Annotated in this window: 37 protein-coding genes (1 of these 37 only partly in view); 26 read left to right on the forward strand and 11 right to left on the reverse strand. The window is 62.3% G+C overall.

What is annotated here, in order from left to right:
* Positions 1-996, reverse strand: partial view of an LLM class flavin-dependent oxidoreductase gene (locus tag VE009_RS16470; RefSeq protein ID WP_325009464.1) — the 5' portion only. It extends 18 nt beyond the left edge of the window; the window shows 996 of its 1,014 coding nt (coding positions 1-996); its start codon is at positions 994-996; the stop codon falls past the left edge of the window.
* Positions 997-1,030: 34 nt separating this feature from the next.
* Entirely contained in the window at positions 1,031-2,401 is a 1,371-nt protein-coding gene (locus tag VE009_RS16475) for an RsmF rRNA methyltransferase first C-terminal domain-containing protein (RefSeq protein ID WP_325009559.1), read from the reverse strand.
* A gap of 148 nt (positions 2,402-2,549) precedes the next feature.
* Between VE009_RS16475 and VE009_RS16480 the strand changes: the two genes are divergently transcribed.
* From VE009_RS16480 to VE009_RS16490, 3 genes are all read left to right on the forward strand, one after another.
* Positions 2,550-3,557, forward strand: a complete 1,008-nt coding sequence (locus VE009_RS16480) for an NAD-dependent epimerase (RefSeq protein ID WP_325009466.1) — start codon at positions 2,550-2,552, stop codon at positions 3,555-3,557.
* Between the two features lie 136 nt (positions 3,558-3,693).
* Positions 3,694-9,336 (forward strand): hypothetical protein, encoded by a 5,643-nt coding sequence (locus tag VE009_RS16485; protein ID WP_325009468.1) that lies wholly within the window; start codon positions 3,694-3,696, stop codon positions 9,334-9,336.
* A 185-nt stretch (positions 9,337-9,521) separates the two neighbouring features.
* Positions 9,522-13,094, forward strand: coding sequence for a hypothetical protein (locus VE009_RS16490; protein WP_325009470.1), 3,573 nt, complete (start codon positions 9,522-9,524; stop codon positions 13,092-13,094).
* A 49-nt stretch (positions 13,095-13,143) separates the two neighbouring features.
* On the opposite strand, the gene VE009_RS16495 is transcribed toward VE009_RS16490, so the two are convergent.
* Positions 13,144-13,368: a DUF1128 domain-containing protein gene (locus VE009_RS16495; RefSeq protein ID WP_325009472.1), complete on the reverse strand. Its 225-nt coding sequence runs from the start codon at positions 13,366-13,368 to the stop codon at positions 13,144-13,146.
* An 89-nt stretch (positions 13,369-13,457) separates the two neighbouring features.
* Between VE009_RS16495 and yyaC the strand changes: the two genes are divergently transcribed.
* Entirely contained in the window at positions 13,458-13,970 is a 513-nt protein-coding gene (gene yyaC / locus VE009_RS16500) for a spore protease YyaC (protein WP_325009474.1), read from the forward strand.
* Here yyaC and VE009_RS16505 read toward each other — a convergent pair.
* Both VE009_RS16505 and VE009_RS16510 read right to left on the reverse strand, forming a co-directional pair.
* The gene (locus VE009_RS16505; RefSeq protein WP_325009476.1) at positions 13,948-14,664 is read right to left on the reverse strand and encodes an SOS response-associated peptidase; all 717 of its coding nucleotides are present in this window, start codon (positions 14,662-14,664) and stop codon (positions 13,948-13,950) included. The two genes, yyaC and VE009_RS16505, sit on opposite strands and share 23 nt — an antisense overlap.
* A gap of 53 nt (positions 14,665-14,717) precedes the next feature.
* The gene (locus VE009_RS16510; RefSeq protein ID WP_325009478.1) at positions 14,718-16,691 is read right to left on the reverse strand and encodes an alpha-amylase family protein; all 1,974 of its coding nucleotides are present in this window, start codon (positions 16,689-16,691) and stop codon (positions 14,718-14,720) included.
* Positions 16,692-16,825: 134 nt separating this feature from the next.
* Here VE009_RS16510 and VE009_RS16515 point away from each other — a divergent pair, with 134 nt between their 5' ends.
* On the forward strand, positions 16,826-17,713 hold the full coding sequence (locus tag VE009_RS16515; protein WP_325009480.1) for an AraC family transcriptional regulator: 888 nt from the start codon (positions 16,826-16,828) through the stop codon (positions 17,711-17,713).
* A gap of 37 nt (positions 17,714-17,750) precedes the next feature.
* Positions 17,751-19,061 (forward strand): MFS transporter, encoded by a 1,311-nt coding sequence (locus VE009_RS16520; protein ID WP_325009482.1) that lies wholly within the window; start codon positions 17,751-17,753, stop codon positions 19,059-19,061.
* Here the strand turns inward: VE009_RS16520 and VE009_RS16525 are convergent.
* Positions 19,047-19,814 carry a sulfite exporter TauE/SafE family protein gene (locus VE009_RS16525; protein WP_325009484.1) on the reverse strand — a complete coding sequence of 256 codons (768 nt, stop codon included), beginning with the start codon at positions 19,812-19,814 and terminating at the stop codon, positions 19,047-19,049. The genes VE009_RS16520 and VE009_RS16525 overlap by 15 nt on opposite strands.
* An 86-nt stretch (positions 19,815-19,900) precedes the next feature.
* On the opposite strand from VE009_RS16525, the gene VE009_RS16530 reads away from it, so the two are divergent.
* Complete coding sequence (locus VE009_RS16530) at positions 19,901-20,278, forward strand: VOC family protein (protein WP_325009486.1); 378 nt, start codon at positions 19,901-19,903, stop codon at positions 20,276-20,278.
* Between the two features lie 102 nt (positions 20,279-20,380).
* The gene (locus VE009_RS16535) at positions 20,381-21,352 is read left to right on the forward strand and encodes an NAD(P)-dependent alcohol dehydrogenase (protein WP_325009488.1); all 972 of its coding nucleotides are present in this window, start codon (positions 20,381-20,383) and stop codon (positions 21,350-21,352) included.
* A 64-nt stretch (positions 21,353-21,416) separates the two neighbouring features.
* On the opposite strand, the gene VE009_RS16540 is transcribed toward VE009_RS16535, so the two are convergent.
* Complete coding sequence (locus tag VE009_RS16540) at positions 21,417-21,728, reverse strand: dehydrogenase (RefSeq protein WP_325009490.1); 312 nt, start codon at positions 21,726-21,728, stop codon at positions 21,417-21,419.
* Positions 21,729-21,867: 139 nt separating this feature from the next.
* Positions 21,868-22,197, reverse strand: coding sequence for a cupredoxin domain-containing protein (locus tag VE009_RS16545; protein ID WP_325009561.1), 330 nt, complete (start codon positions 22,195-22,197; stop codon positions 21,868-21,870).
* Between the two features lie 261 nt (positions 22,198-22,458).
* Between VE009_RS16545 and VE009_RS16550 the strand changes: the two genes are divergently transcribed.
* The 9 genes from VE009_RS16550 to VE009_RS16590 all read left to right on the forward strand — a co-directional run bounded on the left by VE009_RS16550 (position 22,459) and on the right by VE009_RS16590 (position 29,584).
* On the forward strand, positions 22,459-23,061 hold the full coding sequence (locus VE009_RS16550) for a DedA family protein (protein WP_325009492.1): 603 nt from the start codon (positions 22,459-22,461) through the stop codon (positions 23,059-23,061).
* 67 nt (positions 23,062-23,128) lie between these two features.
* On the forward strand, positions 23,129-23,698 hold the full coding sequence (locus VE009_RS16555) for a thioredoxin family protein (RefSeq protein WP_325009494.1): 570 nt from the start codon (positions 23,129-23,131) through the stop codon (positions 23,696-23,698).
* Between the two features lie 13 nt (positions 23,699-23,711).
* Positions 23,712-24,338, forward strand: a complete 627-nt coding sequence (locus tag VE009_RS16560) for an MBL fold metallo-hydrolase (RefSeq protein ID WP_325009496.1) — start codon at positions 23,712-23,714, stop codon at positions 24,336-24,338.
* A gap of 14 nt (positions 24,339-24,352) precedes the next feature.
* Positions 24,353-24,577, forward strand: a complete 225-nt coding sequence (locus VE009_RS16565; RefSeq protein ID WP_325009498.1) for a DUF2905 domain-containing protein — start codon at positions 24,353-24,355, stop codon at positions 24,575-24,577.
* A 106-nt stretch (positions 24,578-24,683) separates the two neighbouring features.
* Complete coding sequence (locus VE009_RS16570) at positions 24,684-25,838, forward strand: YhgE/Pip domain-containing protein (protein WP_325009500.1); 1,155 nt, start codon at positions 24,684-24,686, stop codon at positions 25,836-25,838.
* Positions 25,835-26,452 (forward strand): TetR family transcriptional regulator, encoded by a 618-nt coding sequence (locus VE009_RS16575; protein WP_325009502.1) that lies wholly within the window; start codon positions 25,835-25,837, stop codon positions 26,450-26,452. Before VE009_RS16570 ends, VE009_RS16575 begins: the two co-directional genes overlap by 4 nt.
* Positions 26,449-27,432 (forward strand): NAD(P)H-quinone oxidoreductase, encoded by a 984-nt coding sequence (locus VE009_RS16580; protein WP_325009504.1) that lies wholly within the window; start codon positions 26,449-26,451, stop codon positions 27,430-27,432. The genes VE009_RS16575 and VE009_RS16580 overlap by 4 nt, the downstream gene beginning before the upstream one ends.
* 318 nt (positions 27,433-27,750) lie before the next feature.
* Complete coding sequence (locus VE009_RS16585) at positions 27,751-29,184, forward strand: alkaline phosphatase PhoX (RefSeq protein ID WP_325009506.1); 1,434 nt, start codon at positions 27,751-27,753, stop codon at positions 29,182-29,184.
* 115 nt (positions 29,185-29,299) lie between these two features.
* On the forward strand, positions 29,300-29,584 hold the full coding sequence (locus tag VE009_RS16590) for a hypothetical protein (protein ID WP_325009508.1): 285 nt from the start codon (positions 29,300-29,302) through the stop codon (positions 29,582-29,584).
* A gap of 13 nt (positions 29,585-29,597) precedes the next feature.
* Here VE009_RS16590 and VE009_RS16595 read toward each other — a convergent pair whose 3' ends face one another.
* Complete coding sequence (locus VE009_RS16595) at positions 29,598-30,512, reverse strand: AraC family transcriptional regulator (RefSeq protein WP_325009510.1); 915 nt, start codon at positions 30,510-30,512, stop codon at positions 29,598-29,600.
* Between the two features lie 105 nt (positions 30,513-30,617).
* On the opposite strand from VE009_RS16595, the gene yicI reads away from it, so the two are divergent.
* Positions 30,618-32,882 (forward strand): alpha-xylosidase, encoded by a 2,265-nt coding sequence (yicI, locus tag VE009_RS16600; protein ID WP_325009512.1) that lies wholly within the window; start codon positions 30,618-30,620, stop codon positions 32,880-32,882.
* Positions 32,883-32,954: 72 nt separating this feature from the next.
* Here yicI and ytvI read toward each other — a convergent pair whose 3' ends face one another.
* Positions 32,955-34,064, reverse strand: coding sequence for a sporulation integral membrane protein YtvI (gene ytvI / locus VE009_RS16605; RefSeq protein WP_325009513.1), 1,110 nt, complete (start codon positions 34,062-34,064; stop codon positions 32,955-32,957).
* Between the two features lie 168 nt (positions 34,065-34,232).
* Between ytvI and VE009_RS16610 the strand changes: the two genes are divergently transcribed.
* From VE009_RS16610 to VE009_RS16640, 7 genes are all read left to right on the forward strand, one after another.
* Positions 34,233-34,610, forward strand: coding sequence for an ATPase (locus VE009_RS16610; RefSeq protein WP_325009515.1), 378 nt, complete (start codon positions 34,233-34,235; stop codon positions 34,608-34,610).
* 126 nt (positions 34,611-34,736) lie between these two features.
* Positions 34,737-35,024: an Asp-tRNA(Asn)/Glu-tRNA(Gln) amidotransferase subunit GatC gene (gene gatC, locus VE009_RS16615; protein ID WP_325009517.1), complete on the forward strand. Its 288-nt coding sequence runs from the start codon at positions 34,737-34,739 to the stop codon at positions 35,022-35,024.
* Between the two features lie 65 nt (positions 35,025-35,089).
* The gene (gatA, locus tag VE009_RS16620) at positions 35,090-36,550 is read left to right on the forward strand and encodes an Asp-tRNA(Asn)/Glu-tRNA(Gln) amidotransferase subunit GatA (protein WP_325009518.1); all 1,461 of its coding nucleotides are present in this window, start codon (positions 35,090-35,092) and stop codon (positions 36,548-36,550) included.
* A 29-nt stretch (positions 36,551-36,579) separates the two neighbouring features.
* Complete coding sequence (gatB, locus tag VE009_RS16625) at positions 36,580-38,028, forward strand: Asp-tRNA(Asn)/Glu-tRNA(Gln) amidotransferase subunit GatB (RefSeq protein ID WP_325009520.1); 1,449 nt, start codon at positions 36,580-36,582, stop codon at positions 38,026-38,028.
* 84 nt (positions 38,029-38,112) lie between these two features.
* Positions 38,113-38,610 (forward strand): DUF6677 family protein, encoded by a 498-nt coding sequence (locus tag VE009_RS16630; protein ID WP_325009522.1) that lies wholly within the window; start codon positions 38,113-38,115, stop codon positions 38,608-38,610.
* A gap of 105 nt (positions 38,611-38,715) precedes the next feature.
* Positions 38,716-39,150, forward strand: a complete 435-nt coding sequence (gene perR, locus VE009_RS16635; protein ID WP_325009524.1) for a peroxide-responsive transcriptional repressor PerR — start codon at positions 38,716-38,718, stop codon at positions 39,148-39,150.
* A gap of 126 nt (positions 39,151-39,276) precedes the next feature.
* The gene (locus tag VE009_RS16640; protein ID WP_325009526.1) at positions 39,277-41,025 is read left to right on the forward strand and encodes a glycosyl hydrolase family 18 protein; all 1,749 of its coding nucleotides are present in this window, start codon (positions 39,277-39,279) and stop codon (positions 41,023-41,025) included.
* Between the two features lie 39 nt (positions 41,026-41,064).
* Here the strand turns inward: VE009_RS16640 and VE009_RS16645 are convergent, their stop codons facing one another.
* A complete protein-coding gene (locus VE009_RS16645; RefSeq protein ID WP_325009528.1) occupies positions 41,065-41,400 on the reverse strand; it encodes a DUF2614 family zinc ribbon-containing protein in 336 nt (111 codons plus the stop codon).
* 122 nt (positions 41,401-41,522) lie between these two features.
* On the opposite strand from VE009_RS16645, the gene VE009_RS16650 reads away from it, so the two are divergent.
* Positions 41,523-42,383: a nucleotidyltransferase-like protein gene (locus VE009_RS16650; RefSeq protein ID WP_325009530.1), complete on the forward strand. Its 861-nt coding sequence runs from the start codon at positions 41,523-41,525 to the stop codon at positions 42,381-42,383.
* Positions 42,384-42,746: the final 363 nt, after the last annotated feature.

Here is a 42,746-nt window from a genome sequence, read left to right on the forward strand (position 1 = left end):
GCCGAACGCGCCGGCCAGCAGCTCGTAGGAGCGAATGCGCGCCTCTGGATCGTGGATCGGGGAGACGACCATGAATTCGTCCGTCCGGTACCGCTCGCCCGCCTCGAGCAGCGAGGCCTTCACCTTCTCCGGCGTGCCGACGAACCGGCGCTCGCGGCCAAGGCGAATGCGGTACAGATCGTACTCGGTGTACGGATAATCCATCGCCGTGTCGACGGACGGCAGATGGTTCAGCTCGAGGCCCAGCTCGAGCCGGAGGAAGAACAAATCGGTGCTCAGGGCGAGCCGGTTCGCTTCTTCCTCCGTCTCGCCGCAGACGACGAGCACGGCGGCGAGGGAGCGCGGCGCGGCGTTCCAAGCGGACGGACGGAACTCTTCGCGATAGATGCGCATCGCCCGTTCGCCTTCGGTGACGCCGAAGAACTGCGCGAAGCCGTACGCGAGCCCCATCCGGGCGGCGATGCGCGCGCTCTCGTCGCTCGAGCCGAGCAGCCACACGTCGGGCGCCGTATCGATGACGGGCGCCGCCTTGAGCCGCGCGAACGGGTGCCCCTCCGGCAAATCGTCATGCAGGTAGCCGATCAGATCGGCTACCTGGTCCGGATAACGGTCGATTTCGACCAATTTGCCCTCCTGCAGCGCCCGCGAGGCGATCGGCATGCCGCCCGGCGCTCTCCCGAGGCCGACGTCGATGCGGCCGGGATGCAGCGCTTCGAGCAGCCGGAAATTTTCCGCGACCTTGTACGGGCTGTAATGGGGCAGCATGACGCCGCCCGAGCCGAGCCGGATGCGCGACGTATGCGCGCCGAGATGGGCCAGCAGCACCTCCGGACTGGAATGCCCGAGCGACGGCATGCCGTGGTGCTCCGACACCCAATACCGGGTGTAGCCGAGGCGGTCGGCGGCTTGAGCGAGCGCCGTCGTTTCCCGGAGCGCGTCGCCCGGCGTCCTTCCTTCCGGCACGTGAGTTTGATCCAACACGCTTAAACGTACCATGGACTGCACTCCTTGATCCGACCCGCCGGACACATCAGCCGCCCATGCGGCGAAGTCCTTTGGGATACATGTTTTTGATCGTGCCTTTCGCTTCTTTGCCCCAGCCGACGGGGAAGCCATGATACGTGACGGCGAGCCAGCCGCGGTCGGCCGAGCCGGGCAGCGTCTCGCCGCGAAAATACGCGTCCGCCGCGCGGTCGCCCGCCTCCGTCAGCTCGAAAGCGTGGCGGAACCGCTCCGCCGGCAAGGCGAGGGCGAGCGCGTGATTCGGCTCGAAGCGATCCTTCTTCACTTCCCCGAGATGCAGCCCCGGCCGGACGACGCGAAGGCCGGCGAGATCCGGACAGCCGTCCGGGAGCAGGTACAGCTGCGACCCGAGCAGCGCGAAGGCGCCGTCCAGCCGGCCGCGAAGCGCGCGCTCCTCGAAATCCCGGTACAGCGCCATCGGCTGCCGGGGGACCGACCCCGCGGCGAGCTTCCCTCTCCATTCCGCCGCGGGCGCCGTCTTGCGGAGCTTCGCCGCGTAATGGCCTTCGCCGCGCACGCGATGCGGCCACAGCCGCGCCGTCGCCGCCAGCCGTTCGTCGCCGGACGCCGACCAAGCGGGCACGCCGCCGGCGACGCCGCCGTCCTGGGGTAGCGGCTGCAGCTCCAAATCCGGATAGCGCTCGAGCAGCGACTCTATGGTCCGCTCGTTCTCCTCCGGGGAGAACGTGCACGTCGAGTAGACGAGGACGCCGCCTTCCCTTAGCATCGCATACGCCGCGTCGAGCACGGCGGATTGCAGCCTCGCGCATGCCGCGACATGCGCCTCGCTCCAATAGGTTGCCGCTTCCGGATCTTTCCGAAACATGCCTTCCCCGGAGCACGGCGCGTCGACCAGGATGCGGTCGAAGAAGCCGGGGAACCGGTCCGCGAGCCGCTCCGGCGTTTCGTTCAGCACAAGGCAGTTCGTCAGGCCGAGCCGCTCGACGTTCTCGGACAGCGCCTTCGCGCGCTTCGCTTCGTATTCGTTCGCGACGAGCAGCCCGCGGCCGCCCATGGCGCCGCCGATGTGCGTCGTTTTGCCGCCGGGCGCGGCGCACAAGTCGAGCACGCGCTCGCCGGACGCGGCGTCCAGCTGCGCCGCCGGATACATCGCGCTCGGCTCTTGGATATAGTACAGCCCTGCTGCATGGTAGGGGTGTTTTCCCGGCGCCGCGTCTTCGCGGCATGTGTACCCCGTCGCGCACCAAGGCACGGGGGAGGCGTCGAACGGGAGCTTCGCCGCGAACGCGGCGGGTTCGACCTTCAGCGGGTTGAGCCGCACGCCCACCGCCTTCGACGCCTCGTAGCTTGCGAACAGTTCGTCCGCTTCGCCGCCCAGCAATCGTCTCATTTTTTCCTTGAACGCTTCCGGAAGCATGTCCGTCGTTGCCGTCACCGTCGATCTCGCCCTTCGTTTTTACGTACGTTGTTTCCATGATATGATGATTTTACGTAAAAAGAAAGGCGACCCCGAAGGAGCAGCGGCGCGAAGCGCGGGCAGCGACGGGGCGCGGACGGAGGCAAGGATGGAAACGGCGATCGTCACCGGCGCGGCCGGTTTTATCGGATTTCATACGGCGAAACGGCTGCTGCGGGACGGCTGCCGCGTCGTCGGCATCGACGACTTGAACGACTACTACGACGTCGGGCTGAAGCGCTCGCGGCTCGAGCTGCTGCGGGGGGAGGAACGCTTCGCTTTCGTCGAAGGCTCCGTCGCGGACCGAGCGGCGCTGGACGCAGCGTTCCGGGAGCGGCCCGATTACGTCGTTCATCTCGGGGCGCAGGCCGGCGTTCGCTACAGCTTGAAGCATCCGGAGAAATACGCGTCGGCGAACCTTGTCGGCTTCGTCAATATATTAGAAGCTTGCCGTCAGGCAAACGTCGGTCACCTCGTGTACGCGTCGTCGAGCTCGGTGTACGGCGCCAACGTCAATCAGCCGTTCCGCACGAGCGATCCGGTCGATCACCCGGTCAGCCTGTACGCCGCTACGAAAAAATCGAACGAGCTGATGGCGCACGCGTACAGCCATTTATTCGCGCTGCCGACGACGGGACTGCGCTTTTTCACCGTGTACGGGCCTTGGGGGCGGCCGGACATGGCCTATTTCTCGTTCACGCGCGACATGCTCGCCGGCCGGACGATCCGGCTGTTCAACGGCGGGGACATGCGCCGCGATTTCACGTACATCGACGACGTCGTGGAGGGCGTCGTTCGCGTCATGCGCCGCCCGCCGTCGCCGGATCCCGCATGGGACCGCGAGCGGCCGGATCCGAGCGGAAGCTATGCGCCTTACAAAATCTACAACATCGGCAATCATGAGCCGGTATCGCTGGGCGAATTTGTCCGCACGCTCGAGGAACTGCTCGGCGTGAAGGCGAACATCGAGCTTGCGCCTATGCAGCCGGGGGACGTGCATGCGACGTTCGCGGACATAACCGATTTGCAGCGAGACGTCGGGTTCCGGCCGAACACGCCGCTTCGCGAAGGGCTGCGCCGGTTCGTGGAGTGGTATCGGTCGTATTACGGAGAGTAATTCCTTACGTGGTAAAGAATTACAAATAAATTCTGATTTATTTTATCGAAAAATTCGCTCCGGCTACTATTTTCATGAGACGAATCTTGGTACTATTAAACAATCATCTCATGCTAATAGAATTGGAGAGAAGCGAGTGGCGAACAAGTCAGCTTGGAAAACGTGGACCGCGAAGCTTGCGGCGCTTGCGACGGCGGCGTACGCGATCATACCAGTCGCCCCCGCGGCGGCTGCGGAAACGCTCGGTTACAAAGAGATCGGGGGCGCGCTCGAAGCGGGCATCGGACTCGATACGAACGGGAAGGTCTGGGGCTGGGGCGATTATCCGAAAATCGGTTCCGACTGGAATTACACCTTACATAAGCCGATGCCGATTCGCACGGCCGACGGTCAACAACTCGACAACATCGCTGATATCGCCAACGGCATCGATTTCGCATTGGCGCTCGAGGATAACGGAGCGCTGGATACCGTGTGGGCGTGGGGGGTCAACGATTACGGGCAGCTCGGCAACGGATCGTACAGCGACTCGATCATACCGGTTCAAGTGCAGCTTCCGGCTGGAGACGTTAGAAAGATCGCGGCAGGGGAGCAATTCGGCCTGGCTCTCGTCGGCGGCATCGTATACGCATGGGGCCTTAACACGGACGGTCAAGCGGGCTCGTCATCCGACAGCGCCGTAATCACGCCGGCGCCGATTCGGACGCTCGACGGCCTTCTGCTCGAAGGCGTCGTCGATATCGCGGCGGGCAACAATTTCGCGTATGCCGTCGTTGAGCAACTTAATGAAGATACGAACGCGACCGAGCGAATCGCGTATGCGTGGGGCGACCCCGAATGGTCGGGAGGTTCGTACGGATATCCGTACCAAGCGGCTCCTCTGAGCGCATTAGGCACGGACGTCGACCGAGTGTTCGCGGGCTGGGCCGGCGAGCACAGCTTCGCGACGGTTGGCGGCGCCGTATACGGGTGGGGCAATAATTCCCGCGAGCAGATTCGACCGGGCGCCGCGCCGAACATTACGACGCCCGCGCTCATCGAAGGTTTGGACGGCTATAGCACGTCAACGATCGTTCCCGGCTGGACGCATACGTTGCTGATCAGCAACGGCAGCGTCTACGGCATGGGAGCGAACGGGAACAATCAGCTTGGGTTCGCGGATCCGTCAGAGGATATTTCGCAGCCGACCCCGCTTGTCGACGGGCATGGGACGCCGCTCGCCGGCGCGGTGTCCGTCTTTGCCGGGGAGTATAACGGAGGCGCGGTGTTCGGTCCGGGGTCGTCGTTCGGCGCCGGCGGGGCGCTCGCTTGGGGGAGAAACACGAACGGGCAGCTCGGCGTCGGGTCCGAATACGTGTTCACGACCGTGTCGACGCCGAAGCAGGTTCTAGCCCCTGCGTATTCCGGGCGATCGATCTCGTTCTCGCTCATCGACCCTGAGCGGGCAACCGTGAACAAATGCGGCGAGACGTACCTGGCGTCGCCCATCGGGGGGATGGACCCCATGAAGCTCCCGGACGGGACCTGTCTGTTCCCGGACGTCGAGCTGGGCGACACGCCGACGATCGAGTACTATTCCTACGACGCAAGATACCATGGGCAAAACATCCGACTCGGGCCGATTACCGAAGATGTGAACCTCGGGGCGATTGCTTTGACTCCGTCGTATATAGCGAGCTTCGTTTCGTTCGAAGACGATCATCCGACGGCGGGGCGGATTCAAGGGTATCTTTCTTGGCAGATGAACAATTGGCCGGGCACGCACGAGATGAAGAGCCGAGTCTATTTCGTCAAAACGGACGGCTCCGAGGCGGGAACGATCGCGGAGAATCTGGAATCCAACGCATTCGCTCTCGGCGATACGGAAATCCCGGAGGGCGCGGTCGGCATTCAAATCGAAACGACGAACACGCTTGCCCCGGATCAGTCGTATGAAATGCCGAAGCCGTACTATTTCCTCGACGCGCCGACGCATTTGCCGAAAGTCGCGGTCCGCGACATCGACCCGAGAGCGTACGGGTACGATAACGAATACATCGGTTTGAAGCCGGAAATCGCCATCGAGGCGCCTGCGGATTTGCGATACGACGCGTACGATGTGCGATTTTATATGGCGGGCGAAGGATATTACTTTAAACCCGTAGGAGTTTTCGAAGCCGTCGCGAACGAGACGCTCGTGATTAACGAAGAGCTTCAAGAGCTTTCCTTTACGTCCCGGAACAACTTTTTCTACATTGATTTGCTCGACGAGGACGGCAACGCCGTATACGAGAGCTTCTCGATGGCGGGCATCGAGTTCGACTACATCGCTGCGGAACAAGTAGCGTTCACGGCGAGCGACCTGACGACGCCGAACGTGTCGTTCGCGGACGAAGACGAAACGGAGGGAGAAGTCGGCGGCGTCGTGTCCTGGTCGTGGACGGACGAGGCGGCGCCTGGAAGCTTCACTGGCTACGTCTTGTATTTCGTCGACGAGAGCGGCTTTAAGGTGGAACCGATCGCCAAAAGCCGTTCCTACGGCCCGACCAGCTACGAGCTGCCGATGAACACGGTCGTCCCGGAAGGCGCCGCCGGCATCGGGGTGTTCCCGTATTACATCGACGGCGGCGTTTCGCACGAACCGGCCAGCACGGCGTATTATGCGCCGGCCGAAGGCGCGTCCGAAGGCCCGGGAGAACCGGCGTTCTCGGTATGGAAGCTTACGTTCATCGACCAAAACGCGCAGCCGAACCAAATCGCCGGTCTGCTTCGCTGGGAACAGGGCGCCGACGAATCGTGGTTCGACGAATACGCCGTGCTGAACGAGAGCAGAACGGAAATCGGCACCGTGGCGAAAGGAATGACGGGTCCGTATTACGAATTCGAGCTTCCGCCCGCGGGAAGAGACGGCGGTTCGACGTATTGGATCGCTCCGAAAAAGAACGGGACCGTCGTGTTAACCTCGAGTCTTCCCGAAATCGCGGTGTACGACGAAACGTCGGGCGCGTCCGTCGGTACGCCGGGGACGAACGGGGACTTGCTGCCGACGGTATACGCTTCGTACTCGGGTCAGATTACAGGGAGAACGCTGACCGGCGGAAGCGTCGCCTGGAGCAGCGTCCTGAATGAGGCGGCGGCAGGGTATCAGCTGTACTTCATGGGCGCGAACGGCAAGCGGGTCTCCTCGATCGCGTACGTCCCGAAACGGGGCCCGACGCTGACGAGCGCTTACCCGCTGCACATACCGAAATACGTTCCGGACGAGGCGTATTATATCGGCATTTTCACGGTCGGTCACGACGGCCGGGAAAGCGCGGCGCATTACCAGCTCAATCTAGGACTGACGCCGATCCCGGGCGGCGGTTATGGCCATCCGCCGCTGCGACCGACCTTCTTCGATCACGACGACGACGCGCTGCAAATCGGCGGACAGCTGTACGTGCCGAACTACGGCGGAGCGGGGACGGTATCGGGCTATCAAGTGCTGATCGCGCAGCCGGACGGCACGCCGATCGTGGGCCCGGTCGCGACGGCGCCGGCGGAAGCGGCTACGATCGACGTTCCGTACGACACTGTAATTCCGGACGGGAGAGCGCGTATCATCCTCCGCGTATTGTTGACCGAAGGCGGGCATACGGACCTATCCGCGCAAATCTGGGATTCGCCTTTGTTCCGCCCGGAAGATATGGATTTCCTCGACGATCACAAGGCGCGAGGAACGGTAGCGGGACGGCTCGAGTGGGCGAAGCCGGAGAAAGAATCGCTGTTCGATGCGTACTTGATCGATACGGACAAACCGGCGGAGGTCACCTATCCGAGCATCCCGAACGTGCCGGTCGATCCGTCGAAGCAGCGGTATTCGGTTGCGGTGCCGTCGTTCTCGTCGGATCAAATCGAGTATTTCCGACTGTCGGAAGCGACCGACGGCGGGGAGCAATCGAATACGTGGCACATCGTCTCGATCGCGGACAATACGACGGAAGAACCGTACTTGAACACGGCGCAATCTTCGGCGATACCGGGACCGGCGAACGTGAAAGGGTATTTCTATCCTTCGGAAGATAGCGTCATCGACGGCTGGATGGAATGGGAGCATCCGGCGGATCGGTCCGCATTGCACGGTTACCAATTGTATTTCTTGGACGCGGCCGGACAGCGCGTCGGCTCGTACGTGTTCATCAAATACTGGGCGCCGGAGCCGGGCGAGTACGAACGCAGCATGGAATATTTCGAGCTGCCGCCTCATATTCCGTTCCCGGCGAGCGCGGCGTCGATCGCCGTCCACGCCGTCGACAACGAATATACCGAGAGCGCGGACAAGGGCGTCGTGCCGCTGTCGAGATTGAACGTTTCGTTCTACGACGCGGATCATGGCGCGAACGTCATCGGCGGCGCGGTGAACTGGCATGTATCTTGGGAGCCGGCCTCGGTGACCGGGTACGAGATTTTCTACGGCGATGCGGCCGGACAACCGATCGGGCAGCCGATCGGCACCGTCTCGGCGACTGCCCCGCGTCCGTACGCCATGACGATCCCCGCGAACACGACGCCGCCGCAAGGGGCCGAGACGTTCGTCGTCCGCATGGCGTCGGCGTCCGGGACGGTGGCGCAAGCGCACGCGGTCATATGGGACCGGCCGACGGAGTTTCCGCGATGGGAGCACGCGGTCGACGCCGATGCGTCCGCAGGCGTCGTTCGCCCGGTCATCCGATGGGTCGGGGCGACGGACGAAACGGACATCGATGCGTATTTGATCGAGGCGCGCGCAGGAATCAATCAGTATCCGATCGAAATCGCCAAAGTCGATGTTCAAACCAACAGTTCGTACTACCAATACGAAGTTCCAGCGGAATTGGCGGCGAACGTGTCGCAGTTTCGGGTCGTTCCGCTTACGGCCGGCGGCGAAAGCCCGGGGGCGAATTTTATCCCTCTATATGACGACATTTCGGCGAGCGCCATGCCGGCTGTAACGGTCGACGCTGGACTGCCGAAGCCGGAGCTCGCTTGGCTGGAGAAAGCGGAAGCGGCGGATTACGCCCAAGGCAGAGTCAGCTGGCGTACCGTCGCCGGCACAGCGACCGTGACGGGGTATCGCGCGTACTTCCTCGATCAGAACGGCGCGAAGCTTCGGCCGCTGGCGTACGTGAAGCACGACGCCGTCACAACGACATACATGCTGCCGCTGGCGAAGGAACTCGCGATTCCGGCGGAAGCCGCCGCGATCGGCATCTTCGCGGCCGGCGGCGGCGCGGAAAGCGCGCAGTTCGCCTCGGTCAGCCTCGCGCTGCTGCGCGATCCGCCGAAAGTGCGCCAGCTGCACTGGGTCGATATCGATACCGATCTGAACCGCGTCCGCGGCGCCGTGACTTGGCTGCCTCCGGCGGACGCAACGGGCGTGCAGAAGTATGAACTGTACTATGGCGACGCCCAAGGCGTGCCTTACGGGGCGCCGATCGCCTCCGTCGCGCCGGGCGGGCCGCTCGCGGTTCATATTCCGGCAGGAACGGTCCTGCAGCCGCAGCAAAAGACGATCGTCGTCGCGACGATCGCATCCGGCGGCATCGCCTACGCGGTCGTGCCGTTGACCGACGTGGCGTCGAGGGACGAGCTCGGCCGGAAGCTGCAAACGGTGCTCCGACCGACGGAGGCCGACAAGGTCCAAATGAACAACATCCGTAAATATATCCAGTCCGGCCGTCTGACGAATCTCGTCGGCGAGGAAGGCATCGGCCGGGACGACATAGAGCTGCTGCTCGATCTGATCGAGCCGCGGTTCATGTCCGGCGCCGGTACGAATTAATCGAAAACCTCTATACCATTTCGGGCAGCGATGGCCCGAAATCGGCATAGAGGTTTTTTTTACGAAATTTTTTTACGATTTGTGAGCGAGATCACAAGATTTTATGCCGTTTTTCCGTTATGATAAGGGTTGGTTCAATTTTCCTACGTACGGGAAAGTAGATTTCCAGAATCGAGGAGATGCACGTGCGAAAAGGCAAAACGAGATTCGTCTCTATGTGCTTGTCTGTGCTCTTGGCTTGCCCATGGGCGGCGACGGCCGCAACGCCGTCCGTCGCGGAAGCCGCGGAGCCGGTTCCGGGCGTCGCTAAAATCGAGGCCGGAGACGGCTTCGCGCTCGCGCTCGCCGAGGACGGCAGCGTGTGGGCGTGGGGGAGCAACGAAGGCACGTTCGGGAACGGCAGTTATTATGATTCCTATTATCCTACGAAAATCAGAACGCTTCCGGCCATCGCGGACATCGCCGCCGGCCCCGATTACGCGCTCGCGATCGAAGCGGGCGGCTATGCGATGTGGGCTTGGGGGGACAATTCCTCCGGCCAGCTCGGCATCGGCACGACCGGCGGCGAGCGGCCGTTCCCGGTGAAGGTCGATCTAACGTCGATCGGCCCGGCGAAGGAAGTCGAGGCCGGGGAATATTATAGCCTCCTGCTGACAGAGGACGGCGACGTGTACGCATGGGGCGCGAACGCCTCGGGCGAACTGGGGACGGGGCATACGGGCGGCTGGTCGGTCCCTTCGCCGGCGCCGGTGCGCATGGCGGATACGACGCCGCTCGCGAACGTGAAGGACATCGAGGCAGGGAACGACTTTTTCCTAGCGCTGACGAACGACGGCAAAGTATACGCGTGGGGGTTGAATTACAGCGGCCAAATCGGGATCGGATCATCTTCGACGTACTACGTGACGACGCCGACGGAAATTTTGAACGGGGCGACCGGGGTGTTTTCCAACTGGGAAGCGTATCACGCATTCGCGACCGTCGGCGACGCCGTTTACGGCTGGGGGAACAACAACGTCAATCAGTTAGGATTGAACTCCGGCTACCATGATGTGACCGTACCGACGCCGATTCCGTCCTTGACTTCGGCGAAGCATATTTCCATGGGCGAGCTGCACTCGATCGCCGTGGACGGGGCGGGCAGCGTATGGGGGACGGGAGAAAACAACGACGGCGTACTGCTGACGAAGCAGGATACGACGGCGTTCGAATTGTTACTGTCCGGGGAGGACGCAGTCAGCGTCGCGACGACGGACGAGTCCGTGTACATGCTGCGGGAGGACGGGGCGGTCGCCGTCTGGGGGCTGAACGACCTCGGGCAGCTCGGCTTGGGCTGGGTCGAGGAGGAGCCGATCGTCGAGAAGCATTTCATGCCCACGCTGACGCAGCGCGGCTTTAACGTCACGTATCGGTTCATGACGCCCCCGGCGTCGGACGGCGACCAGCTTACGCTCGGCTGCGGCGTCGCGACGGTTCGCTCCGCTGTTTACGGCAATTTGCAAGGGCTGAGCAACGACGACGGCAGCTGCACCTACTACGATCTGCAAAGCGGGACGCATGAGCTGCGGTCGGCCGACGGCTACGAGGTGTTGGACGCGATTCCGGCATTGACGGGCGATGCGCCGGCGAAGGACATCGTGCTGACGCCGGGCTGGCTGCCGGAAAAAATTTCGTTCACTGACTTCGATTATCGCCGGGGCTACATTCGCGGGTATCCGAGCATCAGCGTGAACACGAGCGGGGGAGACATCACGCCGAGCTACCGGCTGTTCTTCGTGGACGAGAACGGCGTCCGCGTCTCGTCCGCGCCGATTCTGACGACCAGCGGCACCTATTCGGAGGAGCTGCCGGTGACGCCGGTTCCCGCCGGGGCGAAGGGATTGCGCTACTACGTAGATAACGCGGCGACCGAGACCGTCGAAGCGGTGCCGATGATCGGCTGGCTGCCGCTGCTCGATACGCCTTATCAGGAACCGAGCGCCGCGTTCGTCGACGATGACAAGGACGACGGCATCGCAGGGAAGCTGATCATGAACGATGCCGCCGGTGCGGACGTAAACATTAAGCAATATTCCGTCTACTATTACGCTTCCGGCGAACGGGTGGACGTGGCGACGTTCGCCGCAGGCTTCGGGACGAAGGAACTCCCATTGCCGGGCGTTACGGCCAACCGGATGGTGTCGATCGATTACAAAGACGCGCACGGCAACGTGGCAAGGACTCGGGAGGTATACGCGTACGACGACATTTCCGCTCGGGCGCTGCCGAGTGCCTATTCAGATCTGCCCAATGTCCCCTTCACGTTTAACGACAAAGATTCCGATGCAGGCCAATTGGGCGGAGCGCTGTACGTTTCAACGTACAACTCGGGCGGAAAGCCGTTCTCCGGGTATCGCGCTTATTTCCTTAACGAAGCCGGCGACAGGCTGCAGGGGATCGTCCAAGTCCCGAGCACGCAATCGTACCAAACGATATACTTGCCGGAAAATTTGGCGATTCCCGAGGGGGCCAAGCAGATTGGTGTATTCGCCTACAATGCCGACGGGTTGGAGGGGGCTGCGGCGAACGCGTTGTTCATATGGGATGTTCCCGTGTTTTACCCGGTGGATGCGCAGTATGCGGATACGAACGAAGCGGCTGGAGCCGTCAACGGCAAGCTGACATGGAAACGGGCCGCGGACGAATCGGCCATAGACGCGTACGTCATCGTTGGGTACGACGCATCGTACAATAGAAGCACAATCGCCGAAGTTCCGGCGACGGGCCAGCCGCAGTACGAATACGCGCTGACGGCAGCCTCGGAGCTGACGGTGCTGGCGTACACCATCTCGGTGAAAAAGGACAACGCTCAAATCAATACGGATGCATACTTAGACGCGTATGACGACACGAAGGCGTCGCCGCTGGACCGGCCGACGAATCCGGCGCTGTCGCCTCCTTCGAAATACGCATTCGCCGCCGGCTCGATCGAGAACGGCGCGTTCTCGGGGCACATCGCTTGGGAAGGCAATAGCGGGGATTACGGCTACCAGCTGTATTACGCCACCTCGGCGGGCGAGAAGCTGGAATCGATCGGCTTTTTTAAGAAGGGATTGTACAAATCCGTGTTCGGGTTCACCGCGTACGGGCGGGCGGTACCGGAAGGCACGGCTAAAATCGCGATTTACACGGTCGACTCGGATCTGCGGGAAAGCCCGACCGCGCTGCTGCTTTCCATCGGCTCGGACACCCCGCCGCCTCCGCCGCCGCCGGACGCGAAGCCGACGCAGCTGTCCTTCATCGACATCAACCCGGCCGCGGGCCACATCGGCGGGACGATCTATTGGCACAAAGGGCAGGACGACAGCCAAGTGACCGAGTATCGTATTTATTTGATGGACGCCCAAGGGGTGCGGCTCGGCGAGGCGCTCGGCTCCGTGCCGAAGTCGCCGAACGCCGCGTACCGGTTCGACGTTCCGCTCGACCGTTCGGCCGCGTCCGGCGCGACGGACGTCGTCGTCGCCGCGATGGCCGGCGGAACGGAGCTCGGCTACGCGCATATCGCGTTCATCGACGCCGCGTCGGTCGACGCCGTGCTGGCGCAGGTGAAGCCGATCGTCAAACCGTCGGGGGCCGTTGCGCTGATCGACTTGATCTCGTACGCGCGGCGAACGGATCGAATGAACTTGGCGGGCGACGCCTCGTTCGGCAAAGAAGATTTCGTTATGCTGCTGCAGCTGATCGATCCCGCGTTCGTCGAACCTCCGATCCTGCATTAAACGAAAAAACCAGCCGGGCCGCCCCCGAGCTGGTTTTTTCGTGCCGTATTTACGCTTTGCGCAGCTTGCCGAGCTCGGAGACGATCGCTTCGATTTCGCTGATGCTGAATCGTTCCTTGCTCATGACCATGTCGTAAATATCTTTTAAATCCTCATACATGTCTTCGTTGAAATGCGTCGATTTGATCGCCGCCCCCGTCGCCATGCGGAGCCGCGTTTTGATTTGCTCGACCATGTACTCCGCGTTTTCCGGCGTCGCTTTCGATAAATCCATGAGGCTTCGTCCCTTTCGTCTAGGTTGGTTTCATTGTATCATGATTGCTAAGAAAAAGCTTCGGCGACGAAGCGGCGGAGGCGGACGGGATGGACAGATGGGCGACGGTGGACGGCGAAGGATTGAAGCGCGCGCTGCTCGACATGCGGGCGATGGTGGGCGATAGGCCGGTGACGTTCCTGTGCATCGGCACGGACCGCTCGACCGGCGACGCGCTCGGGCCGCTCGTCGGCACCGCGCTCGCGAAAGCGGGCTACCCGCGCGTGATCGGCACGCTCGCCTCGCCGTGCGACGCGAACACGCTGCCGACGTGGATCGCCGAACTGTCGGCGGTCCCGCCGGGCAGCGAAGCGGTCATCGCGATCGACGCGGCGCTCGGGCGGCCGGAATCGGTCGGGAAATACCAATGGACGACCGTGCCGATGCTGCCGGGCGCCTCGCTCGGGCGCAACCTGCCGCCGGTCGGCGATTTCGGCATCGCCGGCATCGTTAACGGCAACGGCATCAAACCGTACGCCATTCTGCAAAACACGTCGCTGCACCGGGTGATGACGATGGCCGACGAAATCGTCGACGCGATTACAGCAGCGTTCCCATTGTAGGCGGCGGCTCCGGCGGCGCGACCTCCTCGATGCAGGCCGGGTCGTCCCACCGGACGTTGCCGACGGACGGGGAGACCGGATACATGCGCATCGCTTCCGCCGGGTACGGGGAGAGCAGCGGCAGCAGCCGGTTCGGATCCGACACCGTGCGGTCGAGCCACAGCGGCTCGTCCTCCCGGCGCAGGATGGCGGGCATCCGGTCGTGGATCGTCGACATGAGCCGATTCGGTTCGGTCGTCACGATGACGCACGAATGATGCCTCGTCCCGTCCTCCGCTAGGTACGTATCATATAAAGCGGCGAACGAAAACAGCGGCTGATCCGTCAATACGACGCGCATCGGCTGCTTTTTTCCGTTCTCCGACGCTTTCCATTCGTAAAACCCGTCCGCCGGGATCAGGCAGCGCCTCCGGGCGAGCAGCGTCCGGAACGTCGGCTTCTCGGCGAGCGATTCGGCGCGCGCGTTCATGAGCGGCGCGGGCTTCCTGCCGCCGCGGCCGCTCCACGAAGGCGTCAAGCCCCAGCGAAGCATTCCCGCGCGGCGCTTCCCTTCGTGGGCGACGACGGCCAGCACGTCTTGGCCCGGGCCGACGTTGTACCGCGGCGCGATGCGTTCCATCTTCTCCGCCAATTCGATGAAAAACCATTCCCTGACCAGCCCCCAATCGGCCGTCAGCGTAAATCGTCCGCACATGCGGCGCACCTCCTCGGCACTATTGTCGCATGTTCGCCGCCGCCGCACAAACGCTAGAACTGCAGCACGACCATCGCGTGCGCAGTAAATTCGGGCACCGTGCACCGTATGGTTCCGCCCTCTTGGACGAACGGCAGCTTCTCGCCGCTCGGCGCCAAGTAAACGTCCTTGACCGGCGCGGACGCCGCGATGCGCACGGCGACGTCCCGCAGCGGAAGGAGGTCCTCGATGACCTCGACTCCGTCGCCGCGCCGCACCGGAGACGCGTACAGCAGATGGGCGACCCACCGGTTGCGCTTCGCCTGCTTCTGAACGGTGACGACGCCCTGCGCGGGGAGGTTCGTGCGCAGCGTCCGGTTCGGCAGCAGCCGCTCGAGCGCGTACAGGACGGTTTCGCGCAGCGCCAAGCTGCCCTTCTTCGCGTAATCCTCGAATACGTTCCAAGCGATATAGATGCCGTCCTCGCCCTCCGTCATGCCGGGGCCGTCCGAGGCGAGGGCGCTCGGCGTATGCTGATGGGAGCAGAACGCGAACACGTCGCGGTTGAAGTACGGGTTCTCGCGCGCGCCGTGCGCCGCGCCGCCGTCCGCGAGCGCCACGCGCTGCCCTTGCCCGTACACGACGTACGACGCTTCCGGCAGCCCTGCGATCGCGAACGACGGACGGAAGTAGCTCGGCCGGTACGGGTTCGCTTCCACCCAGCGGGCGCCGAGCCGCAGCGCGAAGGCGTCGCCGGCGGGCGTAAGGCCGGACGCGCCGGTCGCGAGCACTTTGCCGCCGGAGCGCAGGAACGGCTCGAGCTTATCGCGCAGCGCGTCGTCGACGCAGACGCCGTCCGGCAGCACGACGACGCGGTACCGCGCGAAGTCGGCGTCGCGGTCGACGACGTCGAACAGCAGCTTGCCTTCGAGCAGCATGCGCACGGCGCCGGCGTCGGCGGGCACGCTGCGGCTCTTCGGCGCGCCGTGCAGATGCGCCTCTTGCGCCTCGAGCGACAGCAGCGCGACGTCCGCGACCGATTCGACGCCGTCGCACCACAGCTCCTTCGCCTCGACCTCCGCGTACGCCGCGCCGATCAGCGCGTATGTCGCCTCGTCCATAGCGCCCTCGGGATGCAGCTGATCGCCGATCGAGCAGCGTGCGCCGTTCGCGAGGCTGAGCGCCGTTTCGTACCGAAGCGCGTTCGGATGCTTATAGCCGCCGAACTCGCCCCACGACGTATGGAACTTGCCCGTCATGCCGAGGTAGTCGATGCCGAGCGTTTGGGCGTACCTGGCGGACAGCGGGAAGTGGTCGTACCCCCAGCCGCCCGTCGGCAGCGATTCCAGCTCGAGATGCGTGTTCTTGAACGCGAGGTCGCGGCGCCCCCGCGTAATATGCCCGCCGTTATGGAAGACGGGGAGACCGGGCTTATGCTTCCATACCGCGCGGTTCGCCGCGTCGGCGTACCGCGCGTAGGTACGCTCCCAGAGCGTCTTCATCGCTTCGGCATCGCGCGGATCGCCCCCTTCGGCGCGGATCGAGGCGACGCACGACTGGCAGTAGCATTCGCGCACGCCGACGATGTCGAGGAAGATGCCGTCGGCTTCGTAGCGCTGCGCGACTTCCTCGATTTGGGCGAGCAGGACGTCGAGGTACGGCGTATTCATGCAAAATTCGTGGTACCCCGGCGTCAGGAAGTCCGGCGCCCACTGCGTCGCCTCGTTCCGCTTTCGGATGAGCCACTCGGGGCGGCGGCGCGCCAGCTTTTCGTCGAGCCCCGCGGAGATGTACACGGGCGTCTTCACGCCGATGTCGTGCGCCGCTTCGATCTGCGCCCCGAGCAGGTCGAAGCCGAGGCCCGGATGCGTTTCGTTCGCCTCCGACGGATGGTACGCCCAGCCGTGATGGCATTTCGAGAACACCGTGACGGAATCGACATGCCCTTTGCGCAGCATCGCTTGGAATTGTTCCTTCGAAAAGCGGCTGCCGATACCCGCAATCGCCTCGGACGTATGGAAATCGAGATGCACCTGGCGAAATCTCATGGAAAAGCGTCAGCTCCTATGCAACAATGATGATATCAATGTAAGCGAAACCAACCGGCGGACGGTAGCGACGATATCGACCATTCCTCGTACGATTTCGACCGGTTCATCCAGCGAACAGGAGCGTGACGGCCATGCAATGCCTTGAGCTGGCGTATCCGCCGATGCCGCAGCTGATCACGGTCGGCCATGCGGTGTGGACGCCCGGCATGACCCATCTGCGGCGCAATTTCCCCGTGTACGATTTGATTTTCGTGCGCAGGGGGACGTTCTTTATTTGCGAGGAAGGGGAGGAGCACGAGCTTGCGGAAGGCGGGTTCGTCGCGCTGGAGCCGGGGCGGACGCACTGGGGGCACCGGGCGGTGGAGGAGCCGACGGATTTGTATTGGGTCCATTTCGCGCACGATTCGCCGCGGCGCGCGGTCGACCGCGGCGGCATCGCCCGGCGGCGGCCGCTCGAGCGAGGAACGGACGGCCATCTCGAGCCGGTGCGCAGCCATTTGTACGTGCCGAAGCGCGCGACGATTCCGATGGAGCCGCTCGTCCCGCTGCTCGACGACATGGTGCTGCTGCACCGCTCGTTGACGCCGAGGTCGGCGATTTTGCTGCAGGCGCGGCTCGGCGAGCTGCTCGCCCGGCTGCAGCCGGAGGACGGCGACGGAGGCGGCGAGCGGAGCCGCGCCGTATGCGATGCGGTCGTCCGGTATTTGCAGGAGCGCATCGGGGAGCCGTTCGACGCGGAGCGGATGGAGCGGGAGCTGCATTATCATTTCGACTATTTGGCGCGCTGCTTGAAGCGGCATACAGGCCTCAGCCCGCTGCAATATTTGCACCGGCTTCAAATCGAGCAGGCGAAGTCGCTGCTGCTGTGCACCGATTTGCCCGTGGCGGCGGTCGGCGAGCGGGTCGGGCAGCCGAACCCGACGTATTTCGCCCGGCTGTTCCGCCGCTTCGCCGGCGCGGCGCCGAGCGCGTTCCGCTCCAGCCACAAAACGCTTGACGCGCCGGAGAACGCTTTCTAGACTGTAGAGAACGCCAGAAAAAGGGAGAGAGCCAGCGATGAGTACCACTACGACCGAAACGCCGCCCGCCGGGTCGGGGGCCTCCGCGCCCGTATCCGCGCCGGCAGCCGCGCAGCCGAAGCCGCCCGAAGCCGGCGCCGCGGCCGCCCGCACCGTCTTCCCCGTCGTGCTCGCCGTCAGCGTCATCCATATGCTGAACGATTCGATGCAGGCGGTCGTGCCGGCCATTTTGCCCGCGCTGAAAGGCGCGCTGACGCTGACGTACACGCAGATCGGCTTCGTCATTTTCGCTTTGAACATGACGTCGTCCGTGCTGCAGCCGGTCATCGGGATGTATTCCGACCGGAAGCCTTCGCCGTACATGCTGCCGCTCGGTATGTTGATGAGCCTCTTCGGCATGGCCGGCATCGCGCTCGCGCCGAATTACGCGCTGCTGCTGCTGTCCGTCGTGCTCGTCGGCCTCGGCTCCGCCGTGTTCCACCCCGAGGGCTCGAAGGTCGTATACCTTGCGGCCGGGGGGCGGCGCGGGCTCGCGCAGTCGATCTACCAGGTCGGCGGCAACGGCGGAAGCTCGCTGCAGCCGATGATGACGAAATATTTGTTCCTGCCGTTCGGCCAAATCGCGGCGCTTTGGTTTACGGCCGTCGCGGCGCTCGCGTTCATCGTGTCTTGGGCCGTCTCTCGTTGGTACAAAGGGAATATGCATCTGAGGAAGCCGAAGCCCTCTCGCGCCGGCGCCGCGAAGGGCGCGGGCGGAGCGGCGGAGGCGCAGGCGCAGCCGGGGGGCGGCGCCGCCTCGTACGTGTGGCTCGGCATGGGGCTGCTCATTCTGCTCACGTTCGCCCGTTCGACGTACCATGCGGCGATTTTGAACTATTACCAGTACTTTTACGCGGAGAAGTATGCATCGACGATCGAGGCGGCGCAGCTGCCGCTGTTCCTGTTCGGCGTCATCGGCGTCGTCGGCACGCTCGTCGGCGGACCGCTCGCCGACCGGTTCGGCTCGAAGCGGGTCATTTTCGGCTCGATGGCGGGCGCCGCGCCGTTCGCGATGCTGCTGCCGTACGTCGGCGAAGCGTGGGTTATCCCCATCATGTTCGTCGTCGGCTTTATTTTGATGCTCGGCTTTTCGGTCGTCGTCGTGTACGCGCAGCTGCTCATGCCGAACCATATCGGCACGGCGTCCGGCCTGATCGTCGGCCTCGCCTTCGGCATGGGGGCGCTGGGCGCGGTGGCGCTCGGCTACTTCATCGACATGTTCGGCCTGCAGCCGGTGTTCGTCGCTGCGAGCCTGCTGCCGCTGATCGGCATCGTCACGTTCAAGCTGCCTGATTTATCCAAGCAGTAAATCCCACAGCTGTTTGCCGATGAGCAGCGTCGTCACGGAGACGAACAGCGGCTTGACGAACGCGGCGCCGCGCTTGATCGCAAAGCGCGAGCCGGTCCACGCGCCGGCGATCATGGCGAGCGCCATCGGCACGCCGTAGACGAAGTTCACGAGCCCGAAGGCGAGGAACGTCATCAGGCTGGCGATGTTGCTCGCGAAGTTGAGCAGCCGCGCATTGCCCGCCGCCCGAACGAAATCGAAGCCGAGCAGCAGGAACGCGAACAGCAGGAACGAGCCGGTGCCCGGGCCGAAGAAGCCGTCGTAGTAGCCGATTACGAAGGCGGCGATCGCCACGAGAACGCGCTTCGCGTTCGTAAGTCCCCGGTATACGGCGCCGGCGCCCCAGTTTTTCTTAAAGACGGTGTAGATCGTGACGGCGATGAGCAGGCAGACGACGAGCGGCTTGAGGAACTCGGAGGGCAGCAGCGTCACCGTATACGTGCCGAGCGCCGAGCCGAGGAACGACAGCGGAAACAAGGCGAAGGCGAGCCGGCGGTCGATGTTGCCGGAGCGCAAAAACTGCACGGTGCTGGTGAGCGACGAGGCGGTGCCGCCGAGTTTGTTCGTGCCGAGCACGACGCCGGGCGGCAGGCCGGCGAGCAGCAGCGCCGGCATCGAAATTAAACCGCCTCCGCCGACGACGGAGTCTACGAACGCGGCCAAAAATCCGGCGGCGATTAAAAATAATAATGTTTCTGGAAGCAGCTGTTCCAAGTTGGTGCCCCTTTCGGTACAATCTGGATGTAAGATGCGATGGGTGCAAGACAATATGCAAAAGTATACTGGAAGGGGAGTTATCTGTGAAGAAGCTGGAGCACATCGGGGTTATGGTCAAAGATATGGACGAATCGATCCGCTTTTACACCGAAGTCATCGGCATGAACCTCGATCGCCGCGTCGCGTTGAACGAGACGCTCGAGCTCGCGTTCCTGACGTTCCCGGGGCAAGAGAGCGTAGAGGTGGAGCTGGTCGGCCGCTACGACGACAAATTGACCGAGCACGGCATCGTGAACCATATCGCGTTCACGGTGGAGGATATCGAAGCGGAGATCGCTCGGTTGAAGGCGGCGGGCGTGACGATGATCGACGAGGAGCCGCGCACGATTTTGCACGGCATTAAGATCGCGTTCTTCTACGGTCCGAATGGCGAACGGCTGGAGCTGTTCCAGCATCCGTAAACTTACCGAACGGAAGGGGCATCGATTCGCCCCTTCCTTTTCTATTTTTCACAGGGAGCGGCGAGGCGATTGGAACATTAGGACAAAGGGGGAACTCGCACGATGAAGGCGATGGTCTACGAAACTTACGGTACGCCCGAAGTGCTCCGATTGGAAGAGGCGGCAATGCCGACGCCGAAGGACGACGAAGTGCTGATCGAGGTTCACGCGGCTTCGATCAATTCCTGGGATTGGGATTTGCTTCGCGGGCAGCCGTACTTAACTCGCCTCGGCGGGCTTCGCAAGCCTCGTTACCGGATTCTCGGCGCGGACGTCGCCGGCCGGGTCGTCGCCGCGGGTGCGGCGGTTCGCCGGTTTCGACCCGGGGACGAGGTGTTCGGGGACCTTTCCGGCTGCGGCTGGGGCGGTTTCGCGGAATTCGTGTGCGCGCGCGAGGACGCTTTGACCCCAAAGCCGGCAGGGGTAAGCTTCGCGCAGGCGGCGTCCGTTCCGCAAGCGGCCGTATTAGCCCTGCAAGGGCTGAGAGATCGCGGAAAGCTGAGCAAGGGCCAACGGCTTCTGATCAACGGGGCGGGCGGCGGCGTCGGCACGTTCGGCATTCAGTACGCCAAATGGGTGGGGGCCGATGTGACCGGCGTGGACAGCGGCGGAAAGCTTGAAACGCTGCGTTCCCTCGGGGCGGACGACGTCGTGGATTATAGGAAGCAAGATTTCGCCGCAAGCGGAAAACGATACGACGTAATCCTCGACGTCGTCGGCAATCGGTCGGTGTTCGATATGAAACGAGCGCTTGCGCCGGGCGGCGTCTATGTAATGGTCGGCGGTACCCTGCCGCGCATTCTCCAAGCATTGTTGGCGGCGCCGTTGTTGGCGCGGACCGAGCGGAAAACCGCGTCGGTCCTCGTCCATAAGCCGAACCGCGGCGATCAACAGCTTTGGAAGGAACTCCTCGAAGCGGGGCATGCCGCGCCGGTGATCGATCGGGAGTATCCGCTGAGCGATGTACCCGAAGCGCTTCGTTATTTCGGAGAAGGGCGGGCGATCGGGAAGGTCGTCGTGAACGTGAAAAGGTAGGCGGAAGGCGCCGCCCGGGGGGCGGCGCCTCGAATGCGGCCGTTCGGCCCGGCGCGGGGGAGCGTTACGCCCCCGCGAAGCCGTCCTTGAACGCGCGGACGAGGGCGTCCTCGTTGACGCCCCACAGCGGGGCGATCTCCGGGGCGACCGCCTCGGCCCACCATTCGGCCTGCTTCTTCTTGTTGGACCGATGCTCGAAAATCCACAGCAGGTTGCCGACGACCTTCTTGTAGTAAATCGTTTCGGCTTCCTCGATTTTCTCCTGCGGCACGTACACGTCCAATCGCTTGAGCGCGCGGTACAGCTCGCGGCTGCAGGCGCGGCGAATGCTGCGCGGGGAGGGGAGCTGCGCGGTATGCTTTTGATTCGGTCTCATGAGACCATCACCTCTCTCCACCATATGCACGAAGGCGGGCGGCGGTTAGCAGCCCGGCGCGGCGGAGCGAGGTTTTGGGGGATTTTGCCGAAAAAAAAGAAACGGCCCCTGGAGCCGTTCCGCTGACGAGCCGCCGCCGTCAATCGACGACGATGTATCCGATCATCGGTCCGTGGTTGGCCGCGTCGGGGTGCGTGAAGCAAATGATGCGGTAAATTCCTTCCTTGGAGGCGTGGAAGCTGACCGTCGTTTCTTCGCCCTTTTTGACGACGCCTTGAATGTTCAAACCCTCGATGATGAACGGGTGATGGTCGCCGTTCACGCCCAAAATCTTCAGCTTCACGTTCTCGCCTTTGTTGACGAACACGGTGCCGGGATCCCAACGGTACGCTTCGATCTCCTTGCCGTCTTTCGTCGTCGTCTTGTACTCGCCCGTCACCATGTGGATGACGCGCTCGCCCGCGGGCATCGCGTCGGCCGGCACCGCCCCGCCCCTTTCCCAGAGCGCCGTCGTCGCCGCGACGAAGCATATGCCTGCGGCGAGCGCCATTAGCTGCCATTTGCGCACGATCATGATTCGCGAGTTCATCCGAACCGCCACCCACCTTCCGTGATTTGTACAAGTGTATGTGTCTCGTCCGCGTTTATGCTGGTAGGACATGTTCCTTTTCCGAAGGGAATACATTACAATGGGAAACGACTCTAGGAAAAATAGATAGGAGAGGAATCGATGCACGACATCGTCATGGCGATGCTGGAGTGGTTGGAAAGCCTTGGGTATTGGGGCATCATGATCGGCTTGATGCTGGAGGTCATCCCCAGCGAAATCGTATTGTCGTACGGCGGCTATCTCGTGTCGCAGGGGCGCATTTCGTTCGTCGGCGCGGTCATTTTCGGCACGATCGGCGGCGTCATCGCGCAGTTGTTCGTATACTGGATCGGCAAATACGGCGGTCGTCCGTTCCTGGAACGGTATGGCAAATACATACTGATCAAAAAGAAGCACATCGATATCGCCGAGCAATGGTTCGACCGATACGGGACGGGGGTCATTTTCACGGCGCGGTTCATTCCGGTCGTCCGCCACGCGATTTCGATCCCGGCCGGCATCGCGAACATGCCGATCGGCAAATTTACGTTTCTCACGACGCTGGCCGTCATTCCGTGGTCGATTTTATTCGTATGGCTCGGCATGACGCTCGGGGATCAGTGGGAGGCGATCGACGAGGTGGCGGGGCCGTACATCAAGCCGGCGATGATCATCGCGGCGCTGGCGCTCGCGGCGTACGTGCTGTTCACCTGGTGGCGCGGCAAACAACGGAAAGTGGATTGAGGCCGGGACGCTTTGGTACAATAAGGGAGATACGGACATAATCGCGATAAATCGGAGGTTGGCGTACATGACGGCGAAATCGCTGGCGCATAAATTGGGACAGGGCTTAAGCCCGCAAGGCTTCATCGACGCAATGACGAAAAACCAAGAGGCGTTCTTGGAGTGGCAAAGCAAGTTCTCGTGGGCGAACGAAGACGACCGCGAGTTTTTCGAAAGCTTGAACAACCGGGACGACCTGCGCTGCGTCATTCTCGCGGCGGACTGGTGCGGCGACGTCGTGCGCAACATTCCGGTCGTGTTCAAGGCGCTGGAAAACAGCGGCATGCCGGTCGAAGTGCTGATCATGGAAGAAAACTTGGACGTCATGGATCAATTCCTCACGCTTGGCGGACGCTCGATTCCGGTCGTCATTTTCGCGGATACGGGCGGCTTCGTGCTCGGCACGTGGGGCCCGCGTCCGAAATACGTCCAGGAGCCGATGGTGAAGTTCAAGACGGAAAACCCGGACCGCGAGGCGCCGGATTATCAGGCGAAGCTCGACGAGACGCGGAAAGAAATCAAGGCGCGCTACGGCGAAGGCACCGAATACCAACAGCTGATCGTGAAAGAGCTCCGCGAGCTCATCTCGACGTTCTAAGGGCGGATCCGCGATGGCGATTCGTATCGAGACGTTCACGTTGGGACCGTTGCAGACGAATGCGTATTTGCTCTCCGACGACGAGAGCGGCCGCGGCATCGTCATCGATCCCGGGCAGCGTCCGGACGCGCTGCTGCGCCGCATCGAGCCGCTCGAGATCGAGGCGATCGTGCTGACGCACGCGCACTTCGACCATATCGGCGGCGTCGACGCCGTTCGCAAAGCGAAAGGCTGCCCGGTCTACCTGCACGACGCCGAGGCGGACTGGCTGACGGATCCGAAGCTGAACGGCTCGCTGAATTGGCCGGATCTCGGCGCGCCGATTCGGACGGAGCCCGCCGAGTTCGCGCTCGATGCGGGCATGTCGCTGAAACTGCTCGGCGAGACGTTCCGGGTGCTGCATACGCCGGGCCATTCTCCGGGCAGCGTCAGCTTGATTTGGGGGCAGCACGCCTTCTGCGGCGACGTGCTGTTCAAGCAGGGAGTCGGACGGACCGACCTGAGAGGCGGCAGCTCGCGCGAGCTGTACGATTCGATCCACGATCAGCTGTTCAAGCTGCCCCCGGACACGATCGTCTACCCGGGACATGGTCCGAAGACGACGATCGGGTATGAGAAGGAACACAATCCGTACGTGTAGAGGAGGGATGCGGCGTGAATCCGACGGCGAAGCTGCTCATCATTGCCGGCGTCGCGCTGATCGTGGTCGGGCTCCTGTGGCAGGTCGGGGGAAAATATTTGCAGTTTCTCGGCAAGCTCCCCGGCGATATCGCGGTGGAGCGGGAAAACGTAAGATTTTATTTTCCGATCGTCACGTGCTTGCTGATCAGCGTCGTAGGCTCGCTGCTCCTATATTTGTTTCGGATGTTTCGCGGATGAAGGCGGCGCCCGCCGCTTGACGTCCGCTCCTTTTTTGTATAGATTTAAATAAACGTTTAATTAAAAAATAAGGGTGCAAAACCCGCAGAGACAAGAGGGATATCGGATGAGTGGAGTTTGGAGAGCCTTTTTTAAGCTGCCGATGACGACGGTGGGCATCGCGACGGCGGCGCTGTTTCAGCTTATTTTTTGCGTCGTTTGGATGACGGGGTACGACGGCGTGAACGAGAACGCGGATCGATTGACGGTGGCGATCGTCAACGAGGACGGCGAGGCCGGATCGGTCGCGGCGGGCGCGCTCGGCGGGCAGCTGCCGTTCCGGATCGAACACGTCCCGACGCTCGAAGACGCGCAGAAGCGGCTCGATGAGCGGCAGGTGCAGATGGTCGTCCACATACCGAGCGGCTTCGGCGCGGCGCTGGCCGCGCCGGACGCGAAAGCCGCGCTGAATTATTACATCAACGAATCGAATCCGGCGACGATCAAGAGCATGATGACGGCCGCTTCGTCGCAAATCACTTCGGCCGTGAACGATATGGCCGCGGCGAGAGGCGTCGAAACCGCGCTCGCGCGGCTGCAGCTGCCGGAGGCGCAAGCGTCCGCGCTGGCGAAGGGCCTCGTCTCCCGAGTCGAAGGGAACGTCGTCGCTACGAATCCGGTGAACAATATGGCGAGCCAAATGGTGCCGATGATGATGGTGCTGGCGTCGTACGTCGGCTCGATGCTGCTGTCCATGAATCTGGAGCAGACGTCCATGGCGCTCTCCTCCCGGTTTACGCGCTGGCAGCGGTTCGGCGTGCGGCAGCTGATCAATGCCGGCACGGCGGTCGTCGTCGGGTTGTTCGCCGTTTCGCTCGTCACGCTGTTCGGCGGCGCTTACGCAGGCGGGTTTCTGGCGCTGTGGGGATTCGTTTCGCTCGTGCTGTTCTCTTTCATGACCTTATCGCAAATTTTCTTACTGCTGTTCGGTCCGGGCGGCATGGTGTTCAACATCGTGCTGCTGTCGGCGCAGCTCGTCTCTTCGGGGGCCATGGTGCCGCGGGAGCTGCTGCCCGACTTTTACCGGGAGCTCGGCGCGTTCCTGCCGGCCACTTACGCCGTCGAAGGGCTGATGGATTTGCTGTTCGGCGGGCCTAGCGCGGCCGGAGCTGCGGCCTCGTTGGCAGCCGCTATCGCGATTTGCCTCGCGGTCGGCGCCGGCGCGGCGGCCGTCCGCCGGGCGGCGAAGCAGCCTGCGCAAAGGTCGGTGGCTGCGGCATGACCCCTGCTGGCGAACAAGACGTGCGGAAGCGAATCCTGCTCGCGGCGAAATCGCTGTTCGCGGACAAAGGGTTCGAGGGCGCCTCGGTGCGCGAGGTGTGCGAAGCGGCGGGGGTGAACGTCGCGCTTGTGTCGTATCACTTCGGCGGCAAGGAGAAGCTGTTCCAAGCGCTCTTCGATGAATTTTTCCCGCCCGCGGCCGCGCTGGAGCCGTACCGCCCATTGCTTGACCGGCCGTACGAAGGCTTGGCCTTCATGATCGAGCAAGTGATGCGGACCCTCGTCCAGGAGCGGGACATGTCGGCGATCATCGAGCAGGAAATTTTGAAGCGGTCGCCGCGCCTTCCGTTCATCCAGGAGCGGGTGTTTCCGTTCTGGAGGTTCCTTAGGGACCTGCTGAACCGCGGGAAGGCGGAAGGCGTATTTCGGTTCCGTTCGCTCGATACGACGTTTTTCATGGTGCTTGGCGCTATACTGTTTCATAAGAGGGGATTCTACTTTGAACCGCTGATGCAGGAGGCGCCGCAGCGACCGGAAGACGTAATCGCGGATACGATCGCATTCGTCTACGGGGGGCTGGGCGCGGCGCCTCCGGAAGGAGGAAGGATCGAATGAAAGCGATCGTAGCGGAGACGTTCGGCGGGCCGGAGGCGCTCGCCGTCGTCGATCGGCCCGCGCCCGAAACGGGCGCGGGCGAGCTGCTCGTGCGCGTGCGGGCGACCGCCCTGAACCGGGCGGACGTACTGCAGCGCATGGGGAAATATCCGCCGCCGCCCGGGGTGACCGACATCCTGGGGCTGGAGATGGCGGGCGAGGTCGCGGCGGTCGGGCCCGGCGCGGAAGGCTTTCGCGCCGGGGACCGGGTGTGCGCGCTGCTGCCCGGCGGCGGCTATGCGGAGTACGCGGTTATCCCGGCCGGCATGGCGATGCGCATCCCGGACGGCATGACGTTCGAGGAGGCGGCGGCGGTGCCGGAGGCGTTCCTTACCGCGTACCTCAACTTGTGGCGGCTCGGGGGCCTTGCGCCGGGGCATCGCGTGCTCGTTCACGCCGCGGGGAGCGGCGTCGGAACGGCGGCGATTCAGCTGATCCGGGAAGCCGGGGCGGCGTCGTACGCGACCGCCGGCGCCACGGAGAAGCTGAAGGCGGCGCTCGAGCTCGGCGCGGCCGCCGCGTGGAACTACCGCGACGGCTCGTTCCGCGAATGGCTGCTTGCGCAGACGGGCGGCCGCGGCGTCGACATCGCGCTCGACTTCGTCGGCGCGCCGTACTTCGCCGATCATCTGGCGACGCTCGCGATGGACGGGCGGCTCATCGTCATCGGCCTGCTCGGCGGCGGCGCCGTGCCGGACGGCTTCTCGCTCGGCACGCTCGTCGCGAAGCGTCTGCACGTCATCGGCACGACGCTGCGTTCGCGGCCCGTCTCCGAGAAAATCTCGCTGACGCAGGATTTCGCCGCCTTCGCGCTGCCGCGGTTCGCGGACGGCCGGCTGAAGGCGGTCGTCGATTCCGTCTACGCGTTCGAGGACGCCGCCGAGGCGCATCGCCGCATGGAGTCGAACGCGAACATCGGAAAAATCGTGCTGCGGCTGTAGCCGGCAGCATTCTATCGTCATTCCGCAAGCCGCAGCTGCCGGACCGTCTCCAAGAAGAGCGGAACGGCGGCTGCGGCTTCGTCTTTGCGTTCGGAGGGAAAGGGCCGGTCGGGGTTTCCTCGGGTTGACCGGCCGCGGCGCCGGTCCTGCTTCCCTCCTCGGAAGGAAACGGCATCCGCCATAAATCCTGCGACTTTAGCACCTTTTTCCACGTTCACTATATTTTAACGTCTAGCGAACCGCGAGTTTACATTTGTTTGCTATCGTGCCTCTTAGATGCGGAGCCATCTACATTTCCCATTATAGGAGGCATCGATCATGGACAAGTTTATGAGCCGCAGGTCGTTTTTGAAGTGGGGAGGCATGAGCGCGGCGGCAATGATGCTGGGGGCGGCCGGAGCGCTGACGCTCGGCAAACCGGGGAACGCGCTCGCTTCGGCGCTAGGGGGCCCGACCTCCGGGGCGGGCGGCTACGGTCCGCTCGTGAAGGATCCAGGCGGCGTGTTGAATTTGCCGGAAGGCTTCCAGTACCGCATCATTTCGGAGCAGGGAGGCAAGCTGTCGGACGGCCGCGTCATTCCCGGCATGTTCGACGGGATGGCCGCGTTCCAGGGCCCGGGCCGCTCGACGATCCTCGTTCGCAACCACGAACAAAGCGGCAATACGAGCCACCCGGTCGAAGGGAGAAATCCGTACGATAAAACGAAAACCGGCGGCACGACGGTGCTCGTCGTGGACGCGAACCGGAAAATTGAGCGGGAGGTCGTCGCTTCGTCCGGCACGACCCGCAACTGCGCCGGCGGCGCGACGCCGTGGGGCACGTGGCTGACGTGCGAGGAAACGGGAGGCGGATACGTATTCGAAGTCGATCCGCTCGACCCGGAGAACGACTTGTCGAAGACGCCGATTCGCGAGATGGGCCGGTTCTCGCACGAAGCGACGGCGCTCGATCCGAGCACGGGCATCGTCTATTTGACGGAGGACGCGAGCCCAAGCTTCCTGTACCGCTTCCTTCCGAACGATCGCAGCCCGAAGCCGGGCGCGCTGCGGCAAGGCGGGAAGCTGCAGGCCGCGAAGATCGAGGAGATGCCGCTCCATCAAGCGAGCGCGCTGTACACCGGGCAAACTTATGAGATCCTCTGGGTGGACGTGGATCCCGAGCGGGCGAACGCCGATGCCGCAGCGAAAGGATGCATCCAGTTCAGCCGGTTGGAAGGCGCTTATTTTGCAGGAGGGGTCTTCTGGTTCGACGATACGAGCGCCGGGTTGACGAAGCTGGGCCGAGTGTACCGCTACGTCCCGGCAACGAATACGCTGGAGCTGTTTTACGAATCTTCCGCCGCGAACGATTTGGAATCGCCGGACAACATTTGCATCACGCCTTGGGGGGATCTGTGGATCGCCGAAGACGGCGGCGGCGGCGGCGGCGACCGCATCGTCGGCGTGACGCCGGAAGGCGCAACGTACGTGTTCGCCGAAAACCTGCTGAACGGCTCCGAATTGGCCGGCCCGACCTTCTCTCCGGACGGCGGCACGTTCTTCGTGAACATCCAAAGCCCCGGCATCACGTTCGCCATCTGGGGGCCGTTCGCGCGGAGGAACGCCGCCCGGCAGCGGCTCATGGGCCATGCGGCTCCGCCCGCGCCGTGGGCGCCGGCCGTGTCCGAGGGGCTGGCTGCGTTCGCCGCCCGCCACGGCATGTCCGATCTGGAAGCGGCTGCGCTCCACCGCCTCGGCGTTCCGATCCTATAACAAAGCCGAAGCCCCGGGACCGCGATGGTTCCGGGGTATTTGCTAGAAGGAGTCCGAAACGCGGCGCCGAATACAAGAGTCAAAGAACCGGCGTCGACCGGAAAGAGGAGGGAGCATGATGGAACAATCCGTCAACGAGCTGGCGTCCGCGTTCGAAAGGTTGGATCGCCGGGAACAAGACATGCTGCTGCGCAAGTTTCGGCAGCATTTCGGCAGAGAGGTAAGCATCTCTTCCGACGGCCTCCGAGACATGAACGCGGACGAAGTCGAATCGATTCGGGCGACGATCGTCGGATTGGTTCTGACGAAGGAGCAGGTCCCCGATATCGTCGGCATGTACGAGAAATTACGCGGCACGCAGCTCCCCGCTCGGGCTTCCTTCGGGCGCAAATCGCCCTAGATGACCGAGGCCGTTACTCCGCCGGCTCGCGATGGAACCCCCCGCCGCCGGCGAGACGCCGCCGAAATGCGGAGGGCGTGCATTGGAATCGCCGCTTGAACAGCCGGTTGAAGTGGTTCAAATTGTTGAACCCGACGTCCATCGCGACCGCCATAATTTTCCGCTCGTCCCGGCGAAGCAGCTCGGCGGCTTTCTGTACCCGGACCGTGTTGACGTACTCCACAGGCGTCAGCGCGGTCATTTTTTTGAAAAATCGGCAAAAATACGCCTCGCTCATCCCCGCCATCGCCGCGAGCTCGCGGAGCGGAAGCGGCCCCTCGCAGTTCGCTTCGATATGTTCGATGACCGCCTTGAGCCGGTCGATCCGCGCCGCCGTCCCTTCCGGGCCGTGCGGCTTCTCCGTCTCCCCCCGCAGCCGCAGCAGCTTCGCAAGACATAGATGCAGCAGTCCCTTCGTCGTCAGCTCCCGCATCGGCGCCTCCGCTTCGTTCGCCTCGAACAGCGCGGCCAGCATCGCGGCGATGTCGAGCGCCTCCGGCGCGCCTCCGCCGATGTACGCCGGCACGGCGAACCGGCGCAGCAAGAGCGGCTCCACGTACAGCTCGTGGATTTTGTCCCGCGCATCGCCGCTCCCGAACAGCTCCGCGCCGAACACGACCGCGCGGAACGTGACGGGCGAGCCGCCGACGACGCGGCCGGAATGCAGCTCGCCGCCGTTCACGAAAATCGCCTCGCCCGCCGTCAGCTCGTACTCCGCCGCATCGACCCGGAACGCCGCCCGCCCCTCCGTCACGAGCAAAAATTCGAGTTCGTCGTGCCAATGCAGATCGAGCAGCGGCCGGTTCGGCGGGCAGGTGATGCGATAGGTGCTGACGGGGTAATGCGGTTCGCCGTGGATGCGGTTTTCTTTGAGCGTCGCGATTTTCATGGAATCCCCCTGGTTGTCAAAATCGTTATCAAAATAGGCAAAATCGGTGCAGTTTCGGCGGAAACAAGTCAATATCATTATAAATAACGATCGGGAGGGATTCGAATGAAATTTAATGACGGATATTGGATGCTTCGCAAGGGCGTGCACATCGAGCAGCCGATCGACGTGCGGGACGTCGTCGTCGAGGAGAATCGCGTAACCGTATACACGGCGACGAAAGTCGTCCGCACGAAGGGGGATACGCTGAACGCGGCGCTGCTCAAGGCGGAGATCAGCTCGCCGATGCCGGACGTCGTGCGGGTGCGCTGGTCGCATCACGAAGGGGCGGCGGCGCGCGGGCCGGCGTTCCGGCTGAATGAATCCGCGGAATTTGCGGCGCGCATCGAGCGGACGAGCGACGGCGTGACGTTCGAGAGCGGGGGGATCGCCGCGGTCATTCGCACGAAGCCGAAATGGGGGCTCGAGTTCCGCCGCGGCGGCAAGCGGATCACAGGCTCCGCGGAGCGCGGCGCCGGCTACGTCCAAGACAACGGCAAGCCGTATTTCCGCGAAATGCTCGACCTCGGCGTCGGCGAACAAATTTACGGGCTCGGGGAGCGGTTCACGAACTTCGTCAAAAACGGCCAATCGGTCGACATTTGGAACGAAGACGGCGGCACGAGCAGCGAGCAGGCGTACAAGAACGTGCCGTTTTATTTGTCTAGCGCGGGCTACGGCGTATTCGTGAACCATCCGGAGCGGGTGTCGTTCGAGGTCGGCTCCGAGGTCGTCTCGAAGGTCGGCTTCAGCGTCCCTGGCGAATCGCTGGAGTATTTCATCATCGGCGGCGACACGCTGAAAGATGTACTTGATAACTACACGAAGCTGACGGGCCGCCCGGCGCTGCCGCCGGCGTGGTCGTTCGGCCTGTGGCTGACGACGTCGTTCACGACCGATTACGACGAAGCGACGGTCAATTCGTTCATCGAAGGGATGGCGGCGCGGAACATCCCGCTGCATGTGTTCCATTTCGACTGCTTCTGGATGAAGGAGTACCAGTGGTGCGACTTCGAGTGGGATCCGGCGATGTTCCCGGACCCGGCGGGCATGCTGCGGCGGCTGAAGGATCGGGGGCTGCGCATCTGCGTCTGGATCAACTCGTACATCGCGCAGAAGTCGCCGCTGTTCCAGGAAGGCAAGGAGAAGGGCTACTTGGTGAAAACGAAGGACGGCGGCGTTTGGCAGTGGGACATGTGGCAGGCCGGCATGGGGCTCGTCGACTTTACGAATCCGGAGGCGGTCCGCTGGTACCAAGGGCATCTGAAGCGGCTGCTCGACATGGGCGTCGATTGCTTCAAGACCGACTTCGGAGAGCGCATTCCGACGGACGTCGTCTACTACGACGGCTCCGACCCGATGAAGATGCACAACTACTACACCCAACTGTACAACCAAGCGGTGTTCGAGGTGCTCGAAGCGCATCGCGGGAAGGGCGAAGCGATGCTGTTCGCGCGCTCCGCGACCGCCGGCGGCCAAATGTTCCCGGTCCACTGGGGCGGCGATTGCTCCGCAACCTACGATTCGATGGCGGAGTCGCTGCGCGGCGGCCTGTCGCTCGGCCTCTCCGGCTTCGGCTTCTGGAGCCACGACATCAGCGGCTTCGAGCATACGGCGCCGCCGGATATCTATAAGCGCTGGGTCGCGTTCGGGCTGCTCTCGTCGCACAGCCGGCTGCACGGCAGCAGCTCGTACCGGGTGCCGTGGCTGTTCGACGAGGAAGCGGTCGACGTGCTGCGCTATTTCACGGAGCTCAAGTGCAAGCTGATGCCGCAACTGTTCGCCTACGCGGTGGAAGCGAGAGACAGAGGGCTGCCGATGATGCGGGCGATGGTGCTCGAGTTTCCGGAGGATCCGACGTGCCATTATCTCGACCGGCAGTACATGCTCGGCGACCGGCTGCTCGTCGCGCCGATTTTCAACGAGGACGGCATCGCCCGGTACTACGTGCCGAAGGGCCGCTGGACGAACTGGATGACGGGCGAAGTCGTCGAAGGCGGCGCATGGCGCGAGGAGAAGCACGGCTACCTGTCGCTGCCGCTGCTCGTCCGGCCGAACTCGATTGTAGCCGTCGGCGCGAACGATCAGCGCCCGGATTACGACTACGCCGACAACGTCGTCTTCCGCGTGTTCGAGCTGGAGGACGGAGCCGAGGCGTCCGCGGTCGTGTACGATTTGCGCGGCGAACCGGCCGTACGGGCGAAGGCGGCGCGGCGCGGGAACGTCGTGCGCGTCGAAACGGAAGGCGCGTCGAAGCCGTGGCGCGTCGAGCTGGGCGGCCGGACGTACGCGCCGTCGGCCGGCGAATACGCGATCGAGATTACGCTGTAGGCTGCAAAAGAAAAGGGCTGCCATCGCGCCGAACGGGTGTCCGTTCGGCGCGTCTGGCAGCCCTTTCGTCGATTACGATTTGATTTCCGTCTCCGTCCGCTCGTACTCTTCGGCCGGCATGCGGATCCATTTTTTCAGGTATCCTTGTTCGTACAGCGCCTTAAGCAAAATGATCAAGATCGGCGACAAAATGAGGCCCGCGACGCCGAACAGCGACAGCGACACGATCATGGCGGATAAGACGGTGAACGCCGATACGCCGAGGGAGTCGCCCGTAATTTTCGGCTCCATGATTTGCCGGAACGCGAGCACGACCGCGAGCAGCACCGTGAGGCCGACGCCGAGGAACGTGTCGCCGACGATGAAGCAGTAGACGATCCACGGCACGAAGATGGCGGACACGCCGAGCAGCGGCAGGATGTCGAACAGCGCGGCGAGCAGCGCGAGGGACAGCGCATTCTCCACCTGCAGGATTAGCAGGCCGGCGAGCACGATCGCGAACGTAAAGCCGATCAGCTTCAGCTGCGCCTTGACGTACGTCATGAGCCCGAGCAATACGTTGTCGCGCAGGAAGGCGAACGCCTTCTTGAACGTTTTCGGCGTTTTCGTCTCGGCGACGCGGCGCCACACCGGAATTTCGATGCTGAGGAAGTAGGCGAGCACGATCGCAATCGTGAAATTCACTAAAAACGCGGAGAACGACGTCAACATCGCGACGAAACCGGCGAGCAGCCCGCCCGCGAAGCCCGTCGCCCAATCGGCGACTCCGCTCAGACCTTTCTGAATTTGTTCGACCGCTCCCTCCGGCAGCGCGCGGTATTGGTCTTCCGCGTAGCGGACGCCCTGGAGAATGTGCTCCTGCAGCAGCGCGGAGTTGTGCCTGATGGCGTCGGCGAGCCCGATCGCCTGCGTCGCGACGATGGCGCCGAAGCCGACGAAGACGAGCAGGACGATCAAGATCAGCGCGGCGATCGCGAGCGCCGCCGCGATCGTCTTCGGCAGGCCGCGGCGGTGCAGAAACCTTGCCATCGGCTCCATCAAGTAGAAGATGACGAAGGCGAGCAAAATGGGAGACGCGATTCGGTAGACAAAGCTGAACGCGTACATGAGCAGATAGACGGTCAACGCGATCAACGCGATATCGAACGCCGTCCGCCAGTATTTCCGATAAAAGTTTTGCAAAAGAGTCCGCTCCTTCGGATACGAATCAACGGCGGATGTGTGCCGCGATAGCTATATCATAACCGATCCTCGGCGGCGTAGACACCCGCTTCATTTTTTAGTAGGATAGAGGCATAATATAAGTTTAAGGGCTGTAGTGTTCTCATAATCTGAAAGGGGGGTAACGCGATGCTGCGACTCGGGCAAAAGGTGATCCTCACGGGCGACAAATTCGAGCAAGGGTTGCCGATTGGGGAGCATGGCTTCATTATTGCGTACGACCGAAACCCCGACAATGCGTTCGACTATGTCGTACGCGTTCCGACGATGAACAAGCACGTGTTCGTCCCGAAGGACGACGTCGAACTGGAAGAGACGCTGATCCAACGCGAGGCGGAGCGCATCGAGAAAGAAGCGCTCATCGACTTCGCGCTCGCGACTCGCAACGAAGCGTTGTTCAAGCGGTTGATGAACGGCGACGACGCCGAAGCGGCGCAGGAGAAACCGAAGGATCCGCAGAACGCATCGGATTTCGTCAAGCAAGTCAATTTGCGGGCTTGGATTTAGGCATATACGACCGATCCCCTTCGCGCGGCGCCTCGCGGCCCGCGGCGCGGGGGATTTTTTTTGCGCGTCGGGATTTTTTTAATATATAATGAGAGAACTTGAACTAAGGAATCGGAGGGCTTTACAGTGGGCGTTACGTTGAAGGACGTGGAGCATGTCGCGAAGCTGGCCAGATTGGCGCTGACCGACGAAGAGAAAGAGACGTTTACGGAGCAGTTGAACGCCATTTTGAAATACGCGGAGAAGCTGAACGAGCTCGACACGGACGGCGTGGAGCCGACCAGCCACGTGCTGCCGATCAAGAACGTGCTGCGCGAAGACGTCGCAAGACCGTCGTGGCCGCTCGAGGAGACGCTGTCGAACGCGCCGGAGGAAGAAGACGGGCAGTACCGCGTCCCGGCCGTATTGGAATAGGAATCGATCCGCTCGATCCGCTCGATCCGCTCGACGATTATATATGAAGGAAAGGATTGTTGGCGTTGTCTTTATTCGATTCGAAACTTCGGGAAATTCAAGACCGTTTGCATAAAAAAGAGCTATCCGTCAGTGATCTCGTCGACGCCAGCTTTCGCCGCATCGGCGAAGTCGACGACAAAGTGAAGGCGTTCCTGACGCTGGACGAGGAAGGCGCGCGCGCGAAGGCGGCGGCGCTCGACGCGGCGATCGGCGACGGCGGCCCCAAAGGGCTCCTCTTCGGCCTGCCGGCCGGTATCAAGGACAATATCGTAACCAAAGGGCTCCGCACGACGTGCGCGAGCAAGTTCCTCGACAATTTCAGTCCGGTACATAACGCGACCGTCATGGACAAGCTGAACGACGCCCAATCGGTGACGATCGGCAAGCTGAACATGGACGAGTTCGCGATGGGCGGCTCGAACGAACGCTCCGCGTATTATCCGACCCGCAATCCTTGGAACCTGGATTACGTCCCGGGCGGCTCGAGCGGCGGTTCGGCCGCGGCGGTCGCGGCGGGCGAGGTGTTCTTCTCGCTCGGCTCCGACACGGGCGGCTCCATCCGCCAGCCGGCCGCGTACTGCGGCGTCGTCGGCCTCAAACCGACGTACGGCCTCGTCTCGCGCTTCGGCCTCGTCGCGTTCGCCTCGTCGCTCGACCAGATCGGGCCGGTGACGCGCACCGTCGAAGACGCGGCTTACGTGCTGCAGGCGATCGCGGGGCATGACCCGCTCGATTCGACGTCGGCCGACGTCGACATCCCGGATTATTTGAGCGCGCTCACCGGCGACGTTCGCGGGCTGCGCATCGCCGTGCCGAAGGAATATTTCGGCGAAGGCATCGATCCAGCCGTCAAGGACGCGGTGCTCACCGCGCTGAAGGTGCTGGAGGGACAAGGCGCCGTATGGGAAGAAGTGTCGATGCCGCATAACGAATACGCGGTCGCGACGTATTATTTGCTCGCGTCCTCCGAGGCGTCCTCGAACTTGGCGCGCTTCGACGGCGTCCGCTACGGCGTTCGTTCGGCGTCCGCCGAATCGCTGCTGGACGTGTTCGTCAAGTCGCGCAGCGAAGGCTTCGGCGACGAAGTGAAGCGCCGCATCATGCTCGGCACGTACGCGCTCAGCTCGGGCTATTACGACGCTTATTATTTGAAGGCGCAGAAAGTGCGCACGCTGATCAAACGCGACTTCGAGAACGTCTTCGAGAAATTCGACCTCATTCTCGGTCCGACGGCGCCGACGCCGGCGTTCCGTCTCGGCACGCAGGTCGACGATCCGCTGACGATGTATTTGAATGATATTTTCTCCATCCCCGTCAACTTGGCCGGCGTGCCGGCGATTTCCGTGCCGTGCGGCGCGAACGCGGAGGGATTGCCGATCGGGCTGCAGCTCATCGGGAAGCCCTTCGACGAGTCGACCGTGCTGCGCGCGGCGCACGCGTACGAGCAGGCGACGGACCATCACAAACAACGGCCGAATCTATAACGACGGCGCGGAAGGAGGATCATCACGACATGACGCAAGCGACCCAAAAGAAATACGAAACGGTCATCGGCCTGGAAGTACACGTAGAGCTGCACACGAATTCGAAAATTTTCTGCGGCTGCTCGACCTCGTTCGGCGCTCCGCCGAACGCGAACACGTGCCCGATCTGCCTCGGGCATCCGGGCGTGCTGCCGGTATTGAACAAGCGCGCCGTCGAGTACGCGATCAAAGCGGCGATGGCTTTAAATTGCGAAATCGCGACGGAAAGCAAGTTCGACCGGAAAAATTACTTCTATCCGGACTCCCCGAAGGCGTACCAAATTTCGCAGTACGACCAGCCGATCGGCAAGAACGGCTGGATCGACATCGAAGTGGACGGCAAGACGAAGCGGATCGGCGTCACGCGCCTGCACCTCGAAGAGGACGCGGGCAAGCTGACGCACCTTCCGGCCGGCGTCGGCTCCTTGGTCGACTTCAATCGGGTCGGCACGCCGCTCATCGAAATCGTCTCCGAGCCGGACATCCGCAGCCCGGAAGAGGCGCGTGCCTATCTCGAAAAATTGAAGGCGATCATGCAATATTGCGAAGTGTCCGACGTAAAGATGGAAGAGGGCTCGCTCCGCTGCGACGCCAACATTTCGATTCGTCCGTGGGGCCAGGAGAAATTCGGCACCCGCGCGGAGCTGAAAAACATGAACTCGTTCCGCGGCGTCCAGCGAGGGCTGGAATACGAGGAAATCCGCCAGGCGGAAATTCTCGACGCGGGCGGAGAAGTCGTGCAGGAGACGCGCCGCTGGGACGAAGCCCAAGGCAAGACGCTGTCGATGCGCGGCAAGGAAGAAGCGCATGACTATCGCTACTTCCCGGATCCGGATCTCGTCAAGCTGCACATCAGCGACGAATGGAAGGCCGAGATCCGCGCGACGATTCCGGAGCTGCCGGACGCGAAGAAAGCGCGCTACGCCGAAGCGTACGGGCTGTCCTCGTACGACGCGGAGGTCATTACGTCGTCGCTGCCGCTCGCGCGCTTCTTCGAGGAGAGCCTCGAATATACGAAGGACGCGAAGGCGGTCGCGAACTGGATAATGGGCGACCTGCTCGGGTATCTGAACGCGAACAACTTGGAGCTGCAGGACGTTAAGGCCAGCGGCAAAGGACTCGGCGAAATGATCGGTCTCATCGAGAACGGCACCATTTCGACGAAAATCGCGAAGACGGTGTTCAAAACGATGCTCGAAACCGGCAAGCCGCCGAAGACGATCGTCGAGGAGCAAGGTCTCGTGCAGATCAGCGACGAAGGCGAAATCAAAGCCGTCGTCGACCGAATCGTCGAGGCGAACCCGCAGTCCGTGGCGGACTTCAAAGCGGGCAAAGAGAAGGCCGTCGGCTTCTTGGTCGGCCAAGTGATGAGAGAGACGAAGGGCAAAGCGAACCCGGGTCTCGTCAACAAGCTGATTTTGGATCGGTTGAAGCAATAATCTCGGAGAGCCGAGCGGAGCGGGGAAGTCGACCGGTCTTCGCTCGGTTTTTCGCGATAGAGGACAGGCGGAAGGGGGACGGTGATGAACGCGCCGACCAAGAGCAAGCGGGCAGCAGGGCTGTTGTCGTTCCTGTTTCCCGGGCTCGGCCATCTCTATGCGGGCGCTATGCAGCGGGGGCTTTTCTTCATGCTGCTGTTTATCGGCAACATTTTCGGCGTCGTTCTCGTCTCTATTCATGGAGTCGTGCCGTTGATCGTACTGCTGTCGGTGCTGCTGCCCGTCGTATATTTTTATGCGCTGTTCGATGCGCTGCACGCGATCGAGCGGGCGAAAGCCGCGCCGGAGCGGCGATTCGAGCCGTCGGGCGCAGCGGGGACGCTCCCGTCCGAGACGGGCAAGCCGAACCTTGGCAGCGCGGTGCCGATCGCGATCGGCGGTCTCGTCGTCTTCGCGATTCTGTCGTCCGACGGGTCCGACTGGACGGATCGTTTCGTGGAAATCGATCTGTCTTTGATCGTTGCGGCGGCGTTCATCACGACGGGCGTCGTCATGCTGATGACAGGAACCGGAAGAAAATAACGGCATCTTCCGGACCCGCGTTGACAAAAAGACCGAGTCCAACGTAAAATATATTAAGGTTTTTTAGAATGACTTTAATCTAGGAAAGAGGATGGGGGGAAGCGCATGGCAATGGAGCTTGATATGGCGTTGGAGAAGTTGAAGTCGACCGGGGTACGCATGACGCCTCAGCGGTACGCCATTTTATCTTTCCTGTTACAATCGATGACCCATCCGACGGCGGACGAAATTTACCGGGCGCTAGCGGATCGCTTTCCGAGCATGAGCGTTGCGACCGTTTACAATAACCTGAAAGTATTTATCGAAGCCGGCCTCGTTCGCGAATTGACGTACGGGGACGATTCCAGCCGCTTCGACGCCGATATGTCGGATCATTATCATTGTATTTGCGAGCGCTGCGGCAAGATCGCCGATTTCGAATATCCGCCGTTGACGGACATCGAAGTCGCCGCCGCCAAGCATACGGGATTTCATGTGCAAGGCCACCGAATGGAAGTGTACGGCATCTGTCCCGAATGCGCGAAGGCCGCCGCGCACTGATCGAAACGCATAGGAGTACCAAGCATAGGCGTGCCGCATTCCCGAGCCCGGGGTTCGGCGCGCCTTTCGTTTTCATCCCGGAATTTTTTGACTTTCAATATGAGAATCCGCTAGGAGGTGGGCCTTTTGCTAAGAGCGACCGTACCGCCCCCGAGACGGAGGCGCCGCGGCCGAGGCTGGATAACATTCTTATGGCTGACGGCGCTTATCGCATTGCTGGCGTCGGCCGCGGTGTACGGCGTACGGAATTATGTACCGTCCGACACCCGTATCATTCCCGATTACGGCACGGAACAACCGGTGTTCTACGGAGGAGTTTTGCTGGAAGGACGAGCGATCGGCTCGGGCGAAGCGATGAAGCTTCCGCTGCCGCTGCTCGCCGAACTTGTAGATCCAAGCATCGCTTTCGAGGAATCATCCCAATCCGTCATAATGACGACGAACGGCCGCGTCGTCCGCCTCGTCAGCGACCAACTGACGGCCTGGGCGAACGATAAGCCGTTCCAGCTTCGTTTCCCTGCGGAGCGGCTCGACGACGTCGTCTACGTGCCGATTGCGCCGCTCGCCGACTTGTACGGCCTTCAGGTCGTCGAAGCGCCGGATACCGGCATCGTAACGCTTCGCTTGCCCGGAGACGTCCTGACGTACGCCGCGCTGCCGGAGGCGGCGGACGAATCGGAGGCCGCGCCCGCGGCCGTGCGCGAGAAGCCGTCGATCAAAGCCGGCATCATGGACGAGCTGCGGACCGGCGAGCGTGCCGTCGTATGGGGCGAGGAATCCGGCTGGTACCGGATCCAAACGGACCGAGGGCATGTCGGCTACGTGGACAAGCGCCTAGTCGTCTGGTCCGGCGCCGAGACGGTCGTCGACGCCAGCGTGCCGGCGCCCGCGCCGCACGTTCCGGAGCGGCCGATCGGCGAGAAAATCGTGCTCACCTGGGAGCAGGTGTACGCGAAGGCGCCGGATCCGTCGACGTTCGACCCGATGCCGGGCTTGAACGTCGTATCGCCGACGTGGTTCCACCTGCTCGACGAAGAGGGCTCGCTGGAAAATCGAGCCGACCGAAACTACGTCCGCTGGGCGCACGAGCGCGGCTACCAGGTGTGGGCGCTCTTCAGCAACAGCTTCGACCCCGACATGACGTCCGAGGCGCTCTCGACGTACGACCGCCGCATGACCATGGCGCGGCAGCTCGTCGCATGGGCGCAGCTGTATGAGCTCGACGGGATCAACGTCGACTTCGAGAACGTGTACGTGAAGGACGGACCGAAGTTGACGCAATTTATGCGCGAGCTGACTCCGCTGCTGCATGAAGCCGGACTGACCGTCTCTATCGACGTCACGTTCCCCGGCGGCAGCGACACGTGGTCGAAATTCCTGGACCGCAAGGCGCTCGGCGGCATCGTCGATTATATGATGGTGATGGCGTACGACGAGCATTGGGCGTCCAGTCCCGTCGCCGGCTCGGTCGCCTCGCTTCCGTGGGTGGAAGCGGGCGTGCGCAGCATCATCGAGCAGCACGGCGTGCCGGCGGAGAAACTCGTGCTCGGCATTCCGTTCTACGCTAGACAGTGGACGGAGACGACCGAAAACGGGAAAACGAAGGTGACGTCCAAGGCGCTTGGCATGGACACAGTCGCCGAGCTGATCCGCAGCAAGGGGCTTACGCCGAAGCTCGATGCCGCGACAGGGCAAAATTATGTAGAGTACAAGGAAGACGGAGCCGTCCGCAAAATATGGCTCGAGGACGAAACGTCCGTACGAGCGCGCGCCGCCTTGGTTCGAGAGCTGGGCCTCGCCGGCGTCGCTTCGTGGAGCCGCAATTTCGCGAGCGCGGACATTTGGGAAACGCTGCGCAGCGCATTATACGAATAGCAAAAAGGCGGCCCTCTGGGCCGCCTTTCGTTTAGTGTCTTACTGCGGGTCGCGCGCTTGCGCCGGATCGAGCGTCAAAATCGTGTTGCAGTACATGCAGCGGTCCGTTTTGCCGAGCATTTTCGTCATTTGGCCGCATTCGGGGCACTCCAGCTGCACCGCGCTCGTCGACAGCATGCCGGCCCAGAAGTAAATCGCCATGCTGCCCAGCATCGTCAGCAGGCCGAGCACCAAGCCGATGCCGGTAATGATGCCGGAACCCGGAAATTTAAAGACGATCGCCGCCGTACCCGCGATCATAAAGCCCATGCCCGCCAGCATGAGCACCAATCCCCATAAGCGAAACTCGTTGACCTTGCTTGATTTCCAACGCATCCGATCGACTCCTCTTTATTATAAAAATGCTGACGGCCCAGCAGGAAACCGAGCGCAGCCGTAGAATACATGTTCTATATCCACATCTGCGGATCGTACACAATAATGGGGGAACGTGAGTTATGATCAAATCGATAGTCGAGCGGTTTTACATGCATAGGCCGGATATCATCGGCGCCGCGTTCATCGAGAAGCCGATGCAATTTTCCGCGCTGATCGACGGATTCGACGCGTTGATCATTGTGGTCACCGACGGCGATCGGCGGCTCAGCTACACCCATCATTATAGTAAAGACCAAACGTACATACAAGAAAGATGGTACGACCGGACGACGTTGGAGGCGCTGCTCGGCCCGGGAGGCAACCGCGACGTGCAGCAGTGGCTAATGACAGGGGAAATCGTGTTGGATCGAGAAGGATTTTTGCAAGAGAAAAGGGAGATGCTGCTCTCCGTGGCGCCGGATAAGCGCGAGCAGCGATTGTTCAAGGAGTTCGCGCTGTTCCTCCGACATTTTCTGCTTAGCCGGAATTTCTTGGAGGAAGGCGAAGTGCTCGACGCGCACAGCCATATTCTGCAGGCGGTCCACCATTGGGCGAAAATATCGGTCATCGAAAGCGGCGTCGTTCCGGAGTTGACCGTATGGAAGCAGGTCCGCAAAGCGAATCCGGGCATCTTCAAGCTGTACGAAGAACTGACGATGAGCAACGAGACGCTGGAGCAGCGCATCCGGCTCGCGCACCTCGCTTGCGATTTTTCGGTCATGTCCAAGTTGAAGGACTGCTGTCAGCCGCTGCTGCGCATTTTATCGAGCCGGTCGGAGCCGTGGAGCGCGACCGAGCTGGAGAACCATCCGGACCTGCGCACGATGCAGACGGAATTGCACCTGCTCTTGAAGAAACTCGTGCGCCGCAAATTGATCCAAGAGGTGTTTGTCGCGAGCGACGCGAACCTCGATATGTTGGAGATGCGGTATATCAGTTAACATACGGAAACCGAGAAGGGATTTGCCTACAGCAAATCCCTTGACTTTTGGTTTATTGATGTGGTAAATTATCTCCTGCACCTCAAAAAAGGGTCGCGCGGTTCGCCGGCGACGCCGAGAGCAGCGAAGAAAGAAAAAAATTCTTGTTGCAATCGGGCCCAGAAGTGTGATAGTATATAAAAGTCGCCGCTAAAACGACGACAAAATGAAAGAAAAGCTTGTTCCTTGAAAACTGAACAACGAGCGCATACGCGCTGTGAGCAATCACAGCAAAGTTTTAAAGCTAGCTTGTAATGAGCATAGACGAACTACCCTTTTTGGAGAGTTTGATCCTGGCTCAGGACGAACGCTGGCGGCGTGCCT

The sequence above is a fragment of the Paenibacillus sp. genome, from assembly GCF_035645195.1.
Lineage (GTDB): Bacteria > Bacillota > Bacilli > Paenibacillales > YIM-B00363 > Paenibacillus_AE.

Coding starts and splice junctions, on each gene's coding strand:
- VE009_RS16475 (WP_325009559.1), bottom strand. CDS start 2,401: ATGCTTCCGGAAGCGTTCAAGGAAAAAATGAGACGATTGCTGGGCGGC.
- VE009_RS16480 (WP_325009466.1), top strand. CDS start 2,550: ATGGAAACGGCGATCGTCACCGGCGCGGCCGGTTTTATCGGATTTCAT.
- VE009_RS16495 (WP_325009472.1), bottom strand. CDS start 13,368: ATGGATTTATCGAAAGCGACGCCGGAAAACGCGGAGTACATGGTCGAG.
- yyaC (WP_325009474.1), top strand. CDS start 13,458: ATGGACAGATGGGCGACGGTGGACGGCGAAGGATTGAAGCGCGCGCTG.
- VE009_RS16505 (WP_325009476.1), bottom strand. CDS start 14,664: ATGTGCGGACGATTTACGCTGACGGCCGATTGGGGGCTGGTCAGGGAA.
- VE009_RS16510 (WP_325009478.1), bottom strand. CDS start 16,691: ATGAGATTTCGCCAGGTGCATCTCGATTTCCATACGTCCGAGGCGATT.
- VE009_RS16515 (WP_325009480.1), top strand. CDS start 16,826: ATGCAATGCCTTGAGCTGGCGTATCCGCCGATGCCGCAGCTGATCACG.
- VE009_RS16520 (WP_325009482.1), top strand. CDS start 17,751: ATGAGTACCACTACGACCGAAACGCCGCCCGCCGGGTCGGGGGCCTCC.
- VE009_RS16535 (WP_325009488.1), top strand. CDS start 20,381: ATGAAGGCGATGGTCTACGAAACTTACGGTACGCCCGAAGTGCTCCGA.
- VE009_RS16540 (WP_325009490.1), bottom strand. CDS start 21,728: ATGAGACCGAATCAAAAGCATACCGCGCAGCTCCCCTCCCCGCGCAGC.
- VE009_RS16545 (WP_325009561.1), bottom strand. CDS start 22,197: ATGCCCGCGGGCGAGCGCGTCATCCACATGGTGACGGGCGAGTACAAG.
- VE009_RS16550 (WP_325009492.1), top strand. CDS start 22,459: ATGCACGACATCGTCATGGCGATGCTGGAGTGGTTGGAAAGCCTTGGG.
- VE009_RS16555 (WP_325009494.1), top strand. CDS start 23,129: ATGACGGCGAAATCGCTGGCGCATAAATTGGGACAGGGCTTAAGCCCG.
- VE009_RS16560 (WP_325009496.1), top strand. CDS start 23,712: ATGGCGATTCGTATCGAGACGTTCACGTTGGGACCGTTGCAGACGAAT.
- VE009_RS16570 (WP_325009500.1), top strand. CDS start 24,684: ATGAGTGGAGTTTGGAGAGCCTTTTTTAAGCTGCCGATGACGACGGTG.
- VE009_RS16575 (WP_325009502.1), top strand. CDS start 25,835: ATGACCCCTGCTGGCGAACAAGACGTGCGGAAGCGAATCCTGCTCGCG.
- VE009_RS16580 (WP_325009504.1), top strand. CDS start 26,449: ATGAAAGCGATCGTAGCGGAGACGTTCGGCGGGCCGGAGGCGCTCGCC.
- VE009_RS16585 (WP_325009506.1), top strand. CDS start 27,751: ATGGACAAGTTTATGAGCCGCAGGTCGTTTTTGAAGTGGGGAGGCATG.
- VE009_RS16590 (WP_325009508.1), top strand. CDS start 29,300: ATGATGGAACAATCCGTCAACGAGCTGGCGTCCGCGTTCGAAAGGTTG.
- VE009_RS16595 (WP_325009510.1), bottom strand. CDS start 30,512: ATGAAAATCGCGACGCTCAAAGAAAACCGCATCCACGGCGAACCGCAT.
- yicI (WP_325009512.1), top strand. CDS start 30,618: ATGAAATTTAATGACGGATATTGGATGCTTCGCAAGGGCGTGCACATC.
- VE009_RS16610 (WP_325009515.1), top strand. CDS start 34,233: ATGCTGCGACTCGGGCAAAAGGTGATCCTCACGGGCGACAAATTCGAG.
- gatB (WP_325009520.1), top strand. CDS start 36,580: ATGACGCAAGCGACCCAAAAGAAATACGAAACGGTCATCGGCCTGGAA.
- VE009_RS16630 (WP_325009522.1), top strand. CDS start 38,113: ATGAACGCGCCGACCAAGAGCAAGCGGGCAGCAGGGCTGTTGTCGTTC.
- perR (WP_325009524.1), top strand. CDS start 38,716: ATGGCAATGGAGCTTGATATGGCGTTGGAGAAGTTGAAGTCGACCGGG.
- VE009_RS16645 (WP_325009528.1), bottom strand. CDS start 41,400: ATGCGTTGGAAATCAAGCAAGGTCAACGAGTTTCGCTTATGGGGATTG.
- VE009_RS16650 (WP_325009530.1), top strand. CDS start 41,523: ATGATCAAATCGATAGTCGAGCGGTTTTACATGCATAGGCCGGATATC.